Origin of the sequence: Agrobacterium sp. S7/73, assembly GCF_019355535.1 — a bacterium.
GTDB classification, from domain to species: Bacteria; Pseudomonadota; Alphaproteobacteria; order Rhizobiales; family Rhizobiaceae; genus Agrobacterium; species Agrobacterium tumefaciens.
The window spans coordinates 454,575-511,116 of the sequence record NZ_CP072138.1 but is presented as its reverse complement, the minus strand read 5'-3'; the positions used below and the strand labels follow the sequence as shown (position 1 = coordinate 511,116).

The 56,542-nt window shown below is 57.7% G+C and carries 57 protein-coding genes and 4 pseudogenes (1 of these 61 running past the window's edge); 18 read left to right on the top strand and 43 right to left on the bottom strand.

The window, feature by feature from the left end; genetic code table 11:
* Window positions 1-156: 156 nt before the first annotated feature.
* From virB11 to J5276_RS30580, 13 genes are read right to left on the bottom strand one after another with little or no spacing between them, the layout of a single operon-like run.
* Window positions 157-1,167 carry a P-type DNA transfer ATPase VirB11 gene (gene virB11, locus J5276_RS27005; RefSeq protein ID WP_080850391.1) on the bottom strand — a complete coding sequence of 337 codons (1,011 nt, stop codon included), beginning with the start codon at window positions 1,165-1,167 and terminating at the stop codon, window positions 157-159.
* Between the two features lie 8 nt (window positions 1,168-1,175).
* The gene (gene virB10, locus J5276_RS27000) at window positions 1,176-2,348 is read right to left on the bottom strand and encodes a type IV secretion system protein VirB10 (RefSeq protein WP_112153473.1); all 1,173 of its coding nucleotides are present in this window, start codon (window positions 2,346-2,348) and stop codon (window positions 1,176-1,178) included.
* Window positions 2,349-2,362: 14 nt separating this feature from the next.
* Complete coding sequence (gene virB9, locus J5276_RS26995) at window positions 2,363-3,217, bottom strand: P-type conjugative transfer protein VirB9 (protein ID WP_019565728.1); 855 nt, start codon at window positions 3,215-3,217, stop codon at window positions 2,363-2,365.
* Window positions 3,214-3,885: a virB8 family protein gene (locus J5276_RS26990; RefSeq protein WP_003517248.1), complete on the bottom strand. Its 672-nt coding sequence runs from the start codon at window positions 3,883-3,885 to the stop codon at window positions 3,214-3,216. The genes virB9 and J5276_RS26990 overlap by 4 nt, the downstream gene beginning before the upstream one ends.
* 3 nt (window positions 3,886-3,888) lie before the next feature.
* On the bottom strand, window positions 3,889-4,155 hold the full coding sequence (locus J5276_RS26985) for a hypothetical protein (RefSeq protein WP_025591470.1): 267 nt from the start codon (window positions 4,153-4,155) through the stop codon (window positions 3,889-3,891).
* Window positions 4,156-4,190: 35 nt separating this feature from the next.
* Entirely contained in the window at window positions 4,191-5,126 is a 936-nt protein-coding gene (locus J5276_RS26980) for a type IV secretion system protein (protein ID WP_013637412.1), read from the bottom strand.
* Window positions 5,127-5,130: 4 nt separating this feature from the next.
* Complete coding sequence (locus J5276_RS26975) at window positions 5,131-5,364, bottom strand: EexN family lipoprotein (RefSeq protein WP_003517253.1); 234 nt, start codon at window positions 5,362-5,364, stop codon at window positions 5,131-5,133.
* On the bottom strand, window positions 5,361-6,059 hold the full coding sequence (gene virB5 / locus J5276_RS26970) for a P-type DNA transfer protein VirB5 (protein WP_112153474.1): 699 nt from the start codon (window positions 6,057-6,059) through the stop codon (window positions 5,361-5,363). The genes J5276_RS26975 and virB5 overlap by 4 nt, the downstream gene beginning before the upstream one ends.
* On the bottom strand, window positions 6,059-8,440 hold the full coding sequence (locus tag J5276_RS26965; protein WP_025591464.1) for a VirB4 family type IV secretion/conjugal transfer ATPase: 2,382 nt from the start codon (window positions 8,438-8,440) through the stop codon (window positions 6,059-6,061). The genes virB5 and J5276_RS26965 overlap by 1 nt, the downstream gene beginning before the upstream one ends.
* Entirely contained in the window at window positions 8,433-8,774 is a 342-nt protein-coding gene (locus J5276_RS26960) for a type IV secretion system protein VirB3 (RefSeq protein ID WP_013637408.1), read from the bottom strand. Before J5276_RS26960 ends, J5276_RS26965 begins: the two co-directional genes overlap by 8 nt.
* Window positions 8,775-8,776: 2 nt before the next feature.
* Window positions 8,777-9,076, bottom strand: a complete 300-nt coding sequence (locus J5276_RS26955) for a TrbC/VirB2 family protein (RefSeq protein ID WP_013637407.1) — start codon at window positions 9,074-9,076, stop codon at window positions 8,777-8,779.
* Window positions 9,073-9,762, bottom strand: a complete 690-nt coding sequence (locus J5276_RS26950; protein ID WP_209159936.1) for a type IV secretion system protein VirB1 — start codon at window positions 9,760-9,762, stop codon at window positions 9,073-9,075. Before J5276_RS26950 ends, J5276_RS26955 begins: the two co-directional genes overlap by 4 nt.
* 1 nt (window position 9,763) lies before the next feature.
* Window positions 9,764-10,303, bottom strand: coding sequence for a hypothetical protein (locus J5276_RS30580; RefSeq protein ID WP_247750010.1), 540 nt, complete (start codon window positions 10,301-10,303; stop codon window positions 9,764-9,766).
* Window positions 10,304-10,396: 93 nt separating this feature from the next.
* On the opposite strand from J5276_RS30580, the gene J5276_RS26945 reads away from it, so the two are divergent.
* The 5 genes from J5276_RS26945 (at window position 10,397) to J5276_RS26925 (ending at window position 13,237) form a co-directional block, all read left to right on the top strand.
* Window positions 10,397-10,759, top strand: a complete 363-nt coding sequence (locus J5276_RS26945; RefSeq protein WP_013637404.1) for a transcriptional regulator — start codon at window positions 10,397-10,399, stop codon at window positions 10,757-10,759.
* Between the two features lie 357 nt (window positions 10,760-11,116).
* Window positions 11,117-11,521: a host attachment protein gene (locus J5276_RS26940; RefSeq protein WP_112651597.1), complete on the top strand. Its 405-nt coding sequence runs from the start codon at window positions 11,117-11,119 to the stop codon at window positions 11,519-11,521.
* 369 nt (window positions 11,522-11,890) lie between these two features.
* On the top strand, window positions 11,891-12,202 hold the full coding sequence (locus tag J5276_RS26935; RefSeq protein ID WP_209159935.1) for a hypothetical protein: 312 nt from the start codon (window positions 11,891-11,893) through the stop codon (window positions 12,200-12,202).
* Window positions 12,203-12,381: 179 nt separating this feature from the next.
* Entirely contained in the window at window positions 12,382-12,771 is a 390-nt protein-coding gene (locus J5276_RS26930; protein ID WP_247750009.1) for a hypothetical protein, read from the top strand.
* 178 nt (window positions 12,772-12,949) lie between these two features.
* On the top strand, window positions 12,950-13,237 hold the full coding sequence (locus J5276_RS26925; RefSeq protein WP_209159933.1) for a hypothetical protein: 288 nt from the start codon (window positions 12,950-12,952) through the stop codon (window positions 13,235-13,237).
* Window positions 13,238-13,330: 93 nt separating this feature from the next.
* Here J5276_RS26925 and J5276_RS26920 read toward each other — a convergent pair whose 3' ends face one another.
* From J5276_RS26920 to J5276_RS26910, 3 genes are all read right to left on the bottom strand, one after another.
* Window positions 13,331-13,951 (bottom strand): tyrosine-type recombinase/integrase, encoded by a 621-nt coding sequence (locus J5276_RS26920; protein ID WP_209159932.1) that lies wholly within the window; start codon window positions 13,949-13,951, stop codon window positions 13,331-13,333.
* Window positions 13,952-14,047: 96 nt separating this feature from the next.
* Window positions 14,048-14,512, bottom strand: a complete 465-nt coding sequence (locus tag J5276_RS26915; protein ID WP_209159931.1) for a hypothetical protein — start codon at window positions 14,510-14,512, stop codon at window positions 14,048-14,050.
* Window positions 14,513-15,272: 760 nt separating this feature from the next.
* Complete coding sequence (locus tag J5276_RS26910; protein WP_209159930.1) at window positions 15,273-16,037, bottom strand: AraC family transcriptional regulator; 765 nt, start codon at window positions 16,035-16,037, stop codon at window positions 15,273-15,275.
* A gap of 83 nt (window positions 16,038-16,120) precedes the next feature.
* Here J5276_RS26910 and J5276_RS26905 point away from each other — a divergent pair, with 83 nt between their 5' ends.
* Window positions 16,121-16,837, top strand: a complete 717-nt coding sequence (locus tag J5276_RS26905; protein WP_111792069.1) for a class I SAM-dependent methyltransferase — start codon at window positions 16,121-16,123, stop codon at window positions 16,835-16,837.
* A 335-nt stretch (window positions 16,838-17,172) separates the two neighbouring features.
* Here J5276_RS26905 and attM read toward each other — a convergent pair whose 3' ends face one another.
* From attM to J5276_RS26890, 3 genes are read right to left on the bottom strand one after another with little or no spacing between them, the layout of a single operon-like run.
* Window positions 17,173-17,964 (bottom strand): N-acyl homoserine lactonase AttM, encoded by a 792-nt coding sequence (gene attM / locus J5276_RS26900; protein WP_003517310.1) that lies wholly within the window; start codon window positions 17,962-17,964, stop codon window positions 17,173-17,175.
* A gap of 45 nt (window positions 17,965-18,009) precedes the next feature.
* Window positions 18,010-19,170, bottom strand: a complete 1,161-nt coding sequence (locus tag J5276_RS26895) for an iron-containing alcohol dehydrogenase (RefSeq protein WP_076846152.1) — start codon at window positions 19,168-19,170, stop codon at window positions 18,010-18,012.
* A 20-nt stretch (window positions 19,171-19,190) separates the two neighbouring features.
* A complete protein-coding gene (locus J5276_RS26890; RefSeq protein WP_209159929.1) occupies window positions 19,191-20,645 on the bottom strand; it encodes an NAD-dependent succinate-semialdehyde dehydrogenase in 1,455 nt (484 codons plus the stop codon).
* Between the two features lie 55 nt (window positions 20,646-20,700).
* Here J5276_RS26890 and blcR point away from each other — a divergent pair, with 55 nt between their 5' ends.
* Window positions 20,701-21,528 (top strand): IclR family transcriptional regulator BlcR, encoded by an 828-nt coding sequence (blcR, locus tag J5276_RS26885; protein WP_081308451.1) that lies wholly within the window; start codon window positions 20,701-20,703, stop codon window positions 21,526-21,528.
* Window positions 21,529-21,883: 355 nt separating this feature from the next.
* On the opposite strand, the gene J5276_RS26880 is transcribed toward blcR, so the two are convergent.
* From J5276_RS26880 to J5276_RS26870, 3 genes are read right to left on the bottom strand one after another with little or no spacing between them, the layout of a single operon-like run.
* On the bottom strand, window positions 21,884-22,951 hold the full coding sequence (locus J5276_RS26880) for a lipocalin-like domain-containing protein (protein ID WP_209159928.1): 1,068 nt from the start codon (window positions 22,949-22,951) through the stop codon (window positions 21,884-21,886).
* Complete coding sequence (locus tag J5276_RS26875; RefSeq protein WP_209159927.1) at window positions 22,941-25,349, bottom strand: ABC transporter permease; 2,409 nt, start codon at window positions 25,347-25,349, stop codon at window positions 22,941-22,943. Before J5276_RS26875 ends, J5276_RS26880 begins: the two co-directional genes overlap by 11 nt.
* Window positions 25,349-26,005 (bottom strand): ABC transporter ATP-binding protein, encoded by a 657-nt coding sequence (locus J5276_RS26870; protein WP_112495489.1) that lies wholly within the window; start codon window positions 26,003-26,005, stop codon window positions 25,349-25,351. Before J5276_RS26870 ends, J5276_RS26875 begins: the two co-directional genes overlap by 1 nt.
* A 552-nt stretch (window positions 26,006-26,557) precedes the next feature.
* Here J5276_RS26870 and J5276_RS26865 point away from each other — a divergent pair.
* The 5 genes and pseudogenes from J5276_RS26865 (at window position 26,558) to J5276_RS26845 (ending at window position 28,965) form a co-directional block, all read left to right on the top strand.
* A complete protein-coding gene (locus tag J5276_RS26865; protein ID WP_003517325.1) occupies window positions 26,558-26,944 on the top strand; it encodes a hypothetical protein in 387 nt (128 codons plus the stop codon).
* 76 nt (window positions 26,945-27,020) lie between these two features.
* A pseudogene (locus J5276_RS26860) lies at window positions 27,021-27,215 on the top strand (ABC transporter substrate-binding protein); the annotation flags it as partial.
* Window positions 27,215-27,823, top strand: a pseudogene (locus tag J5276_RS26855) (type IV secretory system conjugative DNA transfer family protein); the annotation flags it as partial. The pseudogenes J5276_RS26860 and J5276_RS26855, both read left to right, overlap by 1 nt.
* Before the next feature lie 518 nt (window positions 27,824-28,341).
* Window positions 28,342-28,653, top strand: a complete 312-nt coding sequence (locus J5276_RS26850; protein WP_031234211.1) for a WGR domain-containing protein — start codon at window positions 28,342-28,344, stop codon at window positions 28,651-28,653.
* A gap of 33 nt (window positions 28,654-28,686) precedes the next feature.
* Window positions 28,687-28,965: an HU family DNA-binding protein gene (locus J5276_RS26845; protein WP_003517400.1), complete on the top strand. Its 279-nt coding sequence runs from the start codon at window positions 28,687-28,689 to the stop codon at window positions 28,963-28,965.
* A 150-nt stretch (window positions 28,966-29,115) separates the two neighbouring features.
* Here J5276_RS26845 and J5276_RS26840 read toward each other — a convergent pair whose 3' ends face one another.
* From J5276_RS26840 to J5276_RS26805, 8 genes are all read right to left on the bottom strand, one after another.
* Window positions 29,116-29,277, bottom strand: coding sequence for a hypothetical protein (locus J5276_RS26840; RefSeq protein WP_019565695.1), 162 nt, complete (start codon window positions 29,275-29,277; stop codon window positions 29,116-29,118).
* 319 nt (window positions 29,278-29,596) lie between these two features.
* Window positions 29,597-29,908: a DUF736 domain-containing protein gene (locus J5276_RS26835; RefSeq protein ID WP_003517402.1), complete on the bottom strand. Its 312-nt coding sequence runs from the start codon at window positions 29,906-29,908 to the stop codon at window positions 29,597-29,599.
* 586 nt (window positions 29,909-30,494) lie between these two features.
* The gene (locus J5276_RS26830; RefSeq protein ID WP_065687557.1) at window positions 30,495-31,430 is read right to left on the bottom strand and encodes an ArdC family protein; all 936 of its coding nucleotides are present in this window, start codon (window positions 31,428-31,430) and stop codon (window positions 30,495-30,497) included.
* A 431-nt stretch (window positions 31,431-31,861) separates the two neighbouring features.
* Complete coding sequence (locus J5276_RS26825; RefSeq protein ID WP_025591403.1) at window positions 31,862-32,461, bottom strand: hypothetical protein; 600 nt, start codon at window positions 32,459-32,461, stop codon at window positions 31,862-31,864.
* A 505-nt stretch (window positions 32,462-32,966) separates the two neighbouring features.
* The gene (locus J5276_RS26820) at window positions 32,967-33,365 is read right to left on the bottom strand and encodes a DUF1419 domain-containing protein (RefSeq protein ID WP_065687556.1); all 399 of its coding nucleotides are present in this window, start codon (window positions 33,363-33,365) and stop codon (window positions 32,967-32,969) included.
* A 90-nt stretch (window positions 33,366-33,455) separates the two neighbouring features.
* Window positions 33,456-36,713, bottom strand: a complete 3,258-nt coding sequence (locus J5276_RS26815) for an error-prone DNA polymerase (RefSeq protein WP_065687555.1) — start codon at window positions 36,711-36,713, stop codon at window positions 33,456-33,458.
* Window positions 36,710-38,221, bottom strand: a complete 1,512-nt coding sequence (locus J5276_RS26810) for a DNA polymerase Y family protein (RefSeq protein ID WP_065687554.1) — start codon at window positions 38,219-38,221, stop codon at window positions 36,710-36,712. The genes J5276_RS26815 and J5276_RS26810 overlap by 4 nt, the downstream gene beginning before the upstream one ends.
* Window positions 38,142-38,894 (bottom strand): ImuA family protein, encoded by a 753-nt coding sequence (locus J5276_RS26805; RefSeq protein WP_065687553.1) that lies wholly within the window; start codon window positions 38,892-38,894, stop codon window positions 38,142-38,144. The genes J5276_RS26810 and J5276_RS26805 overlap by 80 nt, the downstream gene beginning before the upstream one ends.
* Window positions 38,895-39,176: 282 nt before the next feature.
* On the opposite strand from J5276_RS26805, the gene ligD reads away from it, so the two are divergent.
* Both ligD and J5276_RS26795 read left to right on the top strand, forming a co-directional pair.
* Window positions 39,177-40,229, top strand: coding sequence for a non-homologous end-joining DNA ligase (ligD, locus tag J5276_RS26800; RefSeq protein WP_209159926.1), 1,053 nt, complete (start codon window positions 39,177-39,179; stop codon window positions 40,227-40,229).
* A 58-nt stretch (window positions 40,230-40,287) separates the two neighbouring features.
* On the top strand, window positions 40,288-41,052 hold the full coding sequence (locus tag J5276_RS26795) for an SOS response-associated peptidase family protein (protein WP_209159962.1): 765 nt from the start codon (window positions 40,288-40,290) through the stop codon (window positions 41,050-41,052).
* Window positions 41,053-41,179: 127 nt separating this feature from the next.
* On the opposite strand, the gene J5276_RS26790 is transcribed toward J5276_RS26795, so the two are convergent.
* The 4 genes from J5276_RS26790 to J5276_RS26775 form a co-directional block, all read right to left on the bottom strand.
* Complete coding sequence (locus J5276_RS26790) at window positions 41,180-41,767, bottom strand: DUF1349 domain-containing protein (protein ID WP_209159925.1); 588 nt, start codon at window positions 41,765-41,767, stop codon at window positions 41,180-41,182.
* Window positions 41,757-42,116, bottom strand: a complete 360-nt coding sequence (locus J5276_RS30850; RefSeq protein WP_370647645.1) for a hypothetical protein — start codon at window positions 42,114-42,116, stop codon at window positions 41,757-41,759. Before J5276_RS30850 ends, J5276_RS26790 begins: the two co-directional genes overlap by 11 nt.
* Window positions 42,117-42,540: 424 nt before the next feature.
* A complete protein-coding gene (locus J5276_RS26780; protein WP_219256758.1) occupies window positions 42,541-44,490 on the bottom strand; it encodes a methyl-accepting chemotaxis protein in 1,950 nt (649 codons plus the stop codon).
* A gap of 435 nt (window positions 44,491-44,925) precedes the next feature.
* Window positions 44,926-45,192, bottom strand: coding sequence for a hypothetical protein (locus J5276_RS26775; protein ID WP_038496670.1), 267 nt, complete (start codon window positions 45,190-45,192; stop codon window positions 44,926-44,928).
* A 148-nt stretch (window positions 45,193-45,340) separates the two neighbouring features.
* On the opposite strand from J5276_RS26775, the gene J5276_RS26770 reads away from it, so the two are divergent.
* Together J5276_RS26770 and J5276_RS30575 are read left to right on the top strand one after the other, a co-directional pair.
* A complete protein-coding gene (locus J5276_RS26770; protein ID WP_112650655.1) occupies window positions 45,341-45,952 on the top strand; it encodes a TetR/AcrR family transcriptional regulator in 612 nt (203 codons plus the stop codon).
* A gap of 68 nt (window positions 45,953-46,020) precedes the next feature.
* A pseudogene (locus J5276_RS30575) lies at window positions 46,021-46,266 on the top strand (IS6 family transposase); the annotation flags it as partial.
* A gap of 415 nt (window positions 46,267-46,681) precedes the next feature.
* Here J5276_RS30575 and J5276_RS26765 read toward each other — a convergent pair.
* From J5276_RS26765 to J5276_RS26750, 4 genes and pseudogenes are all read right to left on the bottom strand, one after another.
* Window positions 46,682-47,380, bottom strand: a complete 699-nt coding sequence (locus J5276_RS26765; RefSeq protein ID WP_209159921.1) for a nucleotidyl transferase AbiEii/AbiGii toxin family protein — start codon at window positions 47,378-47,380, stop codon at window positions 46,682-46,684.
* A gap of 11 nt (window positions 47,381-47,391) precedes the next feature.
* Window positions 47,392-47,655 carry a hypothetical protein gene (locus J5276_RS26760; RefSeq protein ID WP_013637284.1) on the bottom strand — a complete coding sequence of 88 codons (264 nt, stop codon included), beginning with the start codon at window positions 47,653-47,655 and terminating at the stop codon, window positions 47,392-47,394.
* Between the two features lie 188 nt (window positions 47,656-47,843).
* Window positions 47,844-48,912: pseudogene (locus J5276_RS26755) on the bottom strand (D-alanine--D-alanine ligase family protein).
* A 45-nt stretch (window positions 48,913-48,957) separates the two neighbouring features.
* Window positions 48,958-49,578, bottom strand: a complete 621-nt coding sequence (locus J5276_RS26750) for a C39 family peptidase (RefSeq protein ID WP_025591215.1) — start codon at window positions 49,576-49,578, stop codon at window positions 48,958-48,960.
* Window positions 49,579-49,661: 83 nt separating this feature from the next.
* On the opposite strand from J5276_RS26750, the gene J5276_RS26745 reads away from it, so the two are divergent.
* Window positions 49,662-50,330, top strand: coding sequence for a GntR family transcriptional regulator (locus J5276_RS26745; protein WP_209159920.1), 669 nt, complete (start codon window positions 49,662-49,664; stop codon window positions 50,328-50,330).
* 517 nt (window positions 50,331-50,847) lie between these two features.
* The gene (locus J5276_RS26740) at window positions 50,848-51,744 is read left to right on the top strand and encodes a transglutaminase family protein (RefSeq protein ID WP_209159919.1); all 897 of its coding nucleotides are present in this window, start codon (window positions 50,848-50,850) and stop codon (window positions 51,742-51,744) included.
* A 637-nt stretch (window positions 51,745-52,381) separates the two neighbouring features.
* Here J5276_RS26740 and J5276_RS26735 read toward each other — a convergent pair.
* From J5276_RS26735 to J5276_RS26715, 5 genes are all read right to left on the bottom strand, one after another.
* Window positions 52,382-53,401, bottom strand: a complete 1,020-nt coding sequence (locus J5276_RS26735) for a Gfo/Idh/MocA family oxidoreductase (protein ID WP_080850477.1) — start codon at window positions 53,399-53,401, stop codon at window positions 52,382-52,384.
* Between the two features lie 23 nt (window positions 53,402-53,424).
* Entirely contained in the window at window positions 53,425-54,219 is a 795-nt protein-coding gene (locus tag J5276_RS26730; protein WP_060642069.1) for a TIM barrel protein, read from the bottom strand.
* An 84-nt stretch (window positions 54,220-54,303) separates the two neighbouring features.
* Window positions 54,304-55,092, bottom strand: a complete 789-nt coding sequence (locus J5276_RS26725) for an ATP-binding cassette domain-containing protein (protein ID WP_080850482.1) — start codon at window positions 55,090-55,092, stop codon at window positions 54,304-54,306.
* Window positions 55,092-56,213 carry an ABC transporter permease gene (locus tag J5276_RS26720; RefSeq protein WP_065662701.1) on the bottom strand — a complete coding sequence of 374 codons (1,122 nt, stop codon included), beginning with the start codon at window positions 56,211-56,213 and terminating at the stop codon, window positions 55,092-55,094. The genes J5276_RS26725 and J5276_RS26720 overlap by 1 nt, the downstream gene beginning before the upstream one ends.
* A gap of 126 nt (window positions 56,214-56,339) precedes the next feature.
* Window positions 56,340-56,542: the end of a sugar ABC transporter substrate-binding protein gene (locus J5276_RS26715; protein ID WP_019565640.1), read on the bottom strand. The gene runs 751 nt beyond the window's last position; only the last 203 of its 954 coding nucleotides appear in the window; its start codon lies off the right edge, out of view; it ends in the stop codon at window positions 56,340-56,342.

Sequence of the window (56,542 nt, the reverse complement as noted above, 5' to 3'; positions counted from 1 at the left end):
TCTTGCAGGCATACGTCAGAGTTGCCTTAAGGTGTACTACGCTTATCGACTTACACGGTTACCGTGCTGCTTTCGGCGCTCTTTACGGAGACACACCCAACAAGAAACATCAGGACCACAATCCGCACCTCGGAACTCCGTGAGTCGCTCAGTTTGCTATTCCGTGGCTCTACACTCACTCCTGAAATACACCTCAGACAGCCGAAAGTTTCCTTTGTGTCGCCTGCACTGAGCAACGATATCGATACTCGCCTTCAAAAAAGCCACGATGTCGGCCCGGTCCAGGCCTGCGCCGCCCTGCGACTCCTTAACGAGCAGGACCAGTTGCTCAAAAGCCAATTCGGCCGAGTTCGCATGGACCGTGGTTATTGAGCCAGGATGGCCCGAATTCACGTTCCGGATATAATAAAAGGCCGTCCCATCGCGAAGCTCCTGAAGCAGAATCCTATCCGGCCGCATACGAAGACAGGATTCGAGAAGCTCTTTCGGTCCGGCACGCGAAAGCCCCTGCCGTCCTTTCGAGTAGAACAAGCGCACGTGGTTCGGTTGTGAGATAACGAGCTCGGGAGTGTCCTCGATTGAAATGACCCTCTCGTTTTCGGGAATATGCTTGATCAATGCTTTGGAAAGCGTCGTTTTCGCCGAACCTGTGGCGCCAGAAATGATGATGTTTTTTCGAGCGATGACGGCCTGCCGCAGGAAATCCTTAAAACGGCCGGCACGATATGTTTCACACAGTTCCTCATCCTGCGCGGAGGAGGAGGTACTGGTCGCTGCGCACGCTGTCTGGAAAAATCCCTTTTCCTCCAGATCATCAAGACTGAAGTCGACCGAGGAAGGCTTGCGGATTGTCATGCTGACAGTGTCATTGATGGTCGCCGGGGGGATGACGATCTGGATTCGTTCGTTCCCGGGTAGCGTCGCCGACAATATTGGACGCGTCTCATCAATCGACTGATGGGAAAAACTTGCGACTGCCCGGGCAAGACGCATGAGCTTTTCGAAGGTCAGCTCCGGCATTTCATAGGTCCGCCACCCACCGGGACCTTCCGTCAACACCTGCCCGGGCCGATTGACAATCACCTCTAGGAGAGACTTGTCCTGAAGGAATGTCGAAAACGGCTTCAACAGCTCGCTGACGACAGCCGATTCTTGCCTCTCTGACATTTCGCGCTCTATTTCGTTAGGAGCGTCGATCGTGGCGCGAAATCCCCCAGGACTGCACGATCGAAAACGCGGTTTCTGGGTTCGGTCACCCGAAGACCGTAGATGCCGGAAAAGTCGAGATCGCGAGCGACAAAGATCGAAACCGGTTCACCTTGGTGCTTATTGAGTGTCGGCGGGATATTGATGGACTGCTCGACCGCGATGGCGGCCGCCTGTTGACTGGCACTCGTTGTTTTTTGCGCGTCGACATCGCTGTCCTGCAGCCGACTGCTTGCATAGTTCGTCGCGTCCCCGACAATGGAAAGCAGAAGAGCGCTGCCGAACCGCTCCCACCAATGGGTGTCGACATGGCCGTCGACACCGGCACGACCCAGTGCGTCGGTTGCTGGTGATGCGAGAGTGACGATAACGCCCTTCGGCGTTTTCGCGCGATTCCAGAGAATGAACAGGCGCTTTTGCCCGCGCTGAAGCCCTCCACGATATTCGCCGACAACCTGCGTGCCCTTTTCCATCAAGACCACCCTGCCATTGTCAGAGAGAACATCGCGGTTGATCACACAAGTGGTAAATCCCGGCTGGTCGGATGCTAACGCGGTTTCAAGAACGCAGGGAATGGTCGTTCCCATCGCGACGATGAAATTGCGGTTTCCGAGTGTACCGGCCCTTGAGCCTTCAAGCCGCGTTGGCCGCAGCAGGCCATCGAAACGATGCTGCTCATTGTTTTGCTGGTTCTGAACAGACATATTGTTGTCGAGCGGCACGAAATTGCTGTTGTCGGAAGGATAAGAGCTGTCGCTTTCCCTCAACTCTTTCCGATTCCTCTGCCCTCCACTGAAGGCCATCACGGGCGCGCGGCGGGCGGAATCGAGCAGCTTATCCTGCTCTTCAATGACCGGTTCGACGAGAGGCGTTGGCAATTTTACTTCAGGGAGCGCCTGGTCCGGTTCAACTTTCTCTTTTGCGGCCTCGAAGGGGGTCGTCTGGCGAATAATGATCCGTTCGGGCTGAAGATTTTCATCCCTTCCCTTCTTTCCCGTCGTCGACCAAAGCGCGAAGCTGACAAACGCGATGATCGCAATGGCAACAGCGCCGCGTTTCAAGAGAGGGCTGTTGTCGATCTGACGACTGGTGACGGTTTCGGCACGCTCTCCGGGGATGCGATCCTCGTCTTCCTGAGCCATGACTGTTCCCTTCCCTATCGCCCGGTAACATCGCGCTTCACGACGCGCTCCACCGAAGGAGACGTTGTGTTGGTGTCAGGATTGATACCGACGCGGTCGTAGGCTTCGTTGAAGACGCAGAGCACATCCTTGCCCCGACGCAGGATGAACTTGCGGCTGATCGCGTGCACCATCACCAGATCTCCATCGACCGACTTCGGAACAAGGCTTTCGGAGCCGTCGGAGTTCTCCATATAGATTGCGGGCATTTCCTGGTTACCCACAAAGGCAAACGTTGTAATCTTGCCGTTGTCGTAGACGCTTTGCGGCTCCAGTGCCTGCGATCCCTGAGAAGAATAGCGCCAGTTTCGAGGGCCATAGGCTTCGTGAAGCGCCAGCACATTGTCGGCGTCCTTCGCCTGGGCCGCGAGAGCCCTCGACGCTGCCTGCTGGCGGCGAAGCTCGGCGTCATCGCCTGGATACCTGTACTTCACGTAGAAGTAGGTGTTTTGGCCAGCCTCTACGGAGCCATCGCGCGCCGTCAGTTCCATCTGGTAGCTGCGGGTCGAGCCATCCCTGCGCGTCGTAACCACGGAAATATTCGTCACCGGCTGGCTCTCGCGTGGCTTCAGGAACAGGATGTTGCCGGCCGGCGCAACTTCCCAGGCGACGCTATTGCCGAGCGCGACATGGGCGATTTCCTCGTCCGCCGCGAACTCGACCTGTACGGATGACCGCAGAGTGCCGACCACCCGCGTGATGTTGTAGGGTTGGTAGTTCACGAACCGGACACGACTGTCTTGCGAGGCACCTCGGGGTATCTCAAGCGCAAACGCCGGCGACATCGAAAGGGTCACGATGAGTGCAGGAATTCGAGGGATGCGCATCATCTCACCTCCTCCGGATCAGCGCGATACTCGCTGACGACGAAGCCGAGCGGGTTTACGAGCCGGTCCGTCGAGGACATCGGAGCGTTCGCGTAGGAATAGGTGATCGACGCAACCCAATGGGTCGTTCGTACTTCCTCGCCACGCGTGATGGTTCGCATGTAGCGTACGGAAACGACATTCTGATTGATGAGGGAGATTGAAGCGATATCGATCCTTGCTGTAGCCCCGCGACCATAAGTATTCTGGGGCGATTGCGGGTTGCTGCCACGGTAGAGGGCCGCGAAACGCGTTTGCTCCGCTTGCGTCGACAAGAGGGCGATGGTGCGGAAATTTTCCTGTGCTTCACTCCAGACGTAACCCTCGCGGGCCCGGACATATTTTGCAGCGAAATATTTCGTCACCGCCTCATCGTAGGTGCCAGCCGTCGATGTCAGCGCTGACACGACGTCGACAATGCCGGTCGAATTGTCGACGCGCACCACAAAGGGTTCAACCGTCTTGAGGGGTGTGAGACACGCGACCGCGAAGACGGCTACAGCGGCGACAATGCCTGAAACTATGGCGATCGACCAGGCAATCCTGTTCGATCGCTCGACCTGGATCATCCGGTCCTGGTCGAAACGACGTGCTTTGTCGAAGTAGCTCTTGAGATTATCTGTCGTCACCATGTTTCATCCCTCACAACGGCGATAGGAACCGTCGATGTCCAGATGCGCAAAAGCGGAAGTCTCGCTGGCCTCTTTTACGAAAGGTGTGAGGGACGTGGACGAACTCGTGTTGGATTGCTGCTGTTTCAGCTTGCTGCCGCCCTCCCAGTCCCACATCGAGCGGTTCAATGGGCGGCGCGAATAGCCGTCGCAGTTCGGCAATGGGTAGGTCATCGAAGCGCAGCCGACAAGCGTGGCTGAAAAGACGATCAACAGGGCAGGCTTAATCATTCAGCAGGCCTTTATCTAATGTTCTGGACTGGGTGTCATACGCCGGCATTTCTTGATCCGAAGGCGCGGCGAGCAAACCGAGCACCGCGACCGATCATCCGGCCGGTGTGGGAGGCTGCTCTGGCCAGCATGCCTTCATGCGCATCGCGTGCGGTCGTGTAACCATAGACCAGCGAGGCGCCGCCAGACGCCAGCGCCGATGCAATGCCAGGTAGCTGGTAGAATATGTACAGGGCAGCTATCCCGATGGCACAAAAAGCAATAGGGCGCATAAGGACGTCGCTGTAGCTGTCGATTGCGGTGAAGCTCGAGTCCAGGCAGGAGATCAAAAGCGAACCGACGGCAACGACAAGGACCTGAAGGATCACGAAGTTTGCGAGCTGCCCGATCCAGGACTCGGTAAAACGGCGCGTCGATTGAAACATGGCAAGCGCAATGAAAATCGGCCCGATCGCCAGGACGATCGCCAGCGCCAACCGTGCATAAAGGGAAACAACATAACCGATCCCCGCCACCAGAAAGCTGACGCCGATCACCATGATGCCGCCCACACCTGTGACGATGTCAATCGGCCAGGAAGCCCTGGTCCAGATATCGGTCGCAGAGGCCTGGCCCTTGTCGAGCAGACTGTCAAAGGTGCTGGCACTCGGCGCCGTACCTGCATTCAGCGCCTGAGCGATCTCGCGTGGCAAAACATCGAAGAAGATGTTTGTGACATAGGTCTGATATTCGCCGGCGTTCTTCACCAGCATCACTATGATCGCGAGCTTCATCGCGCGGAAGGCGAAGTCAAGGATAGGTTCCTGGACCGAGCCCCGAAGGATGAGATAGCCGTAGAGGACGACGTAGAGGGTCACTGCCACCGTCAACGGACCAGCGACCCATTCTGCTATGTTCGACGTCCCATCCGAGACGAAAGTCTCCAACGGCCGCTTGAACTGACCGTCGATAAACTCAAACACCTGGTACATTTGGTCAGCCTCCCAATGCCTTGCGCATGTTCTGGAGCCGGAGCTTAACCTCGGCCGCTTCCGCGTTCTGGCAATTGGGCGTCTGGCGCAATGCACCCGGGTTGTTGCGGCACTCGGTAATCGTACGGGACAGCAATTCGGTGTCGGCGACGAACTCGTCCACCGTATGAGTTCGCTCCGCCTCTTGCGAACAAGCCGACAAGAGCACCAGGGAAAGGACGATGAGGGTGCACTTCACTGCAGCGCCGCCTTCATATTGTCCATCCGTTGGCGCCAGTCCTCCGCCTTGCGCTGTTCGTCGACCTGGTTCTGCGCCTGCTGCACCATCCTCAGCCCCTCCATCCGCAGGACGTCGGTCTGAAGAAATGCCTGTTCGGCCTGCAGCCGAGCCTGCAGGTCGGCAATCTCTTTGGCGTCGCCAGCCGTGGAAATCTTTCCCCGCAGCTGATCAATCCCGTTGATGCGCTTGGTCGCGGCATCGTAGATTTGCTCACCAAGGCTCATTTGCCCGGCATTCTTGTTCTGAAGCCGGGACAATTCCTGAGCGTAGAAATCATCGGCGTCAGTGCGGTAGGTCGAGTTACCTTCCAGAAACCTTGAGGCGGAATCACCGAACACGCCGGTACCGTTGCCTTTGAGCAATCCCTTGATGGCAGCGAAGTCGGAGGGAAGCGCCTTGCGGATCGCCGGATCGTTGAGAACCTCGGCGACATCCGCCATATCGGTCAGCTTGTTGAGCGAGCCATAAAGCTGCCGAGCCTGGCCGATCTGCTCATTGAGCGCGTCGAGTTGCGACTTGAGCTGCGCGATGCTCTCGATCTGCTTGGCAATCGCAGCCTGATCGTTGACAGGAATCCCCTGCCCTGACGCGCCTTCAGCGGCAAGCATGAGCACCGCGCTGAGCAGTACGCCATGAAGTCGATAGGAAGTCATCAGCTAGCACTCCTTCGCTGTTGGAAAATGGGAAGCCAGTTCTCGACGTCGTCTCCAACCTCCGCGCGGATCGCGTCGAGAAGTTCGACATTGGCGGTCCGGCCGGAGAGGATGGCGAGCTCGTCATCGAAGCCGTTGAGATCGAGCTCGGCAACGACGCTGTTGTGTCCTTGCTTCAACACGAACCTCCGGCTTTCAACGGAAAGCTCGCGCGCTATCAATTCGTATTCGCGCTCGGTGAGCTTGAATCCATCGACATAGTCGGCATGGTTGCCGCGCGAGTTGGGCAGGAAGATCTGTGTCGGGCATTGCTCGATGATCGTGTGCGCGATTGGCGAGTTCAGCGCGTCGCGCGGGCTTTGCGTGGCAAACAGCATCAACCCATTTTGTTTGCGGATGGTCTTCAGCTTGTTTTGCGCAAGATCGCGGAACCCCTCGTCCTGTAGCGCCTTCCAGAATTCGTCGATGACGATGATGATCCGGCGGCCATCGATCATCTGCTCGACGCGATGGAAGAGATAGGCCATCAGCGGTGTGCGAATTTCCTCGTTGTCGAGGAAGTCGGTCATGTCGTAGCCGATGAACTTCCCTGATCCGCCGAAATCCCCAAATCCGATATCTTCGATGACATTGTCGAAGACCCAGCCGAGCGGCCCTCCCTCCTCCCACCGGCGGAGCCTCGCCGCGATACCTTCCGGATCCGTATTGTTGAGGAAAGCCCGCAGCGCCCCTATTGTCCGTCGCTCAGCGGGCAGGTCGGCAAGGCCGTCGATCGCGCCGGAGATGTCGCGAAGTTCGGTGACAGTCAGTTCCCGCGCCCCTGAACCCACAAGCTTGCCGATCCAGCGCGCCAGGAACACCTTGTTCTCCGGCGTCAGGTTGAGGGCCTTTAAGGGAGCGCAGCCGGTGGGGACCCCGTTCTTCAGCGGCAGGTAGGTGCCTCCGGCGGCGCGAACATAAAGGTCCGCGCCGCGATCCTTGTCGAAGAACACCACGTGCGGGTCGTGTTTCTCGAGCTGTGACAGCATGAAATTGACAATCACGGTTTTGCCCGCTCCCGACGGACCGCACATGAAGGTGTTGCCCAGATCGCCATAATGGAGATTGAAGTAGTAGGGCGAGCCTGAAGCGGTCTTGAGCAGGGCGACGGCGGGTCCCCACTCATTGCCGTCCTTCTGTCCGATCGGATAGGAATGGAACGGTGACAATGCTGCGAAATTCTTCGAGCTGATCGCGCCTGAGCGCGCGCGGTAACGAAAATTGCCCGGAAGTTGCGCCCACCATGCCGCTTCGAGACCAAGATCCTCGCGCGCAACGACAGCCCCGCCATTGGTCAGGCTGGCGCGAACCTTTGCCAGATTGTCGGTTAATTCCTTTAACGTGGTCGCAAAGACGGAGAGTGTCAGGTGATGCTCGCCGATCACGAAGCGGTTGGACTCCAGGTCGTCCATCGCATCGTCAAGTTCATCGATTTGCGAAGCCGCCTTGTCGCCGCTGCTCACCAACTGGTTTTGCTTACGCCCCATGATGACGCGAGCGTCCGCCTTCGACACAAAGCAGAACGACTGTGAGAGAATGAGCTCAAACGGACTATTTAGAACTCCGTCCAGCATGCCTGTCCTGGTGCGGGCTGGATATTCCTTGAAGCTCAGCATGCCGGCAAAGCGGCTTTCTGCCTCATGCCGGATCTCGATCGTTTCCCGACCTATGATTACGCGATCAGAGTAAATTGCCGAGGCGACGCGACCTTCGGTAAGCGGCACACGCTCACGCCTCCCGCCGACGAGCTGGTGCAGCACCTCGCTCGGTTCAGAGAAGAGCATGCCTTGCTGTTCGTAAAGAGAAAGGACCCGTGGCTCAAAGCGCCTCAAGCCCGCCACTACGTTGACGACTTTGTCCTTAAGCTGTTTCAGAGCCTCTTCATCCAGCTCCATATCGAGTCGTTTTGACCGTCGAAGGTACGACAGCAGCTTCCCCGCCTTGTCTGCAGGGCCACGCGCTGGCGACCAAAGGACGGTCAGATAGAGATCGTTGCGGAAAAGGTGTTCGCGCGCCATGCGTTCCCGGTATTTCTCGTTGAGCGAGGCGGAGAATGGCGTTGCGAACGTTCCGCCCGGATAGTCGCTATCCCTGCGCCGAATGAGATGGGTCCAGATCGCGAGCCGCTCATCGGCAATATTTCGATAGAGCGTGTTGAGGTCGCGATGGAGCGCGTTGATGTCGAGCAGATCAGCAGTTTCGAACGATACGCCTGCGAGCGCGACCATGACCATGAGTGTCCGGGACTCGAGCGCGATTGTCGTCTCGTCGATGTGCCGCACGTAGGGGATAAAAGCCTCTGGCGTGAGTTCGCGTGATCTAAGGGTGGCGATGTCAGGCAATTCCAATATCCCTTTCGTCGAAGCGGCGTGTCAGTCTCAGAGGGGAAAGTGTTGCCCCGCCCCAATAGGCACCGTTGCGTGAACGGCCGCGTGTCTCGACCCAGGCGAGCAGGATGCGGAACATGTTGTGATCGTGCTTGACGAGCGCTTTGAAGATGAGATGGAAAACGATGCCGACGAACGCGTAGGCGATAGATCCGGCGACGATGTAGAGGATCGTCGTGACCATGATGTTGAAGCCCATCGCCTCCATCGTGACACCGGCAATCATCGCGGGACGCGTACACGCGATGAAGAGTGTGTCTTCTTCGAGAACCGTTTGTCCGCCCACCATCTTCAGGCTCCGACGATGGTGTTGACGAGTTCGGTGGCGCCAAAGATGCCGCCAATTCCGATGATCCAGAAGCCCGCTCGCCTCAGGTCCATATAACCAAACATCCAGGCGATGCAGATGACGATGACCGCAATCACAGCGAGAAGCTTGGCAATGTTTCCCGTCAACATGTCGACGATGTTCTGCAGGACGGTTTCGATGCCGGCGGCTTGCGCGAAGGCGGGCTCAACCATCGTCACTACAATGGCGGCAGCCATGACGGACGAAGCGACGACGGGTCTGATCCGGGAACTGATTATCATTCACTCTGCTCCAATTCCAATTGATTGTCTTGAAACACCAGGACGGATGAACGGCTTCGGGTCTTGAAGATGTCCCACGCGGACGCCGCCGCGATCGCGTGTGCTTCCCCCGGAGTGTTTTCCGCCACCACTTCGGCAACGACGTCTGCTTGGGAAGAATTCGCCGACACGTTTGTCTGCAACCCTTTTCCCGTGTCGCCGATTGTAAATCGAGCCACTGTCGGCCCGAACCGTTCGATTTCGCGGCGAACCTGATCGCCATAGTTGACCACGCCCCCGACCGACGGATCGTCACGTCCATAGCAGGATTGCAGCACCTGCTCGGCCCTGGGACTGTCAGCATCCACCTTCACCGAGAGGCAGCAATAGCCGTCGAATGGCGTCGCTGGAGCGTTCAGGTTAAGGCAACGAGCGAAAGCGGCTGTTATCGAGAGGTTCAATCTGCGCAGTTCTTCCGGCCCGACCCCGTCGGGACCAATGTGTATGTCATGGCATGTTGCCTCCGAGGATGCGGCGACTTCGATTACATCGGCCTTGGTCGCAGGTTGCCGCCCGAGCGGTGCACGGCTGTTGATCCTGATGGTGAACGGAGCGAACCGGCTTTCGGGGCTGACCACACCCGCAAGAGCCTCCGATGCAACGAAGGGTGCGCAGGTCTGCGCAAGATCTGAGAAGACAACGGGCATGTCAGAACCACACCCTCTGCGTGCCGACGCCCTCAATCGTCACATCGACGTATCGAGGTTTCTCGCGGACCAGGGGTCGCGCCACGGTATTGGCCAGGCATTGGTATCGCCCGTCTACCCTTTGCCACCTCGGTGACGTGACAGAGCCTTTGTTCGGATCGCCACCGTCTCGATCTCGCCGGCAAAAGCTGTCGCTCACGGCTTGCAGTGACGTGGAAATGCACGTCGCGTCACGTCCGCTGGGACCGTAGCCAGCAGATAAGCGGTAGCCGGCGTTGCAGTAATATGGTTCGTACAAAGGGCGAGAGGTCTGAAAACCCACGCCCGCGCAAGTTGGAAACGAACGCCCTTTTGCCAACCACCTCCAAAGCTTCTCGACGGGCGGCCTGCATTCGCCATACTGGGTCGGACCGCCGGGATTGGATAAGCACAGGATAACCTGGCACCCCCATTCGTCGGCACGAGCGGTTCGCTCCGAAATGGTATAGAGTGAAACGAACCCTGACGCTGCGATGATCATTCGAAAGAAAAGGCCCTTCATGCCCCCTACCCTCCGTCTTTCTAAATGTCCGCCTCAACTGAACGGCGACTCGTCTCAATTATTTGACTATGCAAATAATAGATAGTTAAAACGATGGCAAGCAATTTAAGTGAAAGATGGCAGAGTCAGGCCTTGTCCGTATTTGCGGTGCGTGAAATCCTGGAGAAGCCGATCGACGGTGAATCGGCGCAGTCGCGCATCAAACAGATCGGCATGATGAATATTCTCTATCTGATGCACCAGGCGCATCAGAAGTTAACGCTTTCAAATGTGATTGATATTACCGGAATGACGCGTGGTGGGGTGATCGAAACCATTGAACTCTTGGTCCGGCGGGGCATCCTTACGGAAACGCTGGGAAGAAACTCAATGGGACGAGGAACGGCTCGACAGTTTGAGTTTTCCCCGCAGGTTTTTGCCGCGCTTGGTGGTGCCGCGGCGACCGGAAATGCGTGATTTTACAAGGCATGTTTTATACAGTATTTAATGTGGACGCCGTTTTAGATTAAAGGGTCGGCATGTGCCGTACCGCTCACCATCATTGTCGCGGAAGATTTTCGCTGCCGATGCATACTGCCGAGTTCGTTCCAGGGGTCTGTGCTTGGCACAGCAGCCTCGACTGACCCTCTGCCACAGCGATGGCGCGAGGCAGGCCATCAAGCATTTGGCTGGGGTGACTGATCACGGCGATACGCCAATCCTGTAGTTTTGTCGGGCAGACTGCGGAACGGATGGTCTGTAGCGAGGTTATTCTCTGATAGAAACAAGCAGGGTCGGTCATCTGGGCTCGAGCTGCTCACCAAGGAGATCAACATGAACCTTCCGCAGAACACGGTCGTTGCCGTTGCCGATGGCGAAAAGCTTAGCCTTTTTCGGAACGACGGAGATGCGGCGACTGTCAATCTGACAGCGTTGCCAGATCCGGCGATCGACAGCTCGAAGATCTCTTCCGGCGCCCGACATTCCAGTAGCTCGGCTAATCCCGACGATAGCCAGCAAGACGAAGACGGGTTTGGTGCAGGTGTTACGGATATGCTGAACAAGCAGGTGCTTGAGGGCAAGATTAAAAGTCTGGTGATTATCGCGGCACCGCGCACACTGGGTGAGATGCGCAAGGGCTACCATAAGTCGTTGTCGGAAGTTCTTATTGGAGAACTGGATAAAGATCTGACTGGCCATTCTGTGCGGGATATCGAGAAAGCACTTGCTAGCGCTTAAATCCTGCATCTAAACGGCGTGATCGGCCCCGCCATCCCCGGCGGGGTTTTTGCTTGGCGCTCGTTAGGAATGTAGAGAATTGGCAACAATTTAGTGTTGCCAAATTTTGCTAGACTGTTCCTGACAGGAACGTCGCCACAACTTTTTACTTACGTCTTATTTCAGGAGATGGCGGGACTGATCTGAATAGCCGGTACGAAGGCGCAAAGCTGACGTCACCCCCGAAGTTGGCCCAAAGGGGAAAAGAAAGTGGCATGTACTCCGACCGTGGGGGCGAAGAGACCACAATTGCGCAACTGCGTCTGAGCGAGGGAACAAACCGGACGAAATCTCCGTTGCTCGTCATAATTGTTCATTTGGAGGCGTGTCATGAAACTCAAGCTGGCTCTAAGCGTGATTCTGGGCGTTACCTTCACGGCAGCCGTCGCGGAAGCGCGGACTCAATTGCATCTTTACGGTACCGTTCCGGTGACGGGTGACCACGTACGTGAGATCGCCTATCGATCAGCACTCGACAGATGCAGTTTTGAATCTTACCCATCATACCACCCCGCCGGTATTTATGCAGGTGCGTATGGCTCTCCCGAAATGCGCAGGTGCATGTACCGTATGGGTTTCATCTTGGAAAATGGTGAGCCTCTCGCATACCCCGTGAGGAAGGCGAAGTACCTGCTAAGGTAACAAGAAACCAAAATATGTAAGATTGAAGCGACTGACAGTCACCGTTTCAATCACGATGAACTTGATACGTTTACGGCCCCGGTTCCTCATCAAAGAGGAGCCATTTTGGTTTGCCGAGTGAATCGCGTATTGAAATCCGGCTTCCGAATATCGACTTTCAGGATAACCTGGAGGTCGAAATGATCTACATTTTCATCGCGTTGTGCGCGCTCGTAACAGCATTCTTTGCTTGCCGGTACTATGCCGCCAAGATTCTGCTTGTCGAACACGATATCGACAAAGCTATCGCACGGAAATTTGAGTCGAGTGGGAAGGCTATTGAGCTCGCGAAACTTCGAGAAGAAAACGCAGTGATGCGAAACCTTTTGCTCGACCTTCTGGAAAACGAAGTGGCTTTTCCGGTGCAGCAGGCAACGGTATCAGTCGACGACTTATTCAGGATGAAAGCAACCAAGATCCAAAGGTATCGCGAGATACTGGCCGAATCCCGGCATGTCTTGCAGCAGCGTGAGGCCAGTCGCGTTTCCGGGCTCTCCAGCTCACTTAAGAGTACCGAGCGCAGGATGTAAGGTTCAACACGCACTCAGCGAAAAATAGCAAGAAACCGAGCAACGGGGATGACGGAAAATCCGACGGCAACCCTTCTTGCAGCAGAGCGTCTCCTGTCGGCCCTAACCGGACTTTGAATTGAATGTTCCTGCCGTGTTAATTAGACTTGGAAGTTTCGCTTGGGCAATCGGATATCAAATGTCGAACGCAACGATACTTGAAAGAATTAAGGCGACTTGGCAGGATTTCTCGATAGGGAAGCTGCCGCTGGTCGCCTTCATTGAGAATTACCGAGAAAATGTTGTGGCGCTTGAAGGCTTACCCTACCCATTGATTGTCGAGGCCAGCGCAATAGCGGATGAGCTGGAAGTTTTGGCATGGGCCGCTGAGGAAAACTGCGTTGTGGATACCTTGCCAGCGTTTACGTCGTTAATTGCGTGGTTAGCGAACGTGCAACAGCTGCAAGGGCCCAAATCAAGGCCGTGACAACCCTCTCGGTATAGGTAGCTAAAGTCGCGGCAATGATATGACCGCTTTTGGCGCGAGAGAGACCACCGGCTATTGCCGATGGTCAAGAACCTATAGCTCGATCTGCTCGGCAATTCTGAGGGCATCATCCACCTCGACGCCGAGATATCGAACGGTGCTTTCCAGCTTCGTATGACCGAGCAGAATCTGGACGGCCCGGAGGTTACCTGTCTTCTTGTAAATCTGCGCTGCCTTGGTTCGCCTCATGGAGTGGGTGCCGTAGGCGCTGGCATCAAGCCCGATAGACGAGACCCAACGGTGGACAATCCGAGCGTATTGCCTCGTGGACAAATGATGCGACGTCTTCCGACGGCTTGGAAATAGATAGCTGCCGCCGTTCCTTCGAACGAAGGGAAGCCATGCCACGAGCGCGGTCTTCGTCTGCTCCGTCACCTCAAACTGCACGGGTCGCTTCGTCTTCTTCTGGATGATGGTCGCTCGGTCCCGGATCGAACTACCCGACCATAGGTCCTCAACCCTCAGCTTGACCAGGTCGCAAGCGCGGAGCTTGCTGTCGATGGCAAGGTTGAACAGCGCCAGCTCTCGGGTCGCCCCACTCATTTCGAGCCTGACGCGGATCGACCAAACGTTCTTTGGCTGCAGTGGTCGCTTCTGTCCGACCAGAATTCCCTTGTTCCATGGAGAACGATTACGCAGTGCGACGGTATCCATCCCGAATCCTCCGCCACTCCTCCCGCCGCGTCGCCTCCATCAGGCCGACCAATAGTAGCATATCTCGTCGCTACCCGGCCCAAACCGGACCAACGGCTACCGTTTATAGGAGAAGCGATAGGCGAATTCTCCATGAAGATCGATCCTTTCGATCTTCGACACGGCAGCCTTTGCCAAGGCCTTTTCCCAAAACGCCTTTCCTGCCTCGTTCTTCGACATCACGCTAAGCTCCCACGTGCCCGGACGGTTGGAAAGGACAATGGAAAATGCCCGTGTTCCGGTTCCCGAACCCCGGAACTCGGGGCGCACATAGAACTCGGCAACAGCGAAGTCAGTGCCCTTTCCCGAAGGCGACCACGTGTTTATGAGAGTGATCCCGGCAGTCTCTTTGCCAACCGAAATGATGTACGGCCAGCGGTCTTGGTCTACCCAGTAGCTGTCAAGGAAGCTGTACTCATAATCTACATCGCCATACTGGCTTAGCTCACGAAGATAAACAGAGAGCATCTCTCGAACCTTCGGTTTCTCAGCTATACCTGCGATGCGAATGTCAATTTCCAAGGCATCCTCATGGAGAAAGTGGACGGGCGACGGTCACCTTCTATAAAAAATCGGATGACTGCAACTGTCGCACAGGTGACGTTTTACGCCGCTGCGAAGCGTTGCCTGCTTTCAGGTGCGTCCCATGATGGCCTCTGTGACCGACACGAAGGCGCTTTGCCGACTGGCCGGAGCCGACCCCATTATCGCCGTTCACTATGCGGGCTGACTTCCCGGAAGCAATCATCGCGGGGGGCCTTAGCTGTAAAGGTAACGACGCATGCAATAGGGCAGCGTTGCCATTTCGGCGTTCTCGCGCAGGTCGATCGCGCGCCTGAAGAGGAACCGATGGGTCGCCTCGTCGACGCCATTGTTTAGCTCGCATTCAAAGGTGAACCGATGCGTCTGTGAGGACCGGCTGGTTTAGCGAACGGAAGCTTCCGTGAACTTAATTGGGGGCCGAACGACCGATTGAAGCCGCTTTGCCCGCTTGCCAGACCCGATCCCATTCTGGCCGTTTGGCGCCAGAACGCCAACGCCCAAAAGCCGCCGCGAGCAACTAATCCAAAAGCTTGCCTTGCGCTCCGTCCTTATGCCGCGCTCGCAGCTTCCCCAAAGATCTCGTGTGAGAAACATGACGGTCGCCAAATCGAACGTTCGTCTGGGAAACTCTCTCCCAGATCGTGCCACTCGACACGATCATCGGCGGGCGTGCCCTGGAAAGTGGCCTCAGTATTGGCCGAGAGGGCCGAAGCGCTGTAGGGAATTAAGATCCTCTGCCTCATGGTCGTGGTTTGCTCTGGGCCGGCGGTGAGCCGAACTTGCGGGAATAGGCGCGGGAAAATGCGGCGGCGCTGCCGAAGCCGACCCCGGCGGCGACCGATTTAACACTTCGTCCGGCGCGCAGTTCTGCTCGTCCGAGCGCCAGGCGCCAGCCATTGAGGTAGGCGATAGGCGACTGGGCAACGGTTTGCGTGAAGGTGGAAATGAATTGTCCGCGCGACATATCCGCTATGGCGGCAAGGTCCGCAATCCGCCAATTTCGCGCCGGATTGTCATGTATGGCCACAAGGCTGGGATGCAGTGCGGGGTGCGCCAGACCCGCCAGTAATCCCGCATCGACCGTGCCGATCGCTATTGCCTTGCGGATCGCGAGCACGACGATGATCTCGCATAGACGCGCCTCGATAGTACCGCCACCACAGCGGGCGACCTCGACCTCGGCCACCATCAGTTGACACAAACCGCGCAATTCCGGTTCGTTAGCCAGTGAAAGGCACAATTCGTCTGGCAGTGCACCGACCAACGGATTGGCACTACCGCCAAAATCCACTGTGGCGCCAGCGCATATAGCTGCGCCATCCGGCAGCGACGCCGTGGATCTGGCGCGATAAAGCAGATGGGTCGGTTCACCTGCGCCATGGACATTGATGATCAGGAGGTTAGCGGCTTCAGCACAATCGCAACGTGATGCGCCAAGATGAAAGGCTTTCAGGAAAGCCGTCAACCGATCATGTTTTCGCCCGGAATCTGAACTTTCAGTCATGTATTTCCTCCCTTTCCTGATCGCAAATCTTGTATCCTCCTTGAGCGAAGCACGCCAGCACGTCTAAACAGACAAGAGACAGCATGACACAGGATTCTGCAGCCAAATTTGACGCCTCCCGCGCAGGGGAATACGCACGACAGAGCAGGATAGCGCTGGCCGGATATGACGCCTGCCACGAGCTTTCCGCCTGCATGCTGTCTGCAGCTCTGGGCGAAGGAACGTCGGCACGGGTGCTGGTTGTCGGGGCTGGCGGTACGGCGGGCGAAATCATCGCCGCCGCTAGGCTGGAACCGCAATGGTCCTTTGTCGCCGTCGATCCTTCAGCACCGATGCTCAACCTTGCACGCGATCATCTGGTCAGGGCCGAAGTGTCTGACCGGGTGGAGTCCGTCCTCGGAACCGTCTCCGATCTGGATAGAGCTCCATCGTTTGACGCTGCAATCATGATCGGCGTGCTGCACCATTTGCCAGGGAACGCCGCAAAGCAGGATGTTCTGGCGCAGATTGCAATGCGGCTGTATCCTGACGCGCCCCTGATTGTGGCGGGGAATTATCGGGCGTATGCCTCTCAGCCCCTGCTCATGGCAGCCTGGGCAGCACGCTGGCGTATGAACGGCGCCGGGCCTGAAGAGGTCCAGGCCAAAATGGGCAAGATTCTGCAGGGTGCGGAGCCACCCCGATCGGAAGACGAGGTCATTTCGTTGCTGGAGGGCGTTGGTTTCAACGAACCGCTTCGGTTTTTTGCAAGCCTGTTTTGGGGAGCATGGCTTGCCCGACACGTGGGGAACGCTAAGTGAGCGCCATAATCTGCTCGATTTGCAGACAGTTTGGATCAAAGAGACAAGTTCACTCTAAGCCATCCGGTATTGGCAAATTGTCAGCCCGAACCCCGATGGCTCAACGTAACGCCGGGGCGAAAAACGCCGTATGAGCACACTCGCGCAGCTAGAGGATAGCTTTCAGGCATTCGAAGCGACAACGCGAGCGACTTGAACGAAGGCGTATATCCGGAAAAGGCCGATGCGCCGAAATACACGGTCCCGCTCGGCTCGGTGCCCTTGGCTCATATGATAAAAATCGGCGAGGCTGCATGCAACCTCGCCGTATCTGGCGGTTGACTTGCGCGTTCTATTTACGCGTAAAATTCGGGAGCCTTCTTGAAGTTCGCCCAGGCGTCAGGGTCATGGCCGGTGACGACTGTTGCATCATGCTTTTCGGCATAGGTGCGGAGCTTCTGAACAGAACGGACCGTGTCAACGGTCGAGGCAAGGAAGCCAGGCAAAGCCTTCTCTTCCCAGTGGTCCAGTGTGTAGGCAGCATCGATCGTCAGGAGAAGCGGTTTGCTGTTTGGCAAGCGCACCAGGAAGGACTGGTGGCCGGGCGCATGACCGGGCGTGAAGATCGTGGTGAGCGTGCCGTCGCCGTAAACGTCGTAATAATCGTCCTGCGTACCGTTGAGGAACTGCCACTTCAGACCCGGCTTGTCGAAGTCCTTGCGGATATAGCCGCCGCCAGCAAACCAGTCGGGCGTAAAGGCATACTCATATTCAGAGCGCTGCACGATGTGGGTTGCGTTGGGGAAGCGACCGATGGCGCCGGTATGATCGAGATGCAGGTGCGACTGCACAACATATTTGACATCGGCCGGATCGAAACCAAGCGCCTTGATCTGGTCAACGCAGCCCTGGTCCTTGTCCAGCACTGGCCAATAGACATCGCAGATGCCGCCCCAATGGCCACGTGGATCCGTTGCAACTTCAATCGCGTTGCCGCCGTCGATCACGGTGTGCCCGGCCGGATGGGTAATCAGGAAAAACGGAACGGGGATCTCATAGTCTGCACCGTTCCCCTGGTTCATCTTGATGTTGTGTACCTTGCATTTCAGCGTACCCGACTGAAGCATGTAAAGTCTGATATCGGTCACTCGTTTTCCTCCCTTGGGACTGAAGATATTGCTGTAAGAAATGGGTCAGAACGCCTCGCGGTAGAGCGCAAGCGCATCCTCTTCGCGGACTTCGACCGGATTATTGACCAACAGTCGGCTCTGTTTCATTGCGTCGGACGCAAGCATGGCGAGCGTGTTGTCCGTCACGCCGACATCGCGCAGACGCCGCGGTGCGCCGCTCTCGTCCATCAGGGTTTCCATATGCTGAACGAACGCATCCGAACGGGTTGCCGCATCCCCTTCACCCGGAACACCCAGCACGTCGGCAAGCTCCGCATAAAGCGACGCTGCAGCCTTCGCGTTAAAGCGCAAAACCGGCCCCAGCATCAGGGCATTGGAAAGCCCGTGTGGCACGTGATAATGGCCGCCCAGCGGATAAGCGAGCGCGTGGACGGCGGCCACCGGTGAGTTGGCGAAAGCCTGACCTGCCAATGTCGCACCCAAAAGCATGCCTTCACGGGCTTTCCGGTCGGTGCCGTCCTTGCAGGCGGCGATCAGATTTGCACCGAGCAGACGTAGTGCCTCGCGCGCCAGAGCATCTGATAGTGGGTTCTTCTTGTGTTTGCTGGTGTAAGCCTCGATGGCATGCACCATGGCATCGATACCGGTGGCAGCCGTATGGACCTGCGGCAGTCCCACCGTCAGTTCAGCATCCAGAAGAACGAAATCAGCGTAAAGCTGCGGGGAAACGACCCCCATCTTGGTGGTTTCGCCCGTGGTGATGATCGAGATGTTTGTGACTTCCGAACCTGTACCGGCCGTGGTCGGCACCAGCACGAGCGGCAGGCGTGATCCCTTTACGTTGCCGATACCGTACATGTCGGCAAGCGTCTGGTCGGAAACCAGAAGGACAGCCACGAGCTTGGCGATATCGAGCGATGAGCCCCCGCCAAGACCGATGACGATATCGACTCCGATCTGCCTTGCGGACTCGACGCAGTCGGCAACGATGTGCTCTGGCGGATCAGCAACGACCTTGTCAAAGATCGTGACGTTAAAGCCGCTGGCCGCAAGTGCGTCAGCAATCGGCTTGATGAGGCCGGCCTTGATGAGACCTGCATCGGTAATCAGCAGCGCCTTGCGCGCCTGAAACCTGCCGGAAAGAATCTCTCCGAGGCGCTGGGCGCCACCCCAGGCAACCTGCATGGAGGGAACGGTGCGGAATTCGAAAGGGTTGATGGTCATCTGATCCTCCCAGCGTGATCTCAGCCGATGGCCGAGCACAAATATTTGATTTCAAGATATTCATCGATGCCGTAGTGCGAGCCTTCGCGGCCCAAGCCGGACTGCTTCACGCCACCGAATGGTGCGACTTCGTTGGAGATGAGGCCTGTATTGTGGCCCACCATGCCGTATTCGAGCGCTTCTGCGACACGCCATGTCCGGCGGACATTCTCGGTGTAGAAATAGGCTGCCAGACCAAATTCGGTGTCGTTCGCCATGGCGACCGCTTCGTCTTCCGTCCCGAACCGAAAGAGCGGGGCGACGGGTCCAAAGGTCTCCTCATGGGCAACCTTCATGGCCTGGGTTGCACCAGTCAGAACCGTTGGTTCGTAAAATGTGCCTCCAAGAGCATGGCGCTTTCCACCGGTGACGATCTTTGCTCCCTTGCCAATGGCATCAGCAACGTGATCCTCGACCTTTGCCACGGCATCCTGGTCGATCAGTGGACCGATCAGAACACCAGGTTCCGTGCCCTCACCGACGGACAGGCTTTCGACCCTTTTGACCAGCTTTTCCGCGAATGCGTCGTAAACACCATCCTGGACATAGATCCGGTTTGAGCACACGCAGGTCTGTCCGGCATTGCGGTATTTCGACACGATCGCGCCCTCAACGGCCGCATCCAGATCGGCATCATCAAAGACGATGAAAGGCGCATTGCCACCAAGTTCCAGCGACAGTTTCTTGATCGTCGGGGCCGATTGCGCCATCAGCAGACGACCGACTTCAGTCGATCCGGTAAAGGAGATCTTTCGCACCGTGTCGCTTTCGGTAAACACCTTGCCGATATCGCGTGCGGCGCCCGTCACCACCTGGAAGACACCGGCGGGAACGCCCGCTTCTTCGGCGAGAACACCCAGAGCAAGTGCGGTGAGAGGGGTCTGCTCAGCCGGTTTGACGATCATCGTGCAGCCTGCGGCAAGTGCCGGGGCCGCCTTGCGGGTGATCATCGCGGTCGGGAAGTTCCATGGCGTGATCGCGGCGCAGACACCGATCGGCTGCTTCAGGATGGTAATGCGCTTGTCCGTGGTCGGCGAAGGAATGGTATCGCCATAAACACGTTTGGCTTCTTCCGCGAACCATTCCACGAAAGATGCCGCATAAATGGCTTCGCCCTTTGCTTCCGCAAACGGCTTTCCCTGCTCGGCAGTCATCAACGCACCAAGATCGTCAGCGTTCGCCACCATGAGATCAAACCATCGACGCAATATGGCAGCGCGGTCCTTCGCAGCCCGGCGGCTCCACTCGGAAAATGCCTTCCCTGCTGACTCGACTGCAGCTTCAACCTCATCTGCCGACAATGAAGGAACGTGACCAATGATCATCGAGTTGGCGGGATTTTCCACCGCAATCGTCTTGCCATCCGCAGCTTTCAGCCAGCGACCATTCACCAGGCAGGCATCACGCAACAGCGCCGCATTTTTTAGCTTGATCATCGACCTCTCCCGCACTAGAGTTCATCTAATTGAACTTGAATCATTAGAGTGAACTATGGGCCAAAGGGGCCAAGTGTGTCAAGGAAGGTGCATGGCTGAAGATCAACAATCGTCGCAAATATCAGACACTGTACCGGCACTCAGACGCGCCGTGCGTATTCTGGATCTTGTCGCAGGTTCCCCGCGGGACCTTACAGCCGCCGAGCTGACACGATTTCTGGATTTGCCCAAAAGCAGCGCGCATGGCTTGCTTGCGGTGATGACTGAGCTTGATCTTCTGGCGCGATCTGCCGATGGAACCCTGCGTATTGGGCCCCACTCGCTCAGATGGGCGAATGGTTTTCTATCGCACCTCGATATCGTATCGACATTCAACGACCATCTCGCCCAGCGCCACGACCTCGATCCCTACACGGTGACCCTCACCGTCCGCGAGGGTGGCGAAGTCGTTTACATCGGCTGTCGCAACTCGGCTCAGCCGCTTGGACACACGTTTCGGATCGGTATGCGTCTGCCGGCGCCATTTACGGCCACCGGGAAGATCCTCCTGTCCGATCTGGGGCCCGGCGAATTGAGGATGCTGTTTTCTCAGTTTCCACAGCCTCTGACATCAAGGAGCGTTGCTGGCCTTTCGCAGCTTGAAGAGGAACTGGCTCTGACGCGCGCTCGTGGCTACTCCATCGACGATGGTCAGATCCGCGAAGGTATGCTTTGCATTGGCGCAGTGATACGCGATTACTCGGGAGCCGCATCTGCCGGCATTGCAATCAGTCTGATCCGCAGCGAAGCCAGCGACGAAAAAATCGCTAGCCTTGGTGAGGAGCTTCGCTCCACAGCCAACGCGCTTTCTGAAAAGCTTGGGTACCGATCGCAGAAAGACTAGTCGTAACCCGTAGCGGTATGGTCGATGCCGACCAGCCCAGCTTTGCTGTAGGGGCCAGTGCACCGATACCCTAGGTAGCCCCTGTCCCGAGTACGGCTGCGCCGAGCGCAGTTCGGGTCGAGAACATAAAAGACATCATCGATGTATTGAGCACCAAGGGAAAAGACCTCGGTCCGCAGATGCACGATCCACCGCGTTGCCTTATTCCTGGCTGGGACGAAGCCGAACAATGGGTTGTCATCACAAGACGACTACTTCGGAGCTTGTCCGGGATGTCGCGCCTACCCGGATAAGGCGGCGTCTGTAAGCTCAGGCCTTGCTCCAGCCGATATTTCGGCAAACGCAGTTGAACTGGCTAATATCCGGTCATCTCCAGATAACCTTGTCCTGAGGTGCTTCCATCAAACTCTATTGGCCCTTCCCAGTAGGGGGTTGACGTCGCCATCCAGGCTTTCTCGTTCAGGGGCTTCGTTTTTATGTCGAGGCCACGGCTGGGTATCTTCACGCTCCATTCGACCGGAACGCTCTTGCCGTTGATATCCGCGGTTCGCAACGGACTGAGCAAAACGTCGTCCGGATCGACGGGAGACGAACTGCCATCGGCGGAAATCCAGTTGGCGGAGATGTAGCCGCTTTTGTCGTCACGCAGACGGAAGGCCATGAGTTTTTCGCCGGATGCAAGGTGAAGGGAAAACCAGTCCCATCCCGTCTGGCTCGAGGCTAGCGGTTGCGACGACCATTCCCGATCGAGCCACGCCTCGCCCGTTACCTCATGGGTTTCACCATCAAGAAAGACGCTGCCGCTGACACTGTAGAATGGCTGGGAGTAATAATAGCTTGCCTGGCCCTCTGCCGATTTAACGGAGTAGCCGTTGTCCCCCTGACGCACCAAAGGCCCGTGGGCCTGAAGTTTCAGACGATATCGGAAGCTCTCGCCATTGGCGTTCAAATCAAGCTGATCGAGGTCGTCCCGTGCATCGTCAGTTCCTGCCTTCATTTGCCAATTGTCAATCCAGGCCTCGAAGGGTTCGCCTTTGACCCCCGCCTGCCCCACGCCTCCCCGCGCCAGCCGTTCGGCAACATGGTGGCGGCTCGCAGTCGTCACGGCTGCGTGGCCAATCCAAATTTGAGGGTCGGACCATCCGGGGCGCTCGACAGGTTCAAGTGCAGAACGAAAGAGTGTCCATTGGACGCCCATGCGCTGTCCATCGGCCGTCCGCAGATTTGCAGTAACGTACCACCACTCGATCCTGAAACCGGGATGTGCCTTGTGGTCTTTTGGAAAGACGAGTTCAACGCCTCGTGTGGGAATGCTGAAGCCTTCGGCATTTGACCCGAGGCCCGCAAAGCCCTGCCCTATGACCGGCGTGGGCAAGGAAGTGCATGAAGCGCAAAGGAGCAGGAGGACGGCTTTAGCGTTCACTGGCGAATATCCTCAAAAGATCGGCCGGCGCGGTTTTAGCAAGCCGTCGAACAGGGATCAGGACCGAAATGATGGCGGCGAGCAGGGCAACAAGACCCAGCCTCAGCCAGTCCAGCGGAAACAGGATCAGCGGCAGTCGCCATCCAAAAGCCTCCACATTGATGATTGCCAGCAAAACCCAGGCCAGTCCCAGCCCGACAGGAATGGCAGCAATGAATGTCACAAGCCATAGTGCAAGAGTTCGCAGCACCTCCAGCATCGCAAGGTCGCGGCGACGAAGTCCAAGTGCCCAGACAGGAGCAAGCTGCGGCAATCGAAGCGAAGCGAGCGTAAGCTGGCTCGAAAACATGGCAAAACCCCCCACCGCGAGCGTGAGCACATTCAGCGCGCCGGTGACCGCAAACGTCTGTTCGAAGATTGCAGCAGACTGCCGTTTCAGCGAGGCCTGGTCTACAATATTGGCTTCGGGCAGGCCGAACTCCGTCATGAGGCGTTGTCTGAAGCCCGCAACCTCCTGTAGCTCCATGCGAAGGCCGTATCTCAGCTTTTCAATGTCCGGGTAGTGCTGGACGAGGGCATCAAGACCAATGATGATCTCGCCCCTCGGATTGCCATAGTCGGAAAACACCCCGACGACCCGGGCTTTCCAGCCACCTGGCATTTCTATCTCTGCGCCGGGCGACGCCTTGCCTGTCCTCCAGAACTGTTCGTTGACCAGTGCACCCTTCCCGCTCGCAATCTCGTCCCATGTTGCGGGCGAACCCGAAATCAACGGCCAATGATCTCTGTATGTCGCATCGTCAGCGACCCCGAAGATGCGGACCTTCTGCCCCGAAATTTCCCCTTCCGTACTCCAGATGGGTAGAACCGCCCTTGCCTGGTGTGGAAACCACTGCCGCAGACGCGCAGCTTCAGCCTCGTCACGGGCCGTCACATAGACCTCTGCGGCCAGGCGCTGATCGAGCCATCCCACAAAGGTTTGCCTGAAGCTTGAGACCATGGTGCCGACCCCGATATTGGCCGACAAAGCGAGCAGCAATGCCATCAGCGCAAGGGAAAGACCTGGCAGCTGCTGGCGCGTATCGGCGAAAAACCAGCGGGTCAGTCCGTGTCCGGAGATGTGTTCGGCCGCTCTCATGCCCAGTGCCAGCAAGGTTGGAAGAATGAGTGCAGCGCCCAGAAGAAGCGCTGCAAGCACTGCGAAACCTGAAATGAGACCGCCGCCCAGCAGCACAAGCGCGCCAGATACAAAAAGCAGAACCATCCCGGCGGCCGCCTGATGGAGGAGGCTTTTCGTGGACACCATCGCCCACGCCCTGCCCTGTGCCGTGGACAGTATCGGCATCCGCCAGACGCGGAGGAGATGTTGAAGCGAGGAGAGCCCGGTCCCCACCAGCGCCATTGCAAGGCCGGCGATCCACCATTCAGGCCGCAGCGAGAGTGAACCGGCAACACTGGCCCCGTAAAGGCCACGCAGGGTCGCGGCCACGCCCGGCAACAGAGCCGATGCGACCACGTATCCGACAACAATGCCGAGCGCTCCCGATACCAGTGCAAAGAGCGCGGTTTCGATAACCAGCATCAAGGTTAAGGAGCGAAGCGAGACCCCGAGCGACCGTATGGTCCTGAACGTGCCACGCCGTTGCTCGAACGACAGGCCCGTTGCGGAATACACGATGAAGAGACCGACAACGAAGGCAAGAAAACCAAAAGCCGTCAGGTTAAGATGAAAACTGTCCGTGATGCTTGCGACGTCGGGCCTGCTTTTTGCCTGTTCGAGGGAAAGTTCAGGGGCTATGTTTCCGATCGTCGGAAGATCGGGGTCTTGCGATGGCGAAACGATAAGCCGGCTCAGGTCACCATTGCGTTTCAACAGGCGGTCAGCGGTGGAAATATCGACAAATGCTGCGCCGTCGGGGAGATCCGCTCGTGCCTTAAGGGAAAGGCCAGAGGTATCTTTCAATGTGGCAGCCGTTGCAGGCGAAACGATCATCTGTCCGGGCGTCTGGACGAATTCCACCAGCCCGGACGGATCAGATGGTGCAGGCACCATTCCGTCGGATGGCATGGTCAGGGGGTCGATGCCGATAAGCCTGATACGCGTCGTACCAAACCTGTAATCGCCTTCAATGATCGGAGAGACGTGCAAACCCGCCCTTCGAAGCCGGGCATATGTTTGCGAGGAAATTCTGCCGCCGTCCTTTGCCACCAGTTGATCCAGCTGGTTTTGCGCCAGGACCGAGGCCGCCCGGTCATAACTTGCTCTGGCTTCGGCATTGATTGCCTGGACGGCGCACCAGAGGCCGGTTGCAAGCGTGACGCCGACAATGAGGGTGAGAAGCTGAAGCGGTCGGTAGCGCCAGTGTGAGAGCAGCGCCCGGAAAGCGGTCCAGTTCATTACGAAACCTTTCCACCACTCAGCGCGATACGCCGATCGAGTTTTACCGCCAGCCGGCTGGAATGGGTCACCAGGAGGAGTGTGATCTGCGCGGACTTTGTCAGTCTCAACATAATATCGATGACGATATCAGCCGTCGCCTCGTCGAGATTACCTGTCGGCTCATCGGCAAGAATGAGGGGCGGTCTTGCCGCAAGCGTACGTCCGATCGCCACCCTTTGTTGCTGACCGCCGGAGAGCTGTTCGGGATAGCGTGCAAGCAGCTCTCCGATCCCCAGCGCCTCGACCAGGCTTTTTTCCCAGACCGGGTCGAAACGGCCCGCCAGCCGGGCATGAAACGAGATATTGGATCCGACATCGAGGCTCGGAATGAGATTGAACTGCTGGAAGATCAATCCCACCTCCCGGCGTCGGAAGCTCGCTCGACCGGCCTCGTCGAGATCGGTTATTTTCCGCCCCCCCACCGTGATGATGCCACTGTCGGGCAAATCAAGGCCGCCGGCCAGATGCAAAAGCGTACTCTTTCCGCTGCCGGATTCCCCCGTCAGGGCAAGACTTTCGCCGGCTTCCAGTGAAAGGTCGACGCCGTTCAGGACCGGGATAATGCCTTCGGCTGTCTGGTAGGATTTCTTGATGCCGGAAAGTGAAAGGACCATGGCTCTTCGATCTCTGCTTCGTCCTATATGGACCGATATGCTGGCGGATCTCAACAGGTTTAGATACCGATATTCCAAGCGCAGCCTTAACGATCGCACTGTTTCTGGCTGTAAAGTCGCCCTCCCCTCTGACGTCTCCCCCCTCCCGTTCCGAGCGTGAGATGGCACCCGACACAAAAAACACTCGCCGTAGCCTTCCGACAGTCATGGCGGCTCCAGGGGGCCTGGATTGACCGACGAACTACAACATCAACGTGACGGTTTATGTCGCAGCCGCTTCGATCATTTCTGAGCCGGGCAAAAGTGAGCGGCGTGGCGATGAAGGCTGCCGAGGCAAAATTTCCTCAAAACTTGGGAGTATCCATGTTAGTCACGGGCATCCGATCACTTTGGCTCACATGACAGGCGCATACAGGCTTCACCCTGTTGAAGAATTGTCCTATGCTGTGCAAACATGACAGGCTGTGTGCATCCGGACGGCGAAGGTCGCCAAGGCAGTGTCCGGCCACAAGCAACTTCTAAACTCGGCCGGACTCTCATTGGAGAGTCGTCATGTCGGAACAATCTTTTGCAACGCCGTCCTTGCCGTTCGTACGTGTAGAAACCTGCGACGGAATACACGCCGCTGTCGCCTTTGAGGTGATGCGTGATCACTATGGGGTTTATGCTGCGACAGCCGCGGCATGGTGCGCCATAGAAGCACGTGGCGACGGTAAGGATGACCATTATCGTTTCTGGTTTGGTCTTTTTTGCGATCTTCGCAAGGCGTCCCCGGTCTTCTCTCTTCAGTTGCCACCAGCCTTCAAAATTCCAGGAATTTCTGAGCGCTCCGGAATTCCGTCCGCGGAGAACAGGTGTGACTGCCTCTCGGTGCTGCTCAAATCCCGGCATGTCGGAAACGCAATTATTCGCGAAATACGATCAATAATAAAAAACTAATATTGGATTTGGCGCGGCAGCGTAGCCAATGTCTGCCAGCAAATTGCGAAAAATCAATCCATTACGAGGGCGAACGATGAAACGTGGAATCCTGTTTGTTACATTTGTAGCAGCAACCGGCCTGGTCAGATCTGCAGACGCAGAGCAGTTGATCGTCAACAGCTACGGTGGACCTTACGAAGATATCATCCGGGACCGGATCATCGAGCCCTTCGAAAAAGAATTCGGCGTGAAGGTTATCTACGACGCGGTTGGATCCGCGTCGCAAGAATCAATATCCCCGCATCGATCCTGCGGTCCTATCCCGGTATCGGTCGGGTGATCATCGGCTCGCTGATCAACGCGATGGTCGAAGCGGATGGTGCGTTCACGAGGCGAGCGTTGTTCATTTTGGACGAAGTCGATCTGCTTGGCTACATGCGCGTGCTTGAAGAGGCTCGCGATCGCGGTCGCAAGTATGGCGTCAGCATGATGCTGATGTACCAGTCCGTCGGGCAACTGGAACGGCACTTCGGAAAGGACGGCGCGGTCTCATGGATCGACGGCTGCGCTTTCGCGAGCTACGCAGCAATCAAGGCACTGGATACCGCCCGCAACGTCTCAGCCCAATGTGGAGAAATGACCGTCGAAGTCAAAGGCAGTTCTCGCAATCTCGGCTGGGGTACGAAAAACAGTGCGTCGCGGAAATCCGAAAGCATCACTTTCCAGCGCCGCCCGTTGATAATGCCGCACGAAATCACCCAATCGATGCGCAAGGACGAGCAGATCATCATCGTTCAGGGCCACAGTCCGATCCGCTGCGGACGGGCGATCTATTTCAGGCGGAAGGACATGGATAGGCACGCCAGGCCCAACAGGTTTGCCAAGCTGGGACCTTGACGGCTCAGGCGTTTTCTTGCGGACCGTATTCGGCTTCTATTGGCCATTTCGTTGCCTTCATCAGCGCCAGTGCCGCGTCGATCGCCTTCTAGCGCTTCGATCAGGTCGTTGTGTCTCGTTGAAGGATGAGCATGGACACCGAAGAATTGACGATGTGCTAGCTCAACCCGTCCTAATGCTTCTCCAGTGTAGATGACAGATGCTTCTGTATCGTAGTCGTCGCGGCCGCCGCTTCCTCAAAGGGTGCCATTTGCTCCTCCTCTTTCGAAAACGTGCGATGCCTGAACATGGACCGACTGACGATTGAAAGCGAGGACAGCTCGCCATCTGATTTACCGGCTGTGCTCACCTTGACGATCGCGCCCGGACGTACCGTTCAGACCGGGAAGCTTGAGCGTCAGGATGATCGGACACTGCCGAAACCGCAACAGGCATCCATCACAGAAATGAATCGGACGCGACCTCTCGATTCATAAGTCTCGTTGGACCAGATCGCGAGCATCGCCGATCATGCGGGGATGGGAACACACCACTACCAGCTTTATTGCCAGAGGATCGATGCCACCAGGAACATGGCCCGATATTACGCGCTTGCGATCCGGCCAACCCTTTTCGGGGAAATAGCCGTCGTGCGAAGCTGGGGACGGATCGGCAAGGCGGGCGGGGAGATGACCGAGGTGTTCGGCAATGAGAATGATGCGATATCGCGCTTCCTCGAACTGGTACTGCAGAAGCGCAAAAGGGGCTATCAACCGGCAAGAAGCTGTGGAAACCCCTGCAGGAGCGCCACTCTAAGGACAACGCCGCATGACAACGTAACGATCGCCTGAAAGGGTTTTCCCGTCTTTAACGAGGAAACCGTCATGACCACAACCAATGAAATCGCCGAAAAGATCGCATCCGAACAGAACCTGACCAAAGCCCAGGCGAAATCGATCGTCGAAACCGTCTTCGCGTCGATCACGACGGCAGCCACGTCCGGAGCGGAAACATCTATCCCAGGATTCGGCAAGTTCAAGATCAAGGATACCCCGGAGCGTGAGGCTCGCAATCCGGCAACCGGCGCCACCATCAAGGTTGCCGCTGCGAAGAAGCTTACGTTTCAGCCTGCCAAAGCACTGAAAGATGTGCTGAACAAGTGAGCCGCACCGCGGTAAGCGAGGTCATCAGGGGGAGCCACGAAAGCGGCAAACAGCGCAGCGTCATCGGCGCTGCTTGCCATCACGCTTAAGCTGATCTCGATCTCGATGGCAATCGGACGGTGGTGGCAGCATTGCGGGTGTATGCCACCCTCAGAAGGGCGGCACGGCGTCAACGGAACCGTCCTGCTCGGCCATGATAACGGCCAGTTCGGCCAGAGCCAGTTCCAGCTCCGCGGCAATCTGGCGACGCTCGTCTGGGTGGCAATGGTTCATCTCGGCGCGCAGTTCTTCGATATGTTGTTCCAGTAGCATCGTCATCTCCTTGACGTTTGAGAAAGATGACGCCGCGGGGCGTGAGGAAATGACGGGGTCAGGGATCGCGTCGGCGACCGCCAGAGGCGGCGAGTGGGGTGCCGGTTTTGTTGAAGCGCAGGGAACCGGAGCGGAAGCAAAATCGGGGGGCCACGCGAAGTCCTTGAGGCCGGCATTTACTCGCGGCACGATTGGTCACTCTGAGCAGACCCCGCCTCTCCGTATCGCGACCAGAAGAAGAAGCGGGCTAGATGCCCGGTTCCTTGTTGGTTTGAACAAGGGAAAAGCCCCGCCGTTTCCGGCAGGGCTTCGTCTTTGATCAGGCGTCGCGCTTCGGGCGGTTCCAGACCAACGTATAGTCGCCTTCCCTCTCGGTCGGCCAAAGTGCCGCATTGATCGGGGCCGGAAAGCTCGGATCGTCGAGCTTGACCGAGATGTAGGGCTCTCCGTCGCCGGAAACCTGGCTCCAGGCGGCGCCGACTTCGGCCGCTCCAGACATGATCCGGAAGTCGGGAGCGTCGCGGGATGTGCGTTCGATCGGGTTCAGGCGGGCCTTCATGGAGACCGTCAGAGTGCGTACGTGGCCGAGGATGGTGTTGCCGTTGGTGGTGAATTCGCCGATGATTGCCATTGTCGTGATCCTTTCGGTTTGATCGGGCCGCGACCATCGCGTCCTCGATGACTGTCGATTTGATCGGGACGATCGGACCGCATCCTTAAGGGACCGGAATGCAATGGGGGGCGGCGGGAGACGGCTTTCTTGGACCGCGAGGAATGCGAACGCAGGTCGCAGGGGAAGAAAGGTGGCGATGCCGTTGCGGGAGAACGATCGAGGCGCAGCCGCTCTTCGATCAGACATGTCAAATCGAGGCCGCGTTGGCCGCGCCCACTTCCTATGCCCGAATGGATGGCAGCAATGGCCACATCGATCGTTTGGGCATTGCCGGGCCAATGCGACAAGTCCGGTGAGCGTCGCCGAACTTTCCTTCTCGATGGCGGCTCCGGTTTTCAATCGGGCACATGTCGCCCATGCTTGCTCGTATCCGCAAGAATGACCTGTTGCTGATGCAGGACGCATTATGGCCAGTCGCAGCAAAACTGGCTCGCGCCCGCACGGAACAAGATCGCCTTCGCTTTCCTCCCGAACGGTCAATCCGCGCTGCCCGGATTCAGATTTTGGGAGCAGCACCAAAGGACGCTCCAAAAAGAGAGGAGCGCTATGACACTGCCTCCCTCGTCGCGGAGGCATCCGCCCTTGGCTGAAGACCGTGGAGATAATTGACCGCCCGCTGCGCATGCGCGGCCGCCTGGAAAATTGCCCGTTTGTCGTTGGCCAGCACCGAGAGCCATGACTGCAGATAGGACGCGTGATCCGGCCGCGGCTCAAGTTCCGGCGCGATACCGAGGTCAGCGCAGAGGAAGCAACTGCCAAGTTCGGCAATGAGTTCTTCCCGCGCCCGCTCCGTCCGGTCCTTGGCATAGCGCGACAGGTCACGTCCCACGCGATGTTCTGCCGCCGTCCAGTGGGTCGCCTCATGGCTGAGGACTGCCGCATACCCGGCGGCATCGCGGAAGGCTTCGAACGGTGGCATCTGGATATAGTCCATGGCCGGAGAATAGTATGCCTGGTTGCCGCCGTGCCGAATGACTGCGCCGGTATTGCGGAAGAACTCGTCCGCGTGACCGATGCGCTCGATCGGGCTCAGGAGCGGTTCGGGTACGCCATGATAGTGGTCAGGCAGGCCGTCGATCTGCGCCACGTTGAACACCGTGTACGATTTAAGGAACGGAATATCGCGCTCCACCTCGCCGCCATTGCTGTCGGTCTCCGACTTGGTGAAGCGGCTTGCGTAGATGACCGTCGTTCCGGTCTCGCCCTTGCGAACAGCTCCATCCAGCTGCAAGGCCTGTTTGAACGTCATCCATGTCGGCGAGACATAGCCCCTCGCTGTGCTCTCCGACCACAACAGCAGCACGTTGAGACCGCTATAGGCTTCGCCGTTGTGGCGCAGCGGCCGGGTGATCCGTCCGGTCGTGTTTGCGGCCGACCAGGGCTTCATCCACGGACGGACGCCTTTTTCCAGATCCGCAACGATCCTGTCGGTGATCCCCGCATAGAGATCGGCGCGCTCGCCCTGCCCTTTTCTTTTCATATCCTTGAACCTCCGTTTTCGGAGGTCGCGACCATCGCGACCCCGTCACGTCGGTCAAAAGCCGGGCAGATCAGGGATGAGCGCACGCGGAACGCGCCGTAACAACGTGAAGGAGGGCGAAGCCCTTGCGCGAGACCCTCGGCCCGGCAGACCGAAGGCGGGACGGGGTAGCAATGGACAGATTACCGATCTTCATCCGCAGCCAATGCGAGGGCTTCGCCAGCAAGACCACTTTCTGCCGCACGGCAGCGGACGGAATCTTAGCAACGGCGCGGTTGAGGTTGGGACCTTCTGTCGACGCATTGAAGTCGCGTCCCGTCGTAGATTCGAGGTGGTGGCCGGCACAGGCCCTCGTGACTTCGAGCTGACGAGAACAGGACACCTTCGTCGACGTGAACAAAGGCGGGGCCGGAGCCCCGCCGTGATGGATGTTATTCGAAGGCTGACAGCTGGACTGCTGCCGCCTTGCGGTCGAGCGTCTGGCCGGGATTTTCGACCGGCCGGTCGAAGGGTTTCCATGTTTCGCCCACCACCTGCTCATAGGCTGCGACAGCGCCGACGGCCGCCATTCTGAGCGCATGTGCCTGGATGCCCATGTCGGCTGCGAATTCGCGCTTGCGCTGGGCGGCGCTCTCATAGCCGACCGGACCGTCGAGATCCTCGTCGCGGGCATCCGCAGCGCTCTTGGCGGTGGCGTTCCGCGCCTCGGTGACGGCGCGGGAGTAGAACTGGCCGGCGCCATGGGCCGATCCGACATAGGCCCCGACGATGCGCTGCAGATGGATCTGCATCGCCCGGTCGCCAAGGCCATCGGAAAGTGCGGTGGCGGTTTCGACGATCAGGCGCTCGTGCATGTCACGGATGCCGTCGCTGTCGACAATGGCGGTCCCGAAGCTTTCGGCGATCCGAAGCGCCTGTGCTTCATCGGGGCATGAAAGGCGGACCATTTCTAGGGTGGCGCCTCTGCGCAGCGGCACGACGCGGGCGGATTGGCGGATTGATTGACGGGATTGGGTTGCTGACTTTGCCATGGTGGTCTCCTTTGCTTCGCCGAAGTGTCGGCCCCCTGGCCGTTCTGTCCTTCGGTGCGGTCGAAAGGAACAGGCGCAATCCGGGCGGATCAGGGCCCGGGCAGGCCAGATCGAGCGAAGCAGGCAGGCGGTCAAGCAGGGGTGACAAGCCCTTGCGAAGCCCGCGTGCCTGCTTTGTCGAGAGCGGCATGACCGGCCGCCCCGCGGCGCGACAGCGGCCTTGAACCGAACGGGCGCCGGTTCAGACGCCACGAAACCGAAGGACGGAACGGCCAGAGGCAAACCTCGGATGCTGAAGCTGAGAGGAAACCACGCTAGACCTGCGCCAGGCCGCGCCGATCCAACGTCCAAGCCGCAGCTTGCCCAGTCATCACAACCGCCGACGTCACTATCGGCTCGTGGTCCCGTTTGGCCTGAGCCACCCGGCAGATGTGCACGGGCACGCAATGATGCGATTGCATCCTCCTGTCGCGCGAGCGTTCACGAAAGTCCATCGACGGAGGAATTATGCCGCATAACCGAGACAATCGTCCGCAGTGCGCGACCAAATATGTTCCAGCTTCTCGTCGTGCGTCATCACAAGGGAGGGCCTGGATTCGCGTTCGATGACAGCGCTTTGCATGCGTTCGGGCGAGCTCTTGTCGGCCAGGTCGCAATAACCGCGGAAGTGCCAGAGGTACCCGTCGACCGGCAGAGAGAAGAGGATGCTGGTGACCAAACGGGTCGGGAATTCGCGCATGGCGAATATCCCGGCCTTGATCGAGAGCGGCGGCAGTATCTCAAACCTGTAGTCGTGGGATGCGTCGGCGATCTCGAACCATTCGCCACTGTAGAGCGCGCTGTCGTCCCACTCCCATACATGCTCAGCCTCGTTCGGTAATGATCGCGCTGATGTGGCACCCATGGCTGCACGCCAACTCTACTGTTTTCCAAAAAAATGCTGCGGGGGCCCTCGAGGGACGCCAAGCGGCGCGGCTCCCGGGATAGCGAAAAATCACTGAAAATTCCTGCTCTTCACCTTCAGCGTATCGATATGAAGATCAGGCGTGAACATATCCCGCGGGACGACCGGCCTCGGCCGATCGCGAGAGTCCGGCCCACCGCCCCCATGGGCAAACTCATCGCCTCGCCCCGTTGGCAGCCTGAATTCGACATCCCGATCGGCCAGGCCAACGAGATCGCCTGACAGATCGAATAGTTGCTGCGCGACGAGGTGCACGACCTCCCCTTCCCGCTGAATCCGCCCATTGATTGCCATCATCGAGGATCCGAGCACCACCCGCCGGCGCTTCTCGAACAGTGACGGCCAGACGACGATGTTGGCAGGGCCTGTTTCGTCCTCGATGGTGATGAACATGACCCCCTTGGCAGACCCGGGCTTCTGGCGCACCAGCACCAGACCTGCAGTATAAACCCATCGCCCATCCCGAGCATTCATCGCCTCCCCACAGGAGATGATGTTGCGTGCCGACAGGTCCCTGCGCAGGAACGCAACCGGATGCTGCCGTAGCGTCAAGCCCGTATGGCTGTAATCTTCGATGACGTTGTGCCCGTCCGTCATCTGCCGAAGGGCGACCTCCGGCTCCTGCTGCTCAGCAATTGCCGCCATCTCGCGCTCAGTCGCGGCGGCAAACAACGGCAATGGCTCATCACGCAGCGCCTTGATGGCCCAGAGCGCGTCGCGCCTCTCGAGTTCGAGCGATGGCAGAAAGGCATCGGCCTCTGCCAGCTGGACAAGGGCCTCCGTCGGCACGCTGGACCGGCGCCATATGTCATCGACGGATAAGAAAGGACTATTCATGCGTGCCGTCACGATCCGCGCTGCGTCAGCGACAGCCAGTCCCTTCACCTGCCGAAATCCAAGCCGGACAGCATGCCGACCGGTGCTGCCGATTTTTTCCAGCGTGCAGTCCCAGCGCGAGCGGTTGACGCACACGGGTCGCACCTCGACGCCGTGCTTGATCGCATCACCAACGATCTGGGCGGGCGCATAAAAACCCATCGGCTGACTGTTGAGAAGGGCGGCACAAAAGACATCCGGATAATGGCATTTGATGTAGTTCGATGCATAGGCGATCAGCGCAAAAGATGCCGCGTGACTTTCCGGAAAACCGTAGCTGCCGAAACCTTCGAGCTGGGAAAAGGTCTTTTCGGCGAACTCCGCCGAATAACCGTTCTTGACCATGCCGGAGACGAGTTTTTCCTTGAAGCGGGAGACCCCGCCGGTGAACTTGAAGGTCGCCATGGATTTGCGCAGCTGGTCGGCCTCGCCACCGGTAAAACCGGCGCAGACCATGGCGACGCGCATGGCGCTCTCCTGAAACAGCGGCACGCCCAGCGTCTTGCCGAGCACGGCCTCAAGCTCGGGTGTGGGATACTCGACCGGCTCCTTGCCTTCGCGGCGGCGAAGATAGGGGTGCACCATGTCGCCCTGGATAGGACCGGGCCGGACGATCGCCACCTGCACGACCAGATCGTAGAAGGTGCGGGGTTTCAGGCGCGGCAGCATCGCCATCTGGGCGCGGCTTTCGATCTGGAAGGTCCCGAGCGTATCGGCTTTTCTGATCATTGCGTAGGTGGCTGCGTCCTCCTGCTGGATCGTAGACAGATCGAGATCCTCGCCCTTATCCTCACGGATGAGATGAAACGCCTTTGCCATGCAGGTGAGCATGCCGAGTGCGAGCACATCTACCTTCATGAACTTCAGCGCCTCGACGTCATCCTTGTCCCATTCGATGATCTGGCGGTCCTTCATCGTTGCCGGCTCGATCGGTACGAGATCGTCCAGCCGGTCATGGGTGAGGACAAAGCCGCCAGGATGCTGGCCAAGATGTCGCGGCGCCCCCATCAGCTGCTGCGCCAGTTTCAGGGTGAGCGCTAAGCGCCGGTCGTCAGGGTTGAGGTTGAGTTCCCGGATATTTCGGTCGGGCACTTCCTCCGACCAGGACCACATGCCTGATGATAGCGCCTTGATCACGTCTTCCGGCAGGCCGAGCGCCTTGCCGACATCGCGGATCGCTCCCTTGGCACGATACCGCGTAACGGTGGCGCAGAGGGCTGCCTTGTCATGTCGGTAGGTCTTGTAGATCCATTGGATGACCTCCTCGCGCCGTTCATGCTCGAAGTCGACGTCGATATCCGGCGGTTCGTCGCGCTCCTGGCTGACGAAACGCTCGAACAGGAGGTCGTTGGTCGAGGGATCGATAGAGGTAATGCCAAGAATATAGCAGACGGCGCTGTTGGCCGCCGATCCCCTGCCCTGGCAGAGAATACCCTGGCTTCTCGCAAAGCGCACGATCGAAAACACGGTGAGGAAATACGGCGCGTATTTCATGGTGCGGATGAGATCGAGCTCGTGCCGAACGGTCTTTAAAACATCCGGTGGCAGGCCTTCCGGATAACGGTCAGGCGCGCATTCCCAGACATAATGCTCCAGCGAGGCCTGCGCATCCTTGCCCGGCACAATGGCTTCCTCCGGGTACTGGTAGGTCAGTTCCTCAAGCGAGAACTTGCAACGACGCACGATCTCCATGCTTCGTGCCAGGGCCTCCGGATAGCGCGGAAATAGGCGAGCCATTTCTTCCGGAGGCTTCAGATATCGGTCGGCATGACGCTCGCGCTCGAAGCCGACATCGTCGATCGTGGTATTGTGCCTGATGCAGGTGACGATGTCTTGCAACTGCCGCCGACCCGGCTCATGAAACAGCACGTCATTGGTGAAGACGGTTTTGACCCTGAACCGTGCCGCCATATTGGAAATCTCATGGAGCCGCATCTGGTCGTTGGGTCGCCGGCGCAGGCACAGCGATACATAGGCGCGATCACCAAAAACGTGCGCCAACTTGCGAAGCTGCGCGGCGCATGTGGCGTCCGGCAGATCCGGCACCAGAATGCCGATCATGCCTTCCGAGTAAGCCATGACATCGTCCCAGTGCAAAATGCAGTTGTTCTTGCCGCCGCGCGACTTGCCAAGCGTGATGAGCCGGGTCAGGCGCGAATATGCCGGACGATCCATCGGATAGACCAGCAACGACATACCGTCGGCGAGGTCGAGGCGACAGCCAACGACGAGGCGGAGACCCGTCGCGCGGGATGCTTCAAGGGCGCGGACGATGCCTGCGAGCGAATTGCGATCGACGACGCCGATCGCACTGATCCCAAGGAGTTTTGCAGTATCAAACAACTCCTGCGCCGACGAAGCACCACGCAGAAACGAAAAATGTGTCGTGACCTGGAGCTCGGCATAGCTCATGCGAATATCCCGTGGCAGAACCAGCGGTGTGACCCGGTTTCCGGATCAATACCGTCGCCGGAGCGGAACACCCACAAGCGCTCGCCTGCTTCATCCTCGATGACGAAATAGTCGCGTACGGCGTCCATTTCGGCGTCTCGCTGCCACCATTCCCCGAAAATGCGTTCCGGGCCGTCGGCACATTTGACCTTGCGGCGTTTGCCACGCCAGACGATGGAGACTGGGGGCCGGTCCGGCATCAGCGCGATCGCCTCGATCAACTCAGGTCTCGGCAAGAGACGAACGGGGCGGCGCCAATGGCTGACCCAGGCAACGGCGATCGGTTCGGCGACGGGGCTGATGCGCTGGACAGAGCGTTCCGGCACATCGGAGGCGACCGGTGCGACGCGATAGACCCTCTGCCCCCGGTTTCCATAGAGGTCGATCAGCGGCGTGACATCAGTGACCTCATCCTCGACCAGAGCAGAGGCTTTCTGAGCCTCCTCGAGAGGCTCGGCTATCACGGCGAGCAGGATCAGCTTTTCGATCCCGAAGCCTGGCTCGATCTTTTCCGTCCGGTCCCGAAACAGTTTTGTCAGCCAGGCGACATCTCGGGCTGGCCTGGCGGTTCCGGCGCGGATGGCCTGTCTCGTGCCATCGACCTTCTCGACGATCAGGTCGGCACGGCGAATGCCAAGCCCGCGCTTCTGGAGTTCGTCAACGAGTTGGACGACCAGACGGCCAACATATTTATTGATTGTTTCGACTGCCCCGATCGGTTCGGCAAAGGCCTTGGAGACTTCAACCAGCTCTGCGGTCCGGATCGGTTCGATCGGTTCGGCGACACGACAGAGCATCTGGTCGAGACGGCGGCCGACCTCCGGACCGAAGCGCAATGTCAGCGGGGCCCGCGGGGTGTTGGCAAGCTCGCCGATTGTCTGGAAACCGAGAATGCGCAGATCAGAGACGATCTTTGACGGCAGGCGCAGAAGCGAAATCGGCAGTTTTTCGACGGCACGGGCCGTCTCGCCCGGAAGAACGACAATCGTTTCGCGATTGATTGCGCGGGCGCAAGCATGGGCAGCACCCCAGCTGTCGGCAACCGCCACGCGCGCCGTCAGTTTTCGGGCAAGAAACTGGTTGGCGATCTTCGTCACCATCGGCAGTTCACCACCCTGCAGATGATCGGCGCCTTCCGTATCCATGACGATACCATCAATCCCGTCGACGGCGACGATCGGCGAATAGATCGTCAGCGCCCAGAGCGTGATGCGCTCGAGCGCGGCTTGATCGGCTTGCGAATCTGCGTCAACCAGCATCAGGCCGCGAAACAGCGACTGCGCCTTTGCCGCCGCCATGCCGGCATGCACGCCCGCCTTTCTGGCAGCCGGATCGGCGGCAGACACCCATCGCTTCGAACCGCTTCTCGCGATCACGGCGATTGGCTGTTCAGGCGGAATAGACGGATCGGCCCGACGAATGCGATCCGTCGACAGATCCGGAAGATAGATCGAGACGACCCTTGTCATCGCACGCCCTCACGAGAAACTCAGCACACTCACCCGCTTTCACGCGCATCAATTCCAGAAACCATTGAGGCCTGCCCACCCCCGGTACCGGCAACTCCTCTGACGGCATCACGCTGACACGCCATCGCGTGGTCGAGGCCGTCGGCTGCCCAAAGTCATTGGCCTCCGTCTGTCGCCGCCATCGGCGGACCGCGAGCGCCATGGTCCCGGTTCGCTCGGCTGCAAGCTGCAGGCGGCGGGAACTGACCATAGGCAGGCGAACAAGTTCACCGACGACGGCACCAAGTCCGCCGAAGGAAAGGCCCTCCTCCATATTGGCCAGCACATCCTCTTCCTTGTCGGATTCAACAAAGATGACGCGGTCGGGATGCAGACCCACATGGGCAAGAGCTGGAAAAAAAAGATCCGGCCGCGTCAGACACCAGATGACGGGGCCTTTTGTTCTTGCGGCAATGCCGGCAACACAAAGGGCGGCCGCTGCACCATCGACAGTACCGGAGCCACCGCCTGCAAACTCGTGCAGCGCGCCATAGGCGAGGCCCCCGCCAGGCAAGGCCGCATCGATCTCGGAAACGCCAAAAGAAAGTGTTCCGGCCCGCTTCGCGGATACCCCTTCCATCGACGCGATGCGGTCTCGCAAGTCGCAAATCACCCTCTGGCGGGCAGCAGTCATCGTTCACGGCTCCCTTCAAGGTCGTGTTCAAAGGATCGACATTATGTCGTACGGGCTATATGTTCATTGTTTGTTCTCGTAATGCAAAAGAGTCAAGCACCACATGGTTGAGGAATATTATCCCAGTATTAGCAAAGTCGAAGATTCGAAAAGGATTCAAGGAGGTAAGGGGAAACAGAAATTTTTGCAGCCCTTGCGTCCGTCGGGTTCAAAACGGTGGATAGCGGGGATAGATGAACGGCGTCACAATCTTCTTAAGGTTTTCGTGCTGAACTCGTTTGCATGACGAAGCCACCGAGATCAAAGCCGCTCCTTCGTGATACCGAAGCTCCGCTACGGTCAAAGCCGCGTCGGAAGCGCAATCCCGCACAGCCACAGCTGCTGTTTGATCCGATGCCCGATCGCGTCGAGCCGGCGCTCGCCCAACTGAAGGCGCACCCTCCACAAGGCGACCAATGGAGCTGGGAGCTGAAATGGGATGGCTATCGCCTCGCTATCCATATCGAGCCGACAGGGGTCCGCATCCTCACGCGTGGTGGCCATGACTGGACGCACCGGTTTCCGGCGATCGAGCAGGCTGCCCGGGCGCTTGGTCCGGCAACGATGATCATTGATGGCGAGGCGGTTGTGCTTGACGATGAAGGGCGGCCGGATTTCGGGCTGCTGCAGAAATCGTTGGGTGCGTCTGGAAAGACGGCTGGCAACCGAGCTTCGGACGCCATCCTCTACGCGTTCGATCTTACTTATCTCGACGGCCATGACCTGCGCAACGTGGAGTACCGTTCGCGCCGGCATCTTCTCGAGGATACGCTGAAGGGGCACGACGGCGCGATCCGCCTTTCGGAAACCATTGACGCCGATCCCGCGATCCTGCTGGAACATGTTGGCAGCCTTGGCCTCGAGGGCATCGTCGGCAAGCAATTGGATCAACCCTATCGCTCCGGCCGGACCGGCGACTGGGTCAAGATCAAGTGCGTTAAGAGCGAAGCCTTCATGGTTGTTGGCTACGAGCCATCGACGGCATCGTCCGGCGGCTTCGGCTCTCTGGTGCTTGCTGCCTATCGCGGTGACGAGCTCGTTCATGTCGGGAACGTCGGGACGGGCTTCAAGCAAGCCGAGATGAACAGGCTGCGCAAGATGCTTGACAAGCTGCGCTGGAAACGGAAGAAGCCGCCTGTTTCCTATGCCGAAAAGGCAGACATCGTTTGGGTCGAGCCGACTTTGATTGCCGAGATCGAGTTTCGGGCCTGGACGGCGGACGGCAAGCTACGCCATGCCTCCTACAAAGGCTTGCGGGAACAGCAAGACAATGCCGACGTTTACAAGCTCGACTAGCGACGCAGGCGGAACTCACCACACAACTGCATTCGGTCGCAACGGAGGAATTGCTGCCATGTGCAATCTACATCGGATGGAAGACAAGGACTGGGTCTCCAAATGGGCTCAGGACGCCGAAAGCCTGATCAACCTGATGCCAGCCTATCAGATGAACCCCGACCAAATGGGGCCGATCGTGCGCAACACGGCGGACGGCAAGAAGCAGCTTGTGCATGCGCGATGGGGATTACCGTCCCCTCGCTTCGCCTTGGAGAAAGCGGCCAAAGCCAAGGCCGAGAAGCTCGCGGCCAAGGGCAAGCCATTTGATCTCGAGGAGCTGATCCGCATGGAGGCCGACCGCGGCACGACAAACGTGCGTAAGCTCAATTTCCCGCACTGGACGCGATGGTTCGACGTCGAACACAGATGCCTTGTCCCAGTCACCAGTTTCGCCGAACCGGATCCGGCGAGCAGAGAGGAAGGCGGCAATGTGCCCAATGCCTGGTTTGCCCGCGATGACGAGAAATCTTTGATGTTTTTTGCCGGCATCCATGTGCCGCAATGGCAAAGCGTCCGAAAGGTTCGGGACGGGCTCACGACCGACGATCTCTATGGTTTTCTGACCACAGACCCCAACGATCTCGTGAAACCGATCCATGAGAAAGCCATGCCGGTTCTGTTGCTGACGAAGGAGGACACGGACATCTGGATGCGGGCGCCGTGGGAGGAGGCAAAACATCTTGTCCGCCCGCTTCAGAACGATGCGTTGATTATTTCGTCGCGAGAACCGTACGGGACCACCGTCGTGTCGAAATCGGGCGAACCGGTTGACCAAGACTGATTTGTGTAGTGTCTGATCAGGCGGCACTGGCGCCGAGAGGCCGTGGCTGCTCGTATCCCTTTACTGGCACCTGTTACAAGGACGATAGATCGAGACGGCATTTGTGAAGAACTCCCTTAAATAGCTGCTAGCTGGACAGGTCGTGGAGATCGGTAGTGATCGCCGCACCGACTGAAAACTCCGAAAACCGGACATCCAGTCCGCCACGCTCAGGCGTACATGCAGTCAACCCAACGAAATAATGGGGAACTTTAGGAAACGGAGCAAGCCGCAGCAACGGCCATATGCTACTATTGGAGGATGCCTGAATACGCATCGTGCCTTCCTTCAATGTGATCCGGATATAGAAATCTTCAAGTTCCTTGAAGGGCTGGGACACTGACCAGTCGGATTTTCCATCGGTGATGACTGTGCTGAGAAACCGTTCGCCATCTGTAAACTCAACGCCTGACTTCACCCATCGATTTTCATCAATGCGCACCATAAGACCGGCCTGATCGTAGAGAGACCGGAATTCGCCTTGGACACGGACACTCGCTGTGAAACCATCCACGACCGTTACGCCTAGGAAATGGCCACTGTCGCGCGTGAAGCCGTAATGCGTTTCACGCCAGAAGTCAGTGTTTGCTTCGGTGGTTAAAGAGAGACCCGTCTCGGTGGCTTCCCACACTACAGGTTTATTCAGCCACTCGGCTTCTTTGAGATTAACGTCCACGGCACTGTCTCCGGAATTGCCCTTGCATCACTGCTGGTGGGGCTATTGCCCGACTCAACGGATACCCGTGATCATAAACTCGGTAAAGTGAGTGTTGGCCTGCTGCCAGTTTCGTGGACACCAAGTTAAGGTGCTTCCAACGAAACTGGAGTGCATAAATGCAATGAAGGAAGTCCAGCCGCGAGTACAAGCTTGAGGCAGTGAAGTTCGTTAGGGAGCGTGAGGCCACACCGTCACCGAAGCGCTCGGCAAAAATCTTTCGATGGCAGTTGGTAGCACTATAGACAAAGCGCCTGACGGTCAGATGCAATTCGATCCGTCGAGCCATACACGGCAGATCACCGATCACCGGAGAGGAACGGCTATGAACTCGACGGGAAACGGTCCCGCAGTGGGGACATATGGAGTCCGTTGACCCGGCGGACGCAGTGACAACGATCGCGTCGGTGGCATCATGCACCGATTCAACGTTCAAACCGGCCGGGATCAGGTCGGAAGTCGAAACTGGGCTCGCATGGCGCTGATTCTCCTTCGAAAATCACACCAATTGAATCCGAAACATCATCGAGAATGAGTCAGTGCCCAAAAAGATCCCGCGGCCATAGTCGCGACGCGCTGCGTGAAGGACAATGTATTGCGAAGATTGCCAGACATGTTCGTCACCCCTCTGGCATAAACTATGCCACGCAAACGATTTCCGATTGCGTGGCATAGTCCTTGATTGGCGGCGGGGATATCCCCCGCCGATGCTCATGTCGTTGACCGATCGCCGATCAAAACTCCTGCCAGTCGTCCTTTGACGTATCGACAGCAGCGTTACCGGAGAATGCGGATGCAAGCTTGCGGCCAAGCGCGCGTACGGGGGATGCCACGTATCTGTCGTTGCCGCCGGCATTGCGAACCGGAGCGGGCTGGCTCTTCTGCTGATAGGCGGTATCGGCGAGCTTGAACTGCGCGAGAAGCTGGTTGAGCGAAGCTACCTCCTTGGCCAGATTGTGGCTGGCGGCGTTGGTCTCTTCCACCATGGCAGCATTTTTCTGCGTGTCCTGGTCCATCTGGTTGACCGCGGTATTGATCTGCTGGAGGCCGGAGGATTGCTCCTGCGCGGATTCCACGATGGAAACGACGTGCCGGTTGATTTCCTGCACTTCCGATACGATCGTCGCCAGTGCCTTGCCGGTGTCGCCCACCAGCTGAACGCCCTGCTGCACCTGATCGTTCGAGGTGGTGATCAGCGCCTTGATTTCCTTGGCCGCATTGGCGGAGCGTTGCGCCAGTTCGCGCACTTCCTGCGCGACGACGGCAAAGCCCTTGCCCGCCTCACCCGCACGCGCAGCTTCCACGCCGGCATTGAGCGCAAGAAGGTTGGTCTGGAAGGCGATTTCGTCGATCACGCCGATGATGTTGCTGATCTCGTTGGCGGATTTGGAGATCTGCTCCATGGCGACCACGGCGCGGCGTACCACCTCGCCGGATTGTTCGGCACCTGCCTTGGCGCGGCTGACGATCAGGCCGGCCTCCTGCGCGCGCTTGGTGGAATCCTTCACTGTCGTGGTGATTTCTTCCAGAGCGGCAGCGGTTTCTTCCACGGCTGCTGCCTGCTGTTCGGTACGCTTGGCCAGATCGTCGGCGGCCGATTTGATCTCGTTTGCACCCGCGCCGATGCCACCGGCATTCTGCGCAACCCGGGTCAATGCCGATTGTAGCTTTTCGGCGGACATGTTGAAGTCGTTACGAACGCCGTCAAGTGTGGCCGTGAACGGCTGGCCGATGCGGTATGACACATCGCCATCCGAAAGCTTCGAAAGACCGGTCGCCAGATTGTCGACGGCAAATTTGACGTCGGCAGCTTCCTTGGCCTTCTGCTGCTCGCGCGCGATGCGTTCCTTTTCCGAAAGGCTGCGATTGGCTTCGGTTTCCTGTTCAAGGCGGATGCGCTCGATCGCACTCTCGCGGAACACCTGAACGGCAACCGCCATCTGGCCGACTTCGTCCTTGCGGTCCATGCCATCGATCTCGGCTGCCGTATCGCCGCCTGCCAGCGACACCATACGCTCCCGCAGCCGGGCAATCGGCGTTGTGATGCCACGCGAGGCCACGAACAGCGCGAGAATGATGCCGGCTGCAAAGCTGATGCCAACCACAACAAGCGAGGTCAGGATCGTGGAATTCGTCTGATCCGTCAGATCGTCGCTGCCTGTCGCAACACCCTTGGCAAGCTTGTCCAGCAACGAGCCTATTTCGTTTCCGGCCGCGCGAATTTGCCCATCAGCCTTCAGGAGTTCCGCCGCGGCCTCCTGATTACGATTAGCGGAGCCAAGCTCGACGGCCTTATCCGTGCTTGTGATGATGCTCTGAGATTGTTTGAGCAGCTTGTCGATTGTGGCCGTCTCTTCCGGGAATATGGCCTTGACGTTGTTCAATCGCGAGATCAGTTCGCCTTTGTCGGTGTTATACTCGCCTTTGGCGACGGCGAAATCCGGAATGGAGGTGTCATATGCCATTACCTGATAAGCACCGTAAGCCACCGCCTGAAGATTGCGGTTGGCACGAGAAAGCTCGACAAGCGCGGCATTATCGCTGGCAATGAACTCTGAATAGAGCGTGTCCGCGTTTTTGTAACGGGCGGACATATATACTGTTGCACCCAGACCGATGATGCAGAGCGGTAGAATGAGCGACAGAATTTTGGTGCGGATACTGGCATTCTGGAGAAATGACACGGATAACCTCAGGGCATGAATACCGCTCCTTCCCCGTGCCGGAGGTGTTCGGCAAGACTGACATTGCACGTCGCGTACCTCGATCATCAAGGCTTCGGTAGCCGCATCATCGGCTCTGATCGCAACTGCATCATGCATGCGCCGAAAAACGCCGGCCTGCCCCTTCAAATACGGGCAGGTCACCATTCCGCGGGCGACACGACATCCCCGCCAACAGGCGGAAACGCCGGGCCACTTTTCGCAAAACACGGGCAAGAACCGATTGTTCCACGGCCGTGCTTCGCTCGTTTTCTTGCGATTAGTTATAGTTAAATACTTTACAATTTCTTCATGCCCAAACGGGCGCAGGAGATACCAATATCTGAAAGATCAGCTTGCGATTAGCCATCCCACCACGGATAAGCCCGACTTGCGGGATGGTGATGCAGGCCACATTCACATATTGGCAGCGCAAGGCTTAAAGAAACCTGCGAACAAGGGCTGTACGGCGGTTACGAGTGTACGCTTCGATGAAGCTGCAGGCCCGCTCGTTTCAAACTGTCCAGCGAATGCTGCGCCATCGCGTGTCGTCAAGGACGTCGCCGCTGAATGCATCAACTCTTTGAAATCGTCCAGGCCCACGTCATCGGCGCGCATGACTGAACGGATCAGTGGATCTGCGAAAATCTCGGCGAGCGTCATCTCGTCTATCGTCTGTCTCATCTCAGTCTCCTTTCGATAATTCCTAAGCTGTGAAAGCGGGCGATTGCTTGACGGGCTCGCGCCAAGGTGTTACCGGTAAGTAACTTTTGTGATAGTTACCGATCGGTAACACGCATGTCAACACCGCTTGAGGGTAAAAATTAAACTCATGAAATCCGAGACATCTGATCGTGCTTCTGAGCAGAAAATCGCACCTCGTGACCGGATTGTGTCAACGGCCTGCCAACTGTTTCGTGAACATGGGATACGCGGCATCGGTGTTGATGCCATTGCCGAAGCCGCCTCGACCAACAAGATGACCTTATACCGACATTTTGGTTCCAAGGACGATCTTGTGTGTGAAGCGCTCAAGCACAGTTCTCGAACGCTCGATAAAGCCTGGGAAGATCTCGAAAAAGAGAGCCCGGGCGACCCGAGGGCTCAACTCACGGCATGGGTTAAAGCGCGCGCACAATGTCTTTCCAGCGAGCCCTATGGATGCGATTTGGCCAATGCTGCGGTAGAGTTGAAAGAGCAAGGGCACCCTGCACATGCGATAATAGAAACGTTGAAGATGGAACAGCATTCCCGGCTTGCCGATCTTTGTCGTTCGACAGGTGTAAGCGATCCTGAACTTTTGGCTGATACGCTATCCATGCTGTTAGAGGGAGCACGCGTCAGCAAACTTGCCGCCGGCAAAGAAGGTCCGTCGATGCGGTTTACGCGTGCGTGTGAAGCTGCGATGGTCTCGTTTGGTCTAGGTGCACAGGCTTCTGCCTGATCCTGCTGGTGCAAGAAGGAAGTGCTACTGAAGGCAGTGAACGTTAACCGGGCGTCGAATAAGGCTATATGACCAGACTTGCCCGCGATCCTCTTTATCGTCGCCACCGATTTCCACCTGACGTGATTGCCCATACCGTTTAGCTCTATGTCCGGTTTCCGCTCAGTCTGCGAATGGCCGAGGATGTGCTGGCAGCTCGTGGGGTCATCGTCTCTCGTCAGACCGTGAGACTTAGGGCTGAGAAATTCGACAGGCACTTTGCCAATGAAATCCGGAAGCGATCGATCGACAAGCTCGGCGACAAATGGCTGTTGGTTATCGCACGAATATGATCCATTCTTCCATTTCGAAAAGATCCACTCTCACTTCGGAAAGATGTTTTCGGTCAATACCATAGAAGCAATGTGTTGGTACAATGCCAAATGAAAAACTGGCTTAAACCCAGCTGAAAACCGACAGCCGCAGCACAAAAAGTTGGTGCGGCACTTTACACGCACGCGCAAGCCTCTCATTAGCCCAGTAACGCAGGACGCCCAGCAATATTGTGGCTCTTGAACGGATTCGAACCGTCGTCCACGCGTCGTGGATTGGCTAAGCATTTGCGACGCAATTCACTCACACTCGCTGGCGCCGCCCTAACTTGGTTTTGCTGGCTAATCGGAATGATGCGCACCGAAAGAATGATCGACCGAACGGCGGTATAGCTAAGGTCGCCAAGTTGCGTAGAAATCAGCGCGGAGATGTAGAGGAAGGCGCTGCGGATACCGATGGCTTGTGATCGCACACCGCTTTCAAAAGCGAGATTGTCGTCGCTTGAGCAGTTTTCGAAATACCCGCATATCCTTCTCTATACTGAAGCTTCCCCATAACTGTGCTAGCGAGGCCTGCATCCATTCTCTTGGCGACTGCCAATGCAGCGGCGGCCCTGTTTTTGAATGGCAAGAGAGCTTCGAGAACGTATCCATCGCCGCATGCCTTGGCGATGCACGCGATATCGAACATGTCACGTGGCTGAAGAGAGGATCCTCGATAGTGAACCTTCTTCGCGATGATTTCGCCCGGGGTCTCAAGGTCAACTTGGATTCCACGTACTGCGACACGGGATGTTGGATCGTTGGTCAGACTTGGAGCACAAATGAAGTCAATTTCACCGATGCCCGCGAACACGATTTTCAACGCATGCGTCCCGTCCGAAACATATTCATCTGGGTTCACCTGCAGGGTATAGCCCTGTGTTGTCGGGTTCAGATATGGGAGGACCTGCGGATCATCGACGAAAATGTCGATATCGAAGCTTTCACGATGGTTTATCTGGAGCATAAGGGCGGTGCCACCCCCGAAAGTCCAGCTATCGAGGATTTTAAAAGAAGAGTTCGCCTGATTGATAATTGACGCAGCCTGGTCGAAAAGGCTTTCCCATTGGCTCATCAGGACAACCCTCAGGCGGCTAGGGCGAGGGGATATCCAGCTAGCTGCGAGAATTTCTGGGCAATCTCGGATGCTGTACCGTGGTCGATTTCCATCTCATCCAGAAACTGGTGCTGGAGCTCGGCTTTCACTTCGGAATAGAATGAGAATGCCGAAGCATCGAAATTCTCAACGCTCGCAAAATCCGAAATCTTCGAAGCGAGTTGCTCAGCCGAAAGGTTCGTCCCGTAAGGGGCGTTCACCGTCGACAGTACCTTAATCGCAACGCTAGACATCGTTATCACCACCAATTTTCAATAAGTTATGTAATACATACCCGCCAAAAACGCAAGAAACACAGCAGACGCAGGCATGCAACGGCATTAATCCGGCTTATTCCAGTTCTTGTCACAAGAGCAGACGAAGCTGCGGCGTTTTTCTTCCCGGTGCATGTCTACTACACCGGGAAGAGGCATTTTGCGGCTCAGAGGCCGGCGCGCGCAAAACCGTGTTCAACGAGCCGGTCGATTACCTCAGGATAGCTGACGCCGCTTGCCGCCATCGCCTTCGCATACATGCTGATATCGGTGAACCCCGGAATGGTGTTCACCTCGTTGACCAAAAAAGCCATGTCCTCGGTCAGGAAGAAATCGACGCGCGCCATACCGTCGCAACCGAGCGCCCGGAAGGCGAGTGCTGCCGTCTCGCGGATCTTCGTCTCAACCTCTGGCGGAAGCTCTGCCGGAACCGTCAGCGCCGCGCCATCGTCGTTGATATATTTCGCATCGTAGCTATAGAAGCCATGGCTTTCGGCCGGGATGATCTCACCCGGGCGAGAGACGAACAGGCCACCCTTGGCGTCCTCGAGCACGCTGCACTCGATCTCGCGGCCGCGGATGAATTCCTCGGCAAGCAGCTTGCGGTCATGCTTGAAGCCCTCCGCGAGCGCCGGCGCAAATTCCTGGTTGCCGGAAACCTTGCGCACGCCGACCGAAGACCCCTGACGCGCCGGCTTAACGAACAGCGGCAAACCCAACGCGATCTCAAGCGTGTCGAAGGACGGCACCCGATCCGCATGCACGGTAACAGCACGCGCCACCGGTAACCCCGCCGCCCGCAGCAGCTGCTTGGCGATATCCTTGTCAAGCGCTGTCGCTGAACCCAGGATGCCGCAGCCAACCAGTGGCACGCGGGCCACCTCCGCCAGTCCCTGCACGGAACCATCCTCGCCGAAAATACCATGCAGAACCGGGAACAGAATATCGATCTTCCCGGCATCGCTCATCCTGCCGCCGTCGATGGCGATCATCCGCCCACGCCCGCCGGGCACCAATGCGATTTCGGTGCCGTTTGCCGGCCTGGCGAGCACGCCATTTTCGAAATGGCTGAGCAGCCACTCGCCTTCCCGCGTCACGAAGATCGGCACCGCCTCGTATTTCGAGGGCTCCAGTGCCCCCCACGACATTCGTCGCCGACATGACGGAGACGTCGTGTTCGGCCGAGCGGCCGCCGAAGAGAACGGCGATGCGCAGCTTGCCGCGGGAAGATGTCATGAAAACCCCCAAAATAATCTCGTGTCTAAATAGTCTAAATAGATGTCAGAAGCCGATCGCGATGCCGCGATTGGCAAAGAAGCGGTCGAATATGGCAAGCGGTAGCAGCACATCCGCCTGGCTCGCAGCATCATGACCGGATGGATTGTGGAAACGGACCGTATCAGCCGAGGCTGCCGTCACCAGAATGAGATGCCCGCCTTTTGAGGGCGGCATGCGTTCCGGCCAGCGTATGCCGCTATTGACCGAGGCGATGAAGAACGGGCGTTCAGCGAGCAGACCGGGGATGCTCTCTGTTGCGACACCCGTCATCGTTTCTGCCGAGAGCCCGAAGCGCTCGCCCACATAGGTCACGAAGGGCGCATAGATCAGTCCCTTGATCGAAGCATCCAGCTCGTTGACGACATAGCCGCCATAGGCGGTGCAGGCACGGGCGAGAGCAAGCGTCGGAAGCAGGTCGCCGCGCGCTGCCAGGATCATCTTCAGGCAGGCCATGCCGCAGACATTGACCGCCCAGCGCGCGTATTCCTCGATCGTCTCGGCACCCGATTGCCGCCAGAGCGGATCGCGCAGCAGCGCCGCAGATCCTTCGGCAAGCACGGGCAATGTCATCTCCGGTGTTTCCCACTGACTGAAATAAGGAACGACGCCTGTTGATAAGGGCATGGCAAAAATCTCCTGAGCGGTATACTCGTATACGAGGTTGCTTGGCATGATCAAGATGATTGCTGTCTCGGAGAAGGTTGGCCATGAACGATTTCGTCGCAATAAATGTTGAAACCATCCGGCCGGAGACCGTGGCGGATCGCATCGCAAGGGTTCTCAGGGAAGCGATTTCCGGTGGAGAGCTTCGCGGTGGCGTCGCGCTCCGACAAGACGAGCTGGCCGCACGATTTGGGTTCAGCCGCATGCCTGTGCGTGATGCCTTGAGGCTTCTGGAAAGCGAGGGCCTCGTAACCATTCACCCGACAAAGGGGGCCTTCGTGGCAAGAATAGATGCCAAGGAGATTGCGGAGATCTATTCCATTCGCTCGCTACTGGAGACGGAAGCCTTGCGCCTATCATATGTAGGGCTGACGACAGCCGATTTGGACAGGGCGGCAACATTTCTCGCCCAGATCGACGCTGAGAAGGATGTGGGACGTTGGGGGACGCTGAATAAGCAGTTCCACATGACACTTTACGGCGCCTGCCAAAATGAGCGGCTCATCGGCCTTATCGCTACCCACCATGATGCAGCCGACCGCTACGTACGTGTATTGCTATCCAGCTTGGACTATGAGCAGCAATCGCAGGGGGAGCACCGTGCTCTGCTAAAGGCTTGCAGAGATCGGAATATCGACGCTGCAAGTGCAATTTTGCAGCGTCATTTGCTTGAAGGAAGTCGCAAGCTCAGCACGGCCGCCCAGTCGAGCTAAGCGGCTCGCCGGTTCAGCGTTTGGCCATGCCTTAAATGGCAACGGACGGTGGCCGACGTCAGCTTTCTGGCCGAGACGAGCGAAAGTTCGTTTGTCCTGGGAGATCCGCTGTCGTTGAGACGGGTGACAGGCATATTGCTCTTGATGAGAGGTGAATCGCTGACCCCCACACTGCAGACGTAGGAATCTACCCTGACAGACCGTTGCGCTATCACGAACTCTTCGGAAGTTTCGTCTTAAAACTATCTTTCGCTTCGGCTGAAAGTGGACAAAGAGTGATTTTAGCTTAACGTCGCGAACCAATCGGGCGGGCTCAAGGTGGATTAGGCGTGGGCTTCTTCGGGGCATTTGATATGCCGCATCACGGTTTTCAACCTCACCCGGATTGTCGCCAATAGGTTGGGGGCCATCGCCCGCGCGGATTATCTCATGCCAGCTGGAACGATGTAACAATGCATGTGCTTCTTTAGAGTGATACGGTGCCAGCCGTCTTGGACCTCGTACCCCCCGGTGATCGATGACAATATTTACCGTCCGACACGTCACGTCCTATCGTTATAAACGGCCGGTTGAGTTCGGAGAGCACAGACTTTTGTTCAGACCGAGAGACAGTTTCGATCAGACGCTGTTGAGCTCCCACCTCCTCATTGACCCGGAACCGGACTATCTTCGTTGGATCCATGATGTGTTCGGAAACTGCGTCGCAGTGATCGGCTTTGCTCAACCCTCACGAGAGCTCCGCTTCGAAACCGTCATTCGCCTTGACCATACACCCTATGTCGCAATTGATCTGCAAATCGATCAGGAAGCTTTGACTTACCCGTTTTCATATGATCCAGACGAAGCGCTGGATCTGGAACGAACCATCCAGCGCCACTACGCTGATCCACATGATCAGGTCGGTAAATGGGCGCGCCAATTCGTGCGAATCGGGCAACCCACTGAAACCGGGCACCTGCTGATGACGTTGTGCTACGCCATCCATGAAAGTTTCATCTATGCCCGACGACAAGAGCATGGAACGCAAGCGCCGACCGAGACGCTGCAGCTTCGAAAGGGAACCTGCCGCGACTTCGCGCTACTTATGATGGAGGCCGCTCGATCACTTGGGTTCGCGGCCAGGTTCGTCACGGGCTATATCTACGTTCCAGACCGAGACGGATCCACCACCCTTGGCGGCGGTTCCACCCATGCGTGGTGCCAGATCTATTTGCCAGGCGCCGGTTGGGCTGAGTTCGACCCAACCAACGGTATCGTGGGCAACCATGATCTTATCCGTGTTGGGGTGGCGCGGGATCCGAAGCAGGCAGTTCCTTTGTGGGGAAGTTACGACGGAACAGCTGCTGACTACGAGGGCATGTCAGTCCAGGTCAACGTCACAACGGATGATCGCATCGAAACTGTGCTCAACTGATCGGAACGCATTGCCTATTCCGGCGTTTGCCGCCCAAGCTAGTCTCACGGCAATTCGCCGGCGCAACCGAATTTTATGATGAAGATACCTGGACCGGGTGAACCGACACTTCTTCGCGCCTGCGCCGAACATGCACGATGTTGATTAGTGATAATGTGTGCTCCTATCCGAGCGGCGACACACGAGCTAACAAACTTGGCAATAGCAGCTTTCCCTCACGGTAGGTGTACGGCGAGACTCAGGAATCGATACCTTATCTGTAGGTTGCGTTGAGTTTCACATGCTGCCGGAAAACGCGTCTGAATTCGCGGTAACTCTCAAACCCAAGAGAGATCGCCAACCGAACCACCGTCGACTGGGTGACGGAACAACAAACAGCAAGCGAATTTGCTGTCCCGAAGGCGACGACTTCCGGGCAGGCGACTGCAGTTCGCGCTACTCTCTCTTGATGGCTCGATAGCCTCAAGCTTTTGACCGCAAGCATGTTTCTCAAATCAGATACTGTTTTGGGCTTCTGAACTGTTGATTTCGTTGCCATGACGATTGTCGTTCGCACCGCCGATGCGTTTCTGAGCGGCTGATTTTTCCAATACCTATGTGATGGCAGGGGCACTATCGGCCCCTGCCATCTATGCCTTCAACTCACAGGAACCGGCTGTTTTTTCGACACGGATTCAATCGCAGCAAGTGCAATCGCCAGAGCGTTGCGAGCATCAGCTCCTGTTGGTGCATTCTGAACAACGCCGTTACGAACCGCATCGACAAAGGAAGCAAGCTGCGCCGTATAGGCCTGAACGAAGTGGTCCGTATCGCGCCGCCATGTGTCGTTGGATACGCCAGTAGCGTCGAACAGCGTCATGCTAGAACGTCGTACGTCGCCCATCGCAACCATTCCGCCGGAGCCGAATACTTCGCCGCGAATATCGTAGCCGTACATTGCAGAGAAGTTTGCTTCCGCAACCGCGATCGAGCCGTTGTCAAAACGAATATTGACGACGGCGGTATCGAGGAAGCCTGTATTGCGTGCGTCCGAGCGAACCAGCGCATCTGCCATTGCAAACACTTCGACAGGCTTTGCGCCGGGGTTCAACCAAAGCAGGGTGTCGAAGTCGTGGATCAACGTTTCATAAAAGATGGTCCACAAAGGAATCCTGCCTGGGTCGCCGCCGAACGGACCAGGATCACGCGTTAGCGACCGGATGAGTTGAACTGCCCCGACCTTTCCGGCGTCGATCGCTTCGCGGCCTTCGGCAAATGCCTGGTCCCAGCGACGATTAAAACCGACCTGCAGCGGAACGCCTGCGGCCTTTGCGGCTGCAATGCCGCGGTCCGCATCTTCAAGCGTGAGCGCCATTGGCTTCTCGCAGAATATCGCCTTGCCGGCCTCCGCAGCCTGCACGAGGATATTGGTGTGAAAGCGTGCGGGTGTCGCAATGATGACCGCATCCAGACCGGGGTGAGAAAGCATTTCTGCAACGTCGGTGTAAGAAGCGTCGGCGCCCAGCCTCTCCGCAAGCTTTGCAGCGGCTCCGGGGGCGGGGTCGGCGACGGCTATCAGCTCCGCGTCCACAAGCCTTTTTGCGACACTCTCACCATGAAACGAACCGATGCGCCCTGCCCCGATAAGTCCGACGTTGACTGTTTTGACCTTGGTCATGATTTTTAGTCCTGTTTTTGAAATCAGAGAGTGAAGGCTTCGCGGAAGGCAGCAAGCGCGGTGTCAGCATCTCCGGATGCCCATGCTTCCATCCCGATCGGGCCGGAGTAGCCCATGTGGCTCAGGGCTCTTGCGATCCCCTTCCAGTTCACTTCGCCGGTGCCCGGCTCAAATCGCCCGGGTACATCGGCCACCTGAATCTCACCGATCCACGGCAGGCTCCTGCGGCAAAGTTCGATCAGGTTCCCCTCACCGATCTGCGCGTGGTAGAGGTCCAGGTTCAAACGCAGGCGCGGATGGTCGATGCTCGATACGAGTGCCAACGTGTCTTCGGCGCGCCCGAACGGAACGCCGGGGTGATCGACGGGAAGATTGAGGTTTTCCAGCGTGAAAACCACGTTTTCTTCTTCCGCGAGGTCGACGATTCGGCGTAGCGTATCCTGAGCCTTCAGCCACATGGCTCCCGTGACGACCTCGACAGGCTGAATCGGTAGTCCACGATCCCCGAGGCCAGTGCCGTGAAGGTTGAGGCGCTGCACGCCAAGACGTTTACCGATCTGAGCTGTTTCGCGCGCGGTTCTCAAAAGTTCGGCTGCACCTTCTTCATCCGTAAGACGCCCGGTCAGGTAACCGTTCATAATTGTGAAGGTCGCACCTGTGGCTTCGAGCTTGGCGATGTCGTGCTCTGGCCAATTCCAGAGGCCCACGCCAAATCCCTGCTCCTTCAATCGGGAAGCGCGCCATTCGATAGGCTTGTCCCGCCACAGCATCTCCGCGCAGGCGGCTAACGGAAACGGGGTGTTATTCGTACTGCTCATTTGGGGTGGTTCCCTGGATTTTGGATATGACTGTCCCAAGGCCCGGCGAACGCGCCGGGCCAAAATTCATGTTTCCAAGTGTCTTCAAATGGTGCCGCCCAGCTCCGCGGAGATCGACTGGAGTTCTTTGCCGCCGGCCATCAGGTTCTGCAGGCCATCGAGGCTGATTTCATGTTTGGCAAATGTGCCAAGCGTCTTTCCCCTGTTCAGAGCTGTAAAACGGTTGCCGACGGCAAAAGCGTGTCGGACGTTGTGCGTAATGAAAATCACGCCCAGACCTTTGCGACGAACCTGATCGATGTACTTCAGGACCATCGAGGTTTGTGCAACACCGAGTGCAGATGTCGGTTCATCGAGAATGAGGACTTTCGCCCCGAAATACACGGCGCGTGCGATCGCCACGCATTGACGTTCGCCACCGGAGAGCGTGCCGACGGCCTGCCCGGGTTCACGAACATCGATGCCGATTCTCTTCATTTCTTCGCTGGTCACACGATCCGCGAATTCCATGTCCATGTATTTGAACGGACCGAAGCCCTTCAACGGCTCGCGACCCATGAAGAAGTTTCTTGTGACAGACATCAGCGGGATCATCGCCAGATCCTGGTAGACGGTAGCAATCCCGGCATCGAGCGCATCTCTTGGCCCGGTAAAGAGATGTTGTTTCCCCTCGACGAGGAAGTCGCCGGATGTCGGTCTGTGAACGCCGGAAAGAGTATTGATCAGAGTTGATTTTCCGGCTCCGTTATCTCCGAGGAGGCACAGAACCTCTCCTGCGTGAACACTCAGCGAAACGCCGTTGAGTGCGATAATCGAGCCGAAGTGCTTTACGAGGTTCTTGACCTCGACGAGTGGTGTCTGGGTCGTGCTCATCAGCGTTCTCCCGTCACACGCTTGCGAATGATGTTGTTGAAAATAACCGCAATCAGCAGCATCCCGCCGAGGAAGACGAGGTACCAATCCTGGTCGATTGACGTGTAGGTGAGACCGATCAAGACCATGCCGAAGACGATCGATCCGAAGAACGCACCGATTGCCGAACCATATCCTCCAGTCAGGAGACATCCGCCGATGACGGCCGCAATGATGGCTTCGAACTCCTTCTGAAATCCCCGTCGTGCGTCCGTTGAACCCGCATCAAGCACGGTGAGGATCGCGACAAGAGTGGCGCACATGGCGGTAACAATGAAGAGGGTCGTCTTTACGCGCGCGACGGGAACACCCGACTTGCGAGCTGACTTCGGGTCTCCTCCGGATGCAAAGATCCAGTTTCCAAACCTCGTGCGCAGCAGAACCCAGGTCGCGACGAGTGCAATCAGCACAAACCACAGGATTTCTACGGGGATACCGGGGACTTTCGGCGTTCCATTGGGGAAGGTCTCGATGACGCCTGCACTGCCAAGCCACGTGAAGAGGCCCGGGAAGGCATCGCCTGAAAACAGCGGCGCAAGGGGACTGTCCGCCACAGCTTCCCTCATGCCGCGAAGCTGTGTTGAACCGCCGCTCGCCCACTTCAGTCCGACGAGCGTGAGGCCACGAAGAATGAAGAGAAACGCAAGCGTTACTATGAACGATGGAAGTCCGGTGCGCATGGTGAGCTGGGCGTTGGTGACACCGATGACCACGGCGAAAGCAAGCGCGATCAGGATCGCGACGCTGAGCGGCAGATTAAGGACCACAAGGGCCGTGCCAAAAACTAGCCCTGCGAACGCGACCATCGAGCCGATCGACAGATCGAATTCGCCGCCGATCATCAAGAGTGCCGCGCCAACCGCAAGAATCCCCAGTTGAGCAGCTGGCGCCATGAAGTTTACAACGCCTGCAAGTGTGAACATGGCAGGGTTTGCGGTCAGCATGAAGAATGTTGTGACGAGCACCAGTCCTGCGACTGCGCCGAGTTCCGGACGTCGCGCGAGCGCGGTCAAAGTCGAAACCTTTTTCAGGCGCTCGTCGGATCGAGTCGGGGACCCGTTCTGTTCGTTGGCCAGCGTCATGGTCGTACCTCAGATGTCAGTTGTTTACGTGCGCCTTCGGCTGCCGTTCACGCTTCACGCGGATCGGATGTCGGGCGATGAGGGCAGCCCCCGCTGGAGGTGCGGGAGCTGCCGGATGGGTCCCGCTCAGCGGATACCCTGGGAGGACTTCTCAATCACCGAAGCGGCGGTATCCTTCTCGACAAAGCTCGGACCCGAGGCAACGTTTCCAGCAGGAATCGTGCCATATCTTGCATTCAGCGCGAGGAATGTGACTGGCAGATATCCCTGGAGATAGGGTTGCTGATCCACGGCAAAAAGCGCCTTGCCTTCCGAAACAGCCTTCAGGA

Coding starts and splice junctions, on each gene's coding strand:
- virB10 (WP_112153473.1), bottom strand. CDS start 2,348: ATGGCTCAGGAAGACGAGGATCGCATCCCCGGAGAGCGTGCCGAAACC.
- J5276_RS26955 (WP_013637407.1), bottom strand. CDS start 9,076: ATGATAATCAGTTCCCGGATCAGACCCGTCGTCGCTTCGTCCGTCATG.
- J5276_RS26775 (WP_038496670.1), bottom strand. CDS start 45,192: ATGAGACAGACGATAGACGAGATGACGCTCGCCGAGATTTTCGCAGAT.
- virB11 (WP_080850391.1), bottom strand. CDS start 1,167: ATGTCAGAGAGGCAAGAATCGGCTGTCGTCAGCGAGCTGTTGAAGCCG.
- J5276_RS26795 (WP_209159962.1), top strand. CDS start 40,288: ATGTGCAATCTACATCGGATGGAAGACAAGGACTGGGTCTCCAAATGG.
- J5276_RS26810 (WP_065687554.1), bottom strand. CDS start 38,221: ATGACAAGGGTCGTCTCGATCTATCTTCCGGATCTGTCGACGGATCGC.
- J5276_RS26730 (WP_060642069.1), bottom strand. CDS start 54,219: ATGAGCAGTACGAATAACACCCCGTTTCCGTTAGCCGCCTGCGCGGAG.
- J5276_RS26815 (WP_065687555.1), bottom strand. CDS start 36,713: ATGAGCTATGCCGAGCTCCAGGTCACGACACATTTTTCGTTTCTGCGT.
- ligD (WP_209159926.1), top strand. CDS start 39,177: ATGACGAAGCCACCGAGATCAAAGCCGCTCCTTCGTGATACCGAAGCT.
- J5276_RS30580 (WP_247750010.1), bottom strand. CDS start 10,303: ATGAAGGGCCTTTTCTTTCGAATGATCATCGCAGCGTCAGGGTTCGTT.
- J5276_RS26725 (WP_080850482.1), bottom strand. CDS start 55,092: ATGAGCACGACCCAGACACCACTCGTCGAGGTCAAGAACCTCGTAAAG.
- J5276_RS26840 (WP_019565695.1), bottom strand. CDS start 29,277: ATGCTACTGGAACAACATATCGAAGAACTGCGCGCCGAGATGAACCAT.
- J5276_RS26845 (WP_003517400.1), top strand. CDS start 28,687: ATGACCACAACCAATGAAATCGCCGAAAAGATCGCATCCGAACAGAAC.
- J5276_RS26750 (WP_025591215.1), bottom strand. CDS start 49,578: ATGCCCTTATCAACAGGCGTCGTTCCTTATTTCAGTCAGTGGGAAACA.
- J5276_RS26720 (WP_065662701.1), bottom strand. CDS start 56,213: ATGACGCTGGCCAACGAACAGAACGGGTCCCCGACTCGATCCGACGAG.
- J5276_RS26830 (WP_065687557.1), bottom strand. CDS start 31,430: ATGAAAAGAAAAGGGCAGGGCGAGCGCGCCGATCTCTATGCGGGGATC.
- J5276_RS26910 (WP_209159930.1), bottom strand. CDS start 16,037: ATGACTGAAAGTTCAGATTCCGGGCGAAAACATGATCGGTTGACGGCT.
- J5276_RS26865 (WP_003517325.1), top strand. CDS start 26,558: ATGTCGGAACAATCTTTTGCAACGCCGTCCTTGCCGTTCGTACGTGTA.
- blcR (WP_081308451.1), top strand. CDS start 20,701: ATGGGCCAAAGGGGCCAAGTGTGTCAAGGAAGGTGCATGGCTGAAGAT.
- J5276_RS26835 (WP_003517402.1), bottom strand. CDS start 29,908: ATGGCAATCATCGGCGAATTCACCACCAACGGCAACACCATCCTCGGC.
- virB5 (WP_112153474.1), bottom strand. CDS start 6,059: ATGACTTCCTATCGACTTCATGGCGTACTGCTCAGCGCGGTGCTCATG.
- J5276_RS26745 (WP_209159920.1), top strand. CDS start 49,662: ATGAACGATTTCGTCGCAATAAATGTTGAAACCATCCGGCCGGAGACC.
- J5276_RS26805 (WP_065687553.1), bottom strand. CDS start 38,894: ATGACTGCTGCCCGCCAGAGGGTGATTTGCGACTTGCGAGACCGCATC.
- J5276_RS26960 (WP_013637408.1), bottom strand. CDS start 8,774: ATGGTGGGCGGACAAACGGTTCTCGAAGAAGACACACTCTTCATCGCG.
- J5276_RS26770 (WP_112650655.1), top strand. CDS start 45,341: ATGAAATCCGAGACATCTGATCGTGCTTCTGAGCAGAAAATCGCACCT.
- J5276_RS26870 (WP_112495489.1), bottom strand. CDS start 26,005: ATGGTCCTTTCACTTTCCGGCATCAAGAAATCCTACCAGACAGCCGAA.
- J5276_RS26925 (WP_209159933.1), top strand. CDS start 12,950: ATGTCGAACGCAACGATACTTGAAAGAATTAAGGCGACTTGGCAGGAT.
- J5276_RS26760 (WP_013637284.1), bottom strand. CDS start 47,655: ATGTCTAGCGTTGCGATTAAGGTACTGTCGACGGTGAACGCCCCTTAC.
- J5276_RS26950 (WP_209159936.1), bottom strand. CDS start 9,762: ATGCCCGTTGTCTTCTCAGATCTTGCGCAGACCTGCGCACCCTTCGTT.
- J5276_RS26740 (WP_209159919.1), top strand. CDS start 50,848: ATGACAATATTTACCGTCCGACACGTCACGTCCTATCGTTATAAACGG.
- J5276_RS26945 (WP_013637404.1), top strand. CDS start 10,397: ATGGCAAGCAATTTAAGTGAAAGATGGCAGAGTCAGGCCTTGTCCGTA.
- J5276_RS26820 (WP_065687556.1), bottom strand. CDS start 33,365: ATGGGTGCCACATCAGCGCGATCATTACCGAACGAGGCTGAGCATGTA.
- J5276_RS26850 (WP_031234211.1), top strand. CDS start 28,342: ATGGGAACACACCACTACCAGCTTTATTGCCAGAGGATCGATGCCACC.
- J5276_RS26765 (WP_209159921.1), bottom strand. CDS start 47,380: ATGAGCCAATGGGAAAGCCTTTTCGACCAGGCTGCGTCAATTATCAAT.
- J5276_RS26895 (WP_076846152.1), bottom strand. CDS start 19,170: ATGACCATCAACCCTTTCGAATTCCGCACCGTTCCCTCCATGCAGGTT.
- J5276_RS26990 (WP_003517248.1), bottom strand. CDS start 3,885: ATGGTGACGACAGATAATCTCAAGAGCTACTTCGACAAAGCACGTCGT.
- J5276_RS26985 (WP_025591470.1), bottom strand. CDS start 4,155: ATGATTAAGCCTGCCCTGTTGATCGTCTTTTCAGCCACGCTTGTCGGC.
- J5276_RS26735 (WP_080850477.1), bottom strand. CDS start 53,401: ATGACCAAGGTCAAAACAGTCAACGTCGGACTTATCGGGGCAGGGCGC.
- J5276_RS26890 (WP_209159929.1), bottom strand. CDS start 20,645: ATGATCAAGCTAAAAAATGCGGCGCTGTTGCGTGATGCCTGCCTGGTG.
- J5276_RS26905 (WP_111792069.1), top strand. CDS start 16,121: ATGACACAGGATTCTGCAGCCAAATTTGACGCCTCCCGCGCAGGGGAA.
- J5276_RS26825 (WP_025591403.1), bottom strand. CDS start 32,461: ATGGCAAAGTCAGCAACCCAATCCCGTCAATCAATCCGCCAATCCGCC.
- virB9 (WP_019565728.1), bottom strand. CDS start 3,217: ATGATGCGCATCCCTCGAATTCCTGCACTCATCGTGACCCTTTCGATG.
- J5276_RS26935 (WP_209159935.1), top strand. CDS start 11,891: ATGAAACTCAAGCTGGCTCTAAGCGTGATTCTGGGCGTTACCTTCACG.
- J5276_RS26920 (WP_209159932.1), bottom strand. CDS start 13,951: ATGGATACCGTCGCACTGCGTAATCGTTCTCCATGGAACAAGGGAATT.
- J5276_RS26940 (WP_112651597.1), top strand. CDS start 11,117: ATGAACCTTCCGCAGAACACGGTCGTTGCCGTTGCCGATGGCGAAAAG.
- J5276_RS26930 (WP_247750009.1), top strand. CDS start 12,382: ATGATCTACATTTTCATCGCGTTGTGCGCGCTCGTAACAGCATTCTTT.
- J5276_RS26875 (WP_209159927.1), bottom strand. CDS start 25,349: ATGAACTGGACCGCTTTCCGGGCGCTGCTCTCACACTGGCGCTACCGA.
- J5276_RS26980 (WP_013637412.1), bottom strand. CDS start 5,126: ATGTACCAGGTGTTTGAGTTTATCGACGGTCAGTTCAAGCGGCCGTTG.